This is a genomic window from Lentibacter algarum (assembly GCF_018860975.1).
GTDB classification, from domain to species: domain Bacteria; phylum Pseudomonadota; class Alphaproteobacteria; order Rhodobacterales; family Rhodobacteraceae; genus Lentibacter; species Lentibacter algarum_A.
The window spans coordinates 57,672-113,148 of record NZ_JAHKQI010000002.1 but is presented as its reverse complement, the minus strand read 5'-3'; the positions used below and the strand labels follow the sequence as shown (position 1 = coordinate 113,148).

The 55,477-nt window shown below is 55.7% G+C and carries 59 protein-coding genes (2 of these 59 only partly in view); 22 read left to right on the top strand and 37 right to left on the bottom strand.

Going from position 1 to position 55,477, the window contains the following annotated elements; all coding sequences use genetic code 11:
• The 3 genes in view from KO498_RS01215 to KO498_RS01205 are tightly spaced (at most 12 nt apart) and all read right to left on the bottom strand, a layout consistent with a single transcriptional unit that may run on beyond the window.
• Positions 1-89 carry the 5' end (the start) of a CaiB/BaiF CoA transferase family protein gene (locus tag KO498_RS01215; RefSeq protein WP_215958049.1) on the bottom strand. 1,024 nt of this gene lie to the left of the window's left edge, so only the first 89 of its 1,113 coding nucleotides appear in the window; its start codon is at positions 87-89; the stop codon falls past the left edge of the window.
• A gap of 3 nt (positions 90-92) precedes the next feature.
• Complete coding sequence (locus tag KO498_RS01210) at positions 93-752, bottom strand: thioredoxin domain-containing protein (protein ID WP_215958048.1); 660 nt, start codon at positions 750-752, stop codon at positions 93-95.
• A 12-nt stretch (positions 753-764) separates the two neighbouring features.
• Positions 765-1,226, bottom strand: a complete 462-nt coding sequence (locus tag KO498_RS01205) for a DUF721 domain-containing protein (protein WP_436835921.1) — start codon at positions 1,224-1,226, stop codon at positions 765-767.
• Positions 1,227-1,343: 117 nt separating this feature from the next.
• Here KO498_RS01205 and mutY point away from each other — a divergent pair, with 117 nt between their 5' ends.
• The 3 genes from mutY (at position 1,344) to KO498_RS01190 (ending at position 4,092) form a co-directional block, all read left to right on the top strand.
• Positions 1,344-2,399 (top strand): A/G-specific adenine glycosylase, encoded by a 1,056-nt coding sequence (gene mutY, locus KO498_RS01200; RefSeq protein WP_215958046.1) that lies wholly within the window; start codon positions 1,344-1,346, stop codon positions 2,397-2,399.
• Between the two features lie 13 nt (positions 2,400-2,412).
• The gene (locus KO498_RS01195) at positions 2,413-3,546 is read left to right on the top strand and encodes an alkane 1-monooxygenase (RefSeq protein WP_215958045.1); all 1,134 of its coding nucleotides are present in this window, start codon (positions 2,413-2,415) and stop codon (positions 3,544-3,546) included.
• Between the two features lie 84 nt (positions 3,547-3,630).
• Positions 3,631-4,092 (top strand): YbjN domain-containing protein, encoded by a 462-nt coding sequence (locus tag KO498_RS01190; protein WP_215958044.1) that lies wholly within the window; start codon positions 3,631-3,633, stop codon positions 4,090-4,092.
• A gap of 2 nt (positions 4,093-4,094) precedes the next feature.
• Here KO498_RS01190 and rsgA read toward each other — a convergent pair whose 3' ends face one another.
• From rsgA to KO498_RS01155, 7 genes are all read right to left on the bottom strand, one after another.
• Positions 4,095-5,162, bottom strand: coding sequence for a ribosome small subunit-dependent GTPase A (gene rsgA / locus KO498_RS01185; RefSeq protein WP_215958043.1), 1,068 nt, complete (start codon positions 5,160-5,162; stop codon positions 4,095-4,097).
• Between the two features lie 60 nt (positions 5,163-5,222).
• A complete protein-coding gene (locus KO498_RS01180; protein WP_215958042.1) occupies positions 5,223-8,282 on the bottom strand; it encodes an efflux RND transporter permease subunit in 3,060 nt (1,019 codons plus the stop codon).
• Positions 8,279-9,361, bottom strand: a complete 1,083-nt coding sequence (locus KO498_RS01175) for an efflux RND transporter periplasmic adaptor subunit (protein WP_215958041.1) — start codon at positions 9,359-9,361, stop codon at positions 8,279-8,281. Before KO498_RS01175 ends, KO498_RS01180 begins: the two co-directional genes overlap by 4 nt.
• On the bottom strand, positions 9,358-10,494 hold the full coding sequence (locus KO498_RS01170; RefSeq protein WP_215958040.1) for an efflux RND transporter periplasmic adaptor subunit: 1,137 nt from the start codon (positions 10,492-10,494) through the stop codon (positions 9,358-9,360). The genes KO498_RS01175 and KO498_RS01170 overlap by 4 nt, the downstream gene beginning before the upstream one ends.
• Before the next feature lie 203 nt (positions 10,495-10,697).
• Positions 10,698-11,822, bottom strand: a complete 1,125-nt coding sequence (locus KO498_RS01165; RefSeq protein ID WP_215958039.1) for a site-specific DNA-methyltransferase — start codon at positions 11,820-11,822, stop codon at positions 10,698-10,700.
• An 88-nt stretch (positions 11,823-11,910) separates the two neighbouring features.
• Entirely contained in the window at positions 11,911-12,543 is a 633-nt protein-coding gene (locus tag KO498_RS01160) for a ribonuclease HII (RefSeq protein WP_215958038.1), read from the bottom strand.
• 51 nt (positions 12,544-12,594) lie between these two features.
• Entirely contained in the window at positions 12,595-13,113 is a 519-nt protein-coding gene (locus tag KO498_RS01155) for a hypothetical protein (RefSeq protein ID WP_215958037.1), read from the bottom strand.
• A gap of 174 nt (positions 13,114-13,287) precedes the next feature.
• On the opposite strand from KO498_RS01155, the gene KO498_RS01150 reads away from it, so the two are divergent.
• Both KO498_RS01150 and KO498_RS01145 read left to right on the top strand, forming a co-directional pair.
• A complete protein-coding gene (locus KO498_RS01150; RefSeq protein ID WP_215958036.1) occupies positions 13,288-13,569 on the top strand; it encodes a hypothetical protein in 282 nt (93 codons plus the stop codon).
• A complete protein-coding gene (locus KO498_RS01145; protein ID WP_436835919.1) occupies positions 13,541-14,245 on the top strand; it encodes a winged helix-turn-helix domain-containing protein in 705 nt (234 codons plus the stop codon). Before KO498_RS01150 ends, KO498_RS01145 begins: the two co-directional genes overlap by 29 nt.
• A 113-nt stretch (positions 14,246-14,358) precedes the next feature.
• On the opposite strand, the gene KO498_RS01140 is transcribed toward KO498_RS01145, so the two are convergent.
• The 3 genes from KO498_RS01140 to KO498_RS01130 form a co-directional block, all read right to left on the bottom strand.
• Complete coding sequence (locus tag KO498_RS01140) at positions 14,359-14,895, bottom strand: NADPH-dependent FMN reductase (RefSeq protein WP_215958035.1); 537 nt, start codon at positions 14,893-14,895, stop codon at positions 14,359-14,361.
• 135 nt (positions 14,896-15,030) lie between these two features.
• On the bottom strand, positions 15,031-15,690 hold the full coding sequence (locus KO498_RS01135; protein WP_215958034.1) for an OmpA family protein: 660 nt from the start codon (positions 15,688-15,690) through the stop codon (positions 15,031-15,033).
• A 313-nt stretch (positions 15,691-16,003) separates the two neighbouring features.
• Positions 16,004-16,852, bottom strand: a complete 849-nt coding sequence (locus KO498_RS01130; RefSeq protein WP_215958033.1) for a bifunctional helix-turn-helix domain-containing protein/methylated-DNA--[protein]-cysteine S-methyltransferase — start codon at positions 16,850-16,852, stop codon at positions 16,004-16,006.
• A 108-nt stretch (positions 16,853-16,960) separates the two neighbouring features.
• On the opposite strand from KO498_RS01130, the gene nth reads away from it, so the two are divergent.
• Together nth and KO498_RS01120 are read left to right on the top strand one after the other, a co-directional pair.
• Complete coding sequence (nth, locus tag KO498_RS01125) at positions 16,961-17,605, top strand: endonuclease III (protein WP_215958032.1); 645 nt, start codon at positions 16,961-16,963, stop codon at positions 17,603-17,605.
• Positions 17,602-18,594, top strand: coding sequence for an adenosine kinase (locus KO498_RS01120; RefSeq protein WP_215958031.1), 993 nt, complete (start codon positions 17,602-17,604; stop codon positions 18,592-18,594). Before nth ends, KO498_RS01120 begins: the two co-directional genes overlap by 4 nt.
• On the opposite strand, the gene KO498_RS01115 is transcribed toward KO498_RS01120, so the two are convergent.
• Both KO498_RS01115 and KO498_RS01110 read right to left on the bottom strand, forming a co-directional pair.
• Complete coding sequence (locus KO498_RS01115) at positions 18,591-19,943, bottom strand: MmgE/PrpD family protein (protein ID WP_215958030.1); 1,353 nt, start codon at positions 19,941-19,943, stop codon at positions 18,591-18,593. The two genes, KO498_RS01120 and KO498_RS01115, sit on opposite strands and share 4 nt — an antisense overlap.
• Before the next feature lie 68 nt (positions 19,944-20,011).
• Entirely contained in the window at positions 20,012-20,830 is an 819-nt protein-coding gene (locus KO498_RS01110) for a sulfotransferase family protein (RefSeq protein ID WP_215958029.1), read from the bottom strand.
• 138 nt (positions 20,831-20,968) lie between these two features.
• Between KO498_RS01110 and KO498_RS01105 the strand changes: the two genes are divergently transcribed.
• From KO498_RS01105 to polA, 4 genes are all read left to right on the top strand, one after another.
• On the top strand, positions 20,969-22,546 hold the full coding sequence (locus KO498_RS01105; protein ID WP_215958028.1) for a DUF5928 domain-containing protein: 1,578 nt from the start codon (positions 20,969-20,971) through the stop codon (positions 22,544-22,546).
• A gap of 72 nt (positions 22,547-22,618) precedes the next feature.
• Positions 22,619-22,792, top strand: a complete 174-nt coding sequence (locus KO498_RS01100) for a zinc-finger domain-containing protein (protein WP_215958027.1) — start codon at positions 22,619-22,621, stop codon at positions 22,790-22,792.
• 79 nt (positions 22,793-22,871) lie between these two features.
• On the top strand, positions 22,872-23,333 hold the full coding sequence (locus tag KO498_RS01095; protein ID WP_215958026.1) for a DUF1203 domain-containing protein: 462 nt from the start codon (positions 22,872-22,874) through the stop codon (positions 23,331-23,333).
• 70 nt (positions 23,334-23,403) lie between these two features.
• Positions 23,404-26,193 carry a DNA polymerase I gene (gene polA, locus KO498_RS01090; RefSeq protein ID WP_215958025.1) on the top strand — a complete coding sequence of 930 codons (2,790 nt, stop codon included), beginning with the start codon at positions 23,404-23,406 and terminating at the stop codon, positions 26,191-26,193.
• A gap of 152 nt (positions 26,194-26,345) precedes the next feature.
• Here the strand turns inward: polA and KO498_RS01085 are convergent, their stop codons facing one another.
• The 4 genes from KO498_RS01085 to KO498_RS01070 form a co-directional block, all read right to left on the bottom strand.
• Positions 26,346-27,491 (bottom strand): TIGR03862 family flavoprotein, encoded by a 1,146-nt coding sequence (locus tag KO498_RS01085; protein ID WP_215958024.1) that lies wholly within the window; start codon positions 27,489-27,491, stop codon positions 26,346-26,348.
• On the bottom strand, positions 27,488-28,801 hold the full coding sequence (locus KO498_RS01080; protein WP_215958023.1) for a mechanosensitive ion channel family protein: 1,314 nt from the start codon (positions 28,799-28,801) through the stop codon (positions 27,488-27,490). The genes KO498_RS01085 and KO498_RS01080 overlap by 4 nt, the downstream gene beginning before the upstream one ends.
• A gap of 74 nt (positions 28,802-28,875) precedes the next feature.
• Positions 28,876-29,484, bottom strand: a complete 609-nt coding sequence (locus KO498_RS01075; RefSeq protein WP_215958022.1) for an enoyl-CoA hydratase/isomerase family protein — start codon at positions 29,482-29,484, stop codon at positions 28,876-28,878.
• Positions 29,481-30,233 carry an SDR family oxidoreductase gene (locus KO498_RS01070; protein ID WP_215958021.1) on the bottom strand — a complete coding sequence of 251 codons (753 nt, stop codon included), beginning with the start codon at positions 30,231-30,233 and terminating at the stop codon, positions 29,481-29,483. Before KO498_RS01070 ends, KO498_RS01075 begins: the two co-directional genes overlap by 4 nt.
• Positions 30,234-30,356: 123 nt before the next feature.
• Here KO498_RS01070 and KO498_RS01065 point away from each other — a divergent pair, with 123 nt between their 5' ends.
• From KO498_RS01065 to KO498_RS01055, 3 genes are all read left to right on the top strand, one after another.
• Positions 30,357-31,874, top strand: coding sequence for a DUF2125 domain-containing protein (locus tag KO498_RS01065; protein WP_215958020.1), 1,518 nt, complete (start codon positions 30,357-30,359; stop codon positions 31,872-31,874).
• A gap of 106 nt (positions 31,875-31,980) precedes the next feature.
• Positions 31,981-33,327, top strand: coding sequence for a TldD/PmbA family protein (locus KO498_RS01060; protein WP_215958019.1), 1,347 nt, complete (start codon positions 31,981-31,983; stop codon positions 33,325-33,327).
• Positions 33,314-34,090 carry a 3'(2'),5'-bisphosphate nucleotidase CysQ gene (locus tag KO498_RS01055; protein WP_252731208.1) on the top strand — a complete coding sequence of 259 codons (777 nt, stop codon included), beginning with the start codon at positions 33,314-33,316 and terminating at the stop codon, positions 34,088-34,090. Before KO498_RS01060 ends, KO498_RS01055 begins: the two co-directional genes overlap by 14 nt.
• A 50-nt stretch (positions 34,091-34,140) precedes the next feature.
• Here KO498_RS01055 and KO498_RS01050 read toward each other — a convergent pair whose 3' ends face one another.
• The 11 genes from KO498_RS01050 to KO498_RS01000 all read right to left on the bottom strand — a co-directional run bounded on the left by KO498_RS01050 (position 34,141) and on the right by KO498_RS01000 (position 44,886).
• A complete protein-coding gene (locus tag KO498_RS01050) occupies positions 34,141-35,493 on the bottom strand; it encodes a uracil-xanthine permease family protein (protein ID WP_215958017.1) in 1,353 nt (450 codons plus the stop codon).
• Positions 35,494-35,539: 46 nt separating this feature from the next.
• Complete coding sequence (locus tag KO498_RS01045; RefSeq protein ID WP_215958016.1) at positions 35,540-36,028, bottom strand: ureidoglycolate lyase; 489 nt, start codon at positions 36,026-36,028, stop codon at positions 35,540-35,542.
• Positions 36,025-36,843, bottom strand: a complete 819-nt coding sequence (locus KO498_RS01040) for a bifunctional allantoicase/(S)-ureidoglycine aminohydrolase (RefSeq protein WP_215958015.1) — start codon at positions 36,841-36,843, stop codon at positions 36,025-36,027. The genes KO498_RS01045 and KO498_RS01040 overlap by 4 nt, the downstream gene beginning before the upstream one ends.
• The gene (gene puuE / locus KO498_RS01035) at positions 36,840-38,252 is read right to left on the bottom strand and encodes an allantoinase PuuE (RefSeq protein WP_215958014.1); all 1,413 of its coding nucleotides are present in this window, start codon (positions 38,250-38,252) and stop codon (positions 36,840-36,842) included. The genes KO498_RS01040 and puuE overlap by 4 nt, the downstream gene beginning before the upstream one ends.
• 135 nt (positions 38,253-38,387) lie before the next feature.
• Positions 38,388-39,572 carry an aromatic amino acid transaminase gene (locus tag KO498_RS01030; protein WP_215958013.1) on the bottom strand — a complete coding sequence of 395 codons (1,185 nt, stop codon included), beginning with the start codon at positions 39,570-39,572 and terminating at the stop codon, positions 38,388-38,390.
• On the bottom strand, positions 39,572-40,429 hold the full coding sequence (gene sseA, locus KO498_RS01025) for a 3-mercaptopyruvate sulfurtransferase (protein WP_215958012.1): 858 nt from the start codon (positions 40,427-40,429) through the stop codon (positions 39,572-39,574). The genes KO498_RS01030 and sseA overlap by 1 nt, the downstream gene beginning before the upstream one ends.
• Before the next feature lie 91 nt (positions 40,430-40,520).
• Entirely contained in the window at positions 40,521-40,808 is a 288-nt protein-coding gene (locus KO498_RS01020; RefSeq protein WP_215958011.1) for a hypothetical protein, read from the bottom strand.
• A gap of 137 nt (positions 40,809-40,945) precedes the next feature.
• Complete coding sequence (gene smpB, locus KO498_RS01015) at positions 40,946-41,428, bottom strand: SsrA-binding protein SmpB (protein WP_215958010.1); 483 nt, start codon at positions 41,426-41,428, stop codon at positions 40,946-40,948.
• A 41-nt stretch (positions 41,429-41,469) separates the two neighbouring features.
• Positions 41,470-42,918, bottom strand: coding sequence for a heme biosynthesis protein HemY (locus KO498_RS01010; RefSeq protein WP_215958009.1), 1,449 nt, complete (start codon positions 42,916-42,918; stop codon positions 41,470-41,472).
• A gap of 10 nt (positions 42,919-42,928) precedes the next feature.
• Positions 42,929-44,128 (bottom strand): COG4223 family protein, encoded by a 1,200-nt coding sequence (locus KO498_RS01005; protein ID WP_215958008.1) that lies wholly within the window; start codon positions 44,126-44,128, stop codon positions 42,929-42,931.
• A 47-nt stretch (positions 44,129-44,175) separates the two neighbouring features.
• On the bottom strand, positions 44,176-44,886 hold the full coding sequence (locus tag KO498_RS01000; protein ID WP_215958007.1) for a uroporphyrinogen-III synthase: 711 nt from the start codon (positions 44,884-44,886) through the stop codon (positions 44,176-44,178).
• Between the two features lie 47 nt (positions 44,887-44,933).
• Here KO498_RS01000 and tsaD point away from each other — a divergent pair, with 47 nt between their 5' ends.
• Genes tsaD through KO498_RS00975 form a run of 5 tightly spaced genes read left to right on the top strand, consistent with a single transcriptional unit; the run spans position 44,934 to position 48,129 of the window.
• Positions 44,934-46,028 carry a tRNA (adenosine(37)-N6)-threonylcarbamoyltransferase complex transferase subunit TsaD gene (gene tsaD, locus KO498_RS00995; RefSeq protein ID WP_215958006.1) on the top strand — a complete coding sequence of 365 codons (1,095 nt, stop codon included), beginning with the start codon at positions 44,934-44,936 and terminating at the stop codon, positions 46,026-46,028.
• Complete coding sequence (locus tag KO498_RS00990) at positions 46,025-46,987, top strand: NAD(P)H-dependent glycerol-3-phosphate dehydrogenase (protein ID WP_215958005.1); 963 nt, start codon at positions 46,025-46,027, stop codon at positions 46,985-46,987. Before tsaD ends, KO498_RS00990 begins: the two co-directional genes overlap by 4 nt.
• Before the next feature lies 1 nt (position 46,988).
• The gene (locus KO498_RS00985; RefSeq protein ID WP_215958004.1) at positions 46,989-47,261 is read left to right on the top strand and encodes a YciI family protein; all 273 of its coding nucleotides are present in this window, start codon (positions 46,989-46,991) and stop codon (positions 47,259-47,261) included.
• On the top strand, positions 47,261-47,674 hold the full coding sequence (locus KO498_RS00980) for an EVE domain-containing protein (RefSeq protein WP_215958003.1): 414 nt from the start codon (positions 47,261-47,263) through the stop codon (positions 47,672-47,674). The genes KO498_RS00985 and KO498_RS00980 overlap by 1 nt, the downstream gene beginning before the upstream one ends.
• A gap of 59 nt (positions 47,675-47,733) precedes the next feature.
• A complete protein-coding gene (locus KO498_RS00975; protein WP_215958002.1) occupies positions 47,734-48,129 on the top strand; it encodes a DUF1761 domain-containing protein in 396 nt (131 codons plus the stop codon).
• A gap of 223 nt (positions 48,130-48,352) precedes the next feature.
• Here KO498_RS00975 and KO498_RS00970 read toward each other — a convergent pair whose 3' ends face one another.
• The 4 genes from KO498_RS00970 to KO498_RS00955 form a co-directional block, all read right to left on the bottom strand.
• A complete protein-coding gene (locus KO498_RS00970) occupies positions 48,353-48,694 on the bottom strand; it encodes a DUF2853 family protein (RefSeq protein ID WP_215958001.1) in 342 nt (113 codons plus the stop codon).
• Positions 48,695-48,824: 130 nt separating this feature from the next.
• Positions 48,825-49,526, bottom strand: a complete 702-nt coding sequence (locus KO498_RS00965; protein WP_215958317.1) for an extensin-like domain-containing protein — start codon at positions 49,524-49,526, stop codon at positions 48,825-48,827.
• Positions 49,527-49,562: 36 nt separating this feature from the next.
• Complete coding sequence (gene ahcY / locus KO498_RS00960) at positions 49,563-50,954, bottom strand: adenosylhomocysteinase (protein WP_215958000.1); 1,392 nt, start codon at positions 50,952-50,954, stop codon at positions 49,563-49,565.
• 88 nt (positions 50,955-51,042) lie between these two features.
• Positions 51,043-51,366 (bottom strand): hypothetical protein, encoded by a 324-nt coding sequence (locus tag KO498_RS00955; RefSeq protein WP_252731207.1) that lies wholly within the window; start codon positions 51,364-51,366, stop codon positions 51,043-51,045.
• Between the two features lie 140 nt (positions 51,367-51,506).
• On the opposite strand from KO498_RS00955, the gene KO498_RS00950 reads away from it, so the two are divergent.
• Both KO498_RS00950 and KO498_RS00945 read left to right on the top strand, forming a co-directional pair.
• Positions 51,507-52,112 (top strand): HD domain-containing protein, encoded by a 606-nt coding sequence (locus tag KO498_RS00950; protein WP_215957999.1) that lies wholly within the window; start codon positions 51,507-51,509, stop codon positions 52,110-52,112.
• A complete protein-coding gene (locus tag KO498_RS00945) occupies positions 52,112-52,567 on the top strand; it encodes a GNAT family N-acetyltransferase (RefSeq protein ID WP_215957998.1) in 456 nt (151 codons plus the stop codon). The genes KO498_RS00950 and KO498_RS00945 overlap by 1 nt, the downstream gene beginning before the upstream one ends.
• Here the strand turns inward: KO498_RS00945 and KO498_RS00940 are convergent.
• From KO498_RS00940 to KO498_RS00930, 3 genes are all read right to left on the bottom strand, one after another.
• Positions 52,554-53,600: a glycosyltransferase 61 family protein gene (locus tag KO498_RS00940; protein ID WP_215957997.1), complete on the bottom strand. Its 1,047-nt coding sequence runs from the start codon at positions 53,598-53,600 to the stop codon at positions 52,554-52,556. The two genes, KO498_RS00945 and KO498_RS00940, sit on opposite strands and share 14 nt — an antisense overlap.
• A complete protein-coding gene (locus tag KO498_RS00935; protein ID WP_215957996.1) occupies positions 53,601-54,152 on the bottom strand; it encodes an ActR/PrrA/RegA family redox response regulator transcription factor in 552 nt (183 codons plus the stop codon).
• Between the two features lie 73 nt (positions 54,153-54,225).
• Entirely contained in the window at positions 54,226-54,879 is a 654-nt protein-coding gene (locus KO498_RS00930) for an SCO family protein (protein WP_215957995.1), read from the bottom strand.
• Between the two features lie 78 nt (positions 54,880-54,957).
• Between KO498_RS00930 and regB the strand changes: the two genes are divergently transcribed.
• Positions 54,958-55,477: the start of a sensor histidine kinase RegB gene (regB, locus tag KO498_RS00925; protein WP_215957994.1), read on the top strand. It continues 860 nt past the right edge of the window; the window shows 520 of its 1,380 coding nt (coding positions 1-520); the start codon lies at positions 54,958-54,960; its stop codon lies beyond the right edge, outside the window.

Below are 55,477 nucleotides of genomic sequence, written 5' to 3'. Positions count from 1 at the left end.
CCTAAGTCAGCAAGCGTCTGCCCGGCCCAAGGCCCAGCCAGAATGCGTGCCAGTTCAACAACCTTTAGTCCTTCAAGCGGCGCATTCATGGATTACTCGCCCAGTTGGGCGTCAATCGCAGCTTTGACTTTGGCGTAGTTGTTTCCGGCAATCAGCTCGTCACCAACAACAAAGCTCGGCGTTGACCGGATAGCATGCACATCTGCGTTTTCTTGAAACCAGAAAAGAAGGGACTGCGCTTGAAGATCATCATTGAGGCACGCATCCGTTTGTTCTTCAGTCAGGCCCGCAACGAGCGCGATCTTGCGCAAAGCAGCCGAGATATTGTTCGGATCACCGTCACCAAGCCAGTCTTGCTGGCCTTTCATGATCAAACCGGTGAGGCCGTAAAACTTTTCTTCGCCGCCGCACCGCGCGATCATAGATGCCCAGAGACCAAAGCGATCAAAATAGACTTCCCTGAAAGTGAACTGCACTTTCCCTGTGTCGATGTAGTCAGCCTTGAGCTTGTCAAAACTGTCCTCGTGAAAGGCCCCGCAATGTGGGCAGGTGAAAGAGGCATACTCAATCACTTTCACTGGTGCATCCGCGTCACCGAGCGTCATTTCAGGAACATCTAACAGGGCCGCGGCAGATGTTTCTTCGGAGGGTGCGCCTTGCGCAGCCTCTTCGCCTGCGCCCAAATACATGTAAGCGCCGATGCCAAGTGCCGCGACAAGCACGATCAAGGCTATGATAGAATTCCGGTTCATGAAGATACTCTCTTATTTTCGTTTGTGTTTGGATAAGACGTTTTGGCCAAGGGCCGCAAGCGCTTCTCGTAGGCCGTCATCGCCAACCTGCGCTGCATGTTCGTTCACTTCACGCGCAATTTCCGGGTCAACCGCCTTCACAGCAGCAGCGCCCTTGCGGTGCACAAAGTCAACTTGCCCCTCGGCAAAGCCGCGTGCGTGCGTCTGAGTTATGCGAATGCGGGAAATCGCGTTGTAACCGTAGGTCGCGTTTACTTTCTCGCGCAGCTTCACCTTTTGCATCTCAAGCAGCGGCGCATTTGAGCCGGTGGTCAGCAAGCAAAGTGTCGCTCCCAGCGCACCTTTGCCATAGTTCACCTCAACAGGGCGGCTGATCGCGGCAATATCACTGCCCGCGATCTCCTCCCAATGAGTCAACAGCCGCGACACAGCAAAGCCGCGCTGTTGCGAAACAGATTTGATCTGCCCGTTCATCAGCGTCACAGCGCGCTTGAAGCCGCGGCCTCGTTTGTTGGTAGCTTTGTTCATCGCGCACATGTTAGCCCTGCTGTGCGTCGTTGCACAGGTGAGAAAGTGAACAAGGTATAAACAATGCGTGAGAATGCCACCTCATCCGACTTGCTCGCTTGGTATGACGCTCATGCGCGCAGGCTGCCTTGGCGCACAAGCCCCGCTGATCGCCGCGCTGGCAGACAGCCTGACCCCTACGCAGTCTGGCTGTCCGAGGTCATGTTGCAGCAAACAACTGTCGCCGCCGTAAAAGCCTACTTCACGCGGTTTATGCTGCTCTGGCCAACAGTCGAGGCCTTGGCAGCAGCACGCGACGAAGACGTTATGGCCGAGTGGGCAGGCCTTGGTTACTACGCCCGCGCCCGCAACCTGCTAAAATGTGCGCGTGAAGTTACAGAGCTGGGCAGCTTTCCCGACACCCGGGATGGCTTGCAAAAGCTCCCCGGTATCGGCCCCTACACCTCGGCAGCAATTTCGGCGATCGCCTATGATCACCCCGAAACCGTGCTTGATGGCAACGTCGAGCGCGTCATGTCGCGGCTCTATGCGGTGCTTGAGCCACTGCCCGATTCAAAAGAAAGCCTGCGAGCGCTTGCTGCCAGGTTAACGCCAAATCATCGCGCCGGTGACTACGCGCAAGCGGTGATGGATCTCGGCGCAACCGTCTGCACGCCGCGTTCGCCAACATGCGGTCTCTGCCCTTGGAGCACCGCTTGTCTGGCCCGCGAGCAAGGCATCGCCGACACCCTGCCACGCAAAAAGCCCAAAGCGCCCAAGCCAACCCGCCTCGGCATCGCCTACATCGCCAAGCGTGCTGACGGCGCTTGGCTGCTAGAGCGTCGGCCAGACAAGGGCCTGCTCGGCGGCATGCTCGGCTGGCCCGGTGCGCCTTGGGGCGAGGAGCGTATCGCCCAACCGCCACTAAAAGCAAACTGGCAACTGCTTCCTGAAGAAGCCCGCCACACTTTCACGCATTTTCATCTGCGTCTTGATGTCCAGATAGCGCATCTTCCCCTTGAGGCGCGCGCTCAAGGGTGCGAGTTTATCGACAGGCACAGCTTCAAGCCGTCGTCGCTTCCGACAGTCATGCGCAAGGCGTTTGATCTCGCTCAAAGCGCCTTCGACGAACCTAAATGAGTAAGAGGACACTATGCTAAACGCTGATCAAGTTTCAAACCTAAGCCGCGTATTGCCCTTCTTCCTGTCGCTCCTGCTCATCCCCCTCGCTTGGGTCGGTGCGCTTAACGGCGGCTGGACAGTTATCCTCTTGCCAATCGCCACATGGTATCTCTTCTCCGGCCTCGACGCTGTGCTCGGGCTAAACACCGAGAACGCCGATCCCGAGATCGGCGACGAGCATCTGCAAACCTACGCCTTGGTCACAAAGCTCTGGGCTCCGCTTCAGTTTCTCATGCTCTTCGGGCTTATCTACTACGTGCCCCGCGCCGAACACCTCGGCACCCTCGAAAGCATCGTACTGTTCTTTGGCGTCGGGGTTATCACCGGCACGGTTGGCATCAACTACTCTCACGAACTCATGCACCAAAAGAACAAATTCGAGCGCTGGCTCGGTGATATCCTGCTGGCGATGGTGCTCTATTCGCACTTCCGCAGCGAGCATATGCTGGTGCATCACCGCTACGTCGGCACGCCCCGCGACGCCGTCACAGCGCGCTACAACGAGGGGTTTCACCGCTTTTTCCCACGCGTTCTCAAGCAGTCATGGCACTCGGCCTTCGCCGCCGAAAAAGCCATGTTGGCGCGCAAAGACGCCGAGTGGACAGACACCTCAAACCCTTTCTTCCGCTACTGGGCCTTGCAAGGCGTCATGCTCTTGCTCGCCGTTCTGCTGTCTGGCTGGGCTGGCCTTGGCCTCTTTATCCTGCAAGCCTTCGTGGCGATATGGCAGCTTGAGCTGGTCAACTACGTCGAGCACTACGGCCTGACCCGCAAGCACCTAGGTGATGGCAAATATGAACACGTTCAACCGCATCATAGCTGGAACGCCGCGCATAAAGCGTCAAACTGGCTGTTGATCAACCTGCAACGTCACTCCGACCATCACTACAAGCCTGATCGCCGCTATCCGTTGTTGCAAAACTACTCGCAAGCCGAAGCACCGCAACTGCCCTACGGCTACCCGGTGATGACAATGCTCGCCTCTATTCCCCCGCTCTGGCGCGCAAGGATGAACCCGCGCGTGCGCAAATGGCGCGAGATGTATTACCCCGAAATAACCGACTGGAAGGCCTATAACAAAGGCAGCAACCCTTCGCCGCGGTGATATCTCCTCAGCAGAATGCTTGACAATTCAAGCCTCATTCCTTTCGTTAGGGGGGCCGAACATTTGATGAAAAGGAACTACTTAATGCGCCACTTTATCTATTTTCTAACCGCGAGTCTGGCTTTCAGCACTCCAGCATTTGCCGAGATAACAGGCTCTAGCCCACAGTATATCGCCAAACTGATAGGCGACGCGGGGTATCGTGCCCAAATGGAGACTTCCAACGATGGCGCCCCACGCATTCGCAGTGCCGCAGAAGGTGTGAACTTCTCGATCTGGTTTTACGGCTGCAAAAGCTCAAGAGGCTGCAACTCGATCCAGTTTTCCGCGGGCTTCGAGATGAAAGACGGCATGACCCTCGCGAAAGTGAACGAGTGGAACCGCAAAAAGCGGTTTGGCAAAGTCTACGTCAACGATGACAACAACCCGTTCATCCAAATGGACGTCAATCTGGACTATGGCGTTACCGACAAAAACTTCATGGACACGTTTGACTACTGGCAAGTCGTGCTCGACTCATTCAACGACTTCCGCACAGGCAAGTAAGCTCACTTCTTACCGTGCTTTTTCACCTGCTTAATGACGCGCCCAAGGCTCTTGTCCTTAGCCTTGCGCGCACTCAGGCTTTCCGAGTTAAAGCTGTCCTCCGCGACAAGCTTTTTCCAACGGGCGATGCGCGCAGCATCTACGTCTCCGGCTTCTAGCGCCGTTTTCACAGCACAGCCCGGTTCGCTCTCATGGGCGCAATCGCGAAAGCGGCACTGAGTGCTCAGCTCCTGCAAGTCAGCAAACACATCACTCAGCCCGCTCGCAACATCCGTCAGCTGAAGCTCTCGCATGCCGGGCGTGTCGAGCACACAAAAGCCCGCTTCCATGATGTGCAGCTGCCGTGTCGTTGTGGTGTGCCGTCCGCGCGCATCGCTTTCGCGTATCGCCTGCGTGTCGATATCAAGCCCGCCTCCCAGTGCGTTGGTCAGCGTTGACTTGCCAACACCCGACGAGCCAAGAAAGGCAACAGTCTTGCCCGGCTTGCACCACTCGGCAAGCTTGCTTTTGGGCTCGTCACCGCGCGCATCAATCGTCACCACCGGCACCATATCCGAGATCGCACGCGCCTGTTCAACATAGCTTTCAACATCATCGCACAAGTCGGCCTTGGTCAGCAAAATCACCGGATCGGTCTTGTCCTCAAAAGCCAGGGCGATGTAACGCTCAAGCCGCGCAATGTTAAAATCGTCGTTGCAGGAGGTGACGATAAATGTCGTATCAAGGTTCGCCCCGATCATCTGCACGGCCCGCACACGCCCCGGAGCACGGCGCTTGATCAGGCTCTTGCGCTCAAGCACAACACTGGCGGCCAGATCGTCCTGATCAAGCAACAACCAGTCACCGACAGTGGCGTCATGGCGCGGCGGAATGAGTTTATCTATGCCCTCACCAACAACCTGATGCGCACTTCTGTGCACTTGCGTCACCCGAACAGGTGGCGTCTTCTCCATCGTGTCGGCATCGGTCTGCTGGGCAAAAAACGCTTGCCAGCCAAGTTTTTGCAACACCGTCAGCGGCGCCGGTTCTGCCGGTTCTCCAAGGGAAAACTGTGAATAATCTCGCGTCATACCTTTGTGTAACCTATGCCAAGCCACACACAAGCCATACTACAGATCCGCTGGCATACCCTAACTTGCTTGTGCCTCAGAATCCTCGTCTTCCTTCACATTGAAGACCGCCAGATAAAGCGCCGGCACAAACATCAGCGTGATAACTGTGCCAACAATGATTCCGCCCATCATTGCAAAGGCCATCGGCCCCCAGAATATCTGCCGCGAAATCGGAACCAGAGCCAAACTGGCCGCCGCCGCCGTCAGCAAGATCGGGCGCGCACGGCTATCACTGGCCTCAAACACCGCGTTCCACGCCGTGTATCCCTTGTCGCGCAGCACTTCGATCTCATGCACAAGAATGATAGAATTGCGGATCAAAATCCCGATCAACGCCAAGACTCCAAGGATCGCAACAAAGCCCAATGGCGCACCTGACGGAACAAGCGCAGCAACCACACCGATCAAGCCCAGAGGTGCGGCACACAGCACCACAAACATCAGCCTAAAGCTCTGCATCTGGACCATTATCAACATCAGCATGATCAAAAGCATCAATGGCACGACCGCAGCAATCGGGCCCTGACTGTCAGTGCTGGCCTCAACGGCACCACCAACTTCAGCATGATACCCAAGCGGCAAACCAGCGTTGAACGCGTCGATGCTCTCCTGCAAATCAGCAACAACTGTAGCTGGCTGGTCGTCACTCGCGATCGCCGCCTTCACCGTAATAGTCGGTGCACGGTTGCGCTGGTGGATCACCGGTTGCTCGGTGTCAAAACCAAAGGTCGCAACCGCCCGTAGCGGAATAGCCTTTCCGTCCGAGGCGCCCAACTGCAAATCAGCCAGTGCCTCAACAGACTGGCGCGCCGTTTCATCACCGCGTCCGAGGATATCAACCAGATAGGCTGCATCGCGCAGCTGCGTGATCGTAACCCCGTCATAGATCGCGTTCAGCGACGCCGCGATGTCGCGTGGTGAAATGCCAAGCTGGCGCGCCTTGTCTTGCAATATCTCGACGCGGATAACGCGGGCCGGCTCGTTCCAGTCCATCACCACGCCTTTCAGCCGGCTGTCCTGTGCAACCAAAGCCGCGAGGTCTCTCGCGTGGTCCCGCAGCGTGTCGATATCCGGCCCGCTCAACCTGTATTGCACGGGGCGGCCAACGGGCGGCCCGATCTCAAGCAGCTTCACAAAGTTATCAACCCCGGGAAAGTCGCTTGCGACAATCGCATCAAGTTCGCTTCGCAGGGCATCGCGTGCGGCAATCGTCGGCGTTTGAATCACGATCTGTCCGGTGTTCACACCCGGTGTTGGAACGTCGGACGCCAGCAGGAACCGAGGCGCACCACGCCCCACATACGACGACCAGAACAACACGTTTTCATTGTCAGCAAGATGCGCTTCCAGCCGGTCCATCTCGGCGCGGGTGGCCGCGATCGAGGCATTTTGGGGCAGCGTCACGTCAACCATCAGCTCATGCCGGTCCGAGACCGGGAAAAATTGCTGCTCGACAAATCGCATCCCGAAGATCGACCCGCCGAACATCAAAACCGTCAGGCCGATTGTCACCCAGCGATAACGCATCGCCGCGCGCAAAATGTTGTGAAACCGGCGCCGAACGCGCCCCGGTTCGCCGTCGTGGTGTTTCATCTTTGCAGGCAACAACGTCACCCCGATCAACGGTGCAAACAGCACGGCCACAATCCACGACACAATAAGCGACACCGCGATCACCACGAACAGCGAGAACGTGAACTCGCCCGCCGCCGAAGTGTTCAGGCCAATCGGAATAAAACCCGCAACCGTAACCAAGGTGCCGCTGAGCATCGGAAAGGCAATCGAAGTCCAGGCAAACGACGCCGACTTTGCCAGGCTCTCGCCCTTCTCCAGCCGCGTGATCATGGTCTCGATCGCGATCATCGCGTCGTCAACCAACAGCCCCAGCGCGATAATGAGCGCGCCAAGCGAGATGCGTTGCAATGTCACTCCGGCATAGTCCATCACCACAAAAGTGATCGCCAGCACCAGCGGTATCGTCAGCGTCACCACCAGCCCCGCACGCAGCCCCAGCGAAATGAAACTGACAGCAAGAACGATCAGCACGGCCTCTAGCAAGGCTTGCAAAAAGTGGTTCACCGCCTCGTCAACAACATGCGGCTGATCAGCAACTTGGTGAATTTCAACACCGATCGGCAATTCAGCCTGAGCCTGTGAAATCACCTGCTCAAGATCAGCTCCGAATTCGATGATATTCGCTCCTTTGCGCATCCCGACAGCAAGGCCGATCGCCTCTTCGCCATTGTAGCGGAACAACTCCGATGGCGGATCGGCATAGCCACGGCGGATTTCAGCAACATCCGCGAGCCGGAAGAACTGATCATCGACCCGCAGGTTAATTTCCTCAAGGCTGCTCGCATCGGTGAACTGCCCGCCAATGCGGACAAGCACTTGCTCGGCGCCCGCGTCAATAACACCCGAGGGCAAAATCGCGTTTTGCGCCGCAAGGGTTGCCTCCACCGCTTGCTGGTTAAGGCCAAGCGCGCCCAGCTTCTCGGTGTCGAATTCCAGATAAACAACTTCTTCGCGGACGCCAAAAAGCTCGACCTTACCAGCGCTGTCTAGCGCCTGTATGGCGCGACGGGTGCGTTCGACATAGTCGCGCACCTCACGCGGCGTAAAACCGTCTGTGGTAAAGGCATATAAATTGCCGAACACATCGCCGAAATTATCGTTGAACTGAAAACCGGCGAACTCCTCGGGAAAGTCGCCTCTTATGTCACCCATCATGTTGCGCACAGTTTGCCAGATACGCGGCAACTCGCTTGCCTTGGTGGTTGGCAGCAACTCCAGATAAACAAGGGTTTCACCCGGTCGGGTTACAGAGCGGGTGAAGTCAAGTTCCGGCAGGTCTTCAAGCTTCTTTTCAATGCGGTCAGTCACCTGCGTCAGGGTTTCCTGAACATCGGCCCCCGGCAAAGCCCCCGCGATGATCATCACCTTGATCGAAAAGTCAGGGTCTTCCTCGCGGCCGATATTCACATAGGAAATCACCCCCGCAACCAGCGAAATGATCATCAGAAACCAGACAAATGATCTGTGGTTCAAGGCCCAGTCTGAAAGGTTGAACTTGCTCATTTCGTCACACGTGGGCCAACGATCTGCCCATCCTCAAGTGAATTGATGCCCTTGATGATGACCTCATCTCCCTCGCCGACGCCGTCCGTTATCCGGACACGCGATCCGAAAGTGCCGCCGAGCGTGACAGGTTTGAGGTGCACAGCATTGGTATTGCGGTCTACAATCCAGACAGCCGGTGTGCCTTCAGGATCAACGATGGCGCTGCGGTTCAGGCTAACACCGATCTCGGCATTTGCGGCAGGGCTGACACGCACCAACGCCCCCAACCGAAACCCGACCGGAGGCGCAGCCATCGTCAGATGGGCACGGCGTGTGCGCGTGGCGCTCGCCGCTACTTGGTCAATCCGCGTCAGCGTCGCTTGCGCAGTGACACTGTTGTTGGCCGCAAGCGTAGCTTCAAAAACGGTTCCGTTTTTCAGGCCGGCAACGCTATGTTCGCTCATGTCAATAATGATCTCTCGGTTTGATGTGCCCGCAAGGCGCACCACAGGCTGGCCAGCCGTAAGAGATGCTCCTGCCTCGTGGTAAACCTGCGTGATCACCCCGTCTTGGGGAGCAGTCAAAGTGGCAAGGCTGCGCATGTCTTCAGCGCGCCGCAAAGTCGCGAGCGCCTGCTCAAGCTGGGCTTCAGCCGAGGTCAACCCGCGTGCCGCATCTTCAAGACGGGTCGCACTGTCGACACCGCGCTGCAACAGCTCGCGGGCTCTGTTCTCGTTGTCTCGGGCCGCACGAAGTTGCGCAGTGGTAACAGACACACCGGCTTCAGCGGCGCGCACATCAGCCTCAAGGTCTTCAGGGTCAACCAATGCAAGAACATCACCGCGACTTACCAGATCACCTGTCTCGGCAGGGCGCTCTGCAATGGTGCCGTTCATCGGAAACCCCAAATCTGTCTCGGCGCGTGCGACAACAGTTCCGACAAAATATGTCCTCTCGCCACTTTGCGCATTCACGATTTCCGAAAGCACCGGGCGTGGTGCTAGAGAGGTCAGCGGCGTGGTTGTATCGGCGTCGCTGGCAACGGCTATAGCGGGCATAGCAAACACAAGCGGCAGCAGGAAAGTCGCAATCTTCATTGGCCTGCCTCCGCGCGCTGCACAACCCGCCCCGGGTAAAGCAGTTGCGCCCCCTTCGCGACAACAAGCGTGCCCTCTTCAAGCCCACCAGCCAGAATGATGCGTCCGGTTTCAAACCTGTCAACCGTCACTTGCTTCAGTGAAACCATCATGGTTTCCGGATCAACCACCCAAACAGCAGGGCCATCCGCCGTCGCCGTCATCGTCGTGAACGGAAGGTTGATTTGTTGCTTAACCTCAAAGCTCGCAGTGCCGCGCACAGCGTCACCATACGAGAGGTATGAAGGCGGGTTGATAACCGTGACTTTCGTTGCAACTGTGCCGGTTTGAGCATCAACCAAAGGTGAGATCTCTCGGGCCTCGCCTTCAAAATGCTGACCGGGGTGTTCTATCAACTCAAGGTCAATGCCAAGCTTCGGGCGTGGGACAGTCATCAACACTTCCGAAACGTTGAACACAGCGTCAAACCCGTCACCAAGCGCCAGTTCCAGAACGGTTTGCGCCGCGCCAACAACCTGTCCCGGCTCAACCGTCCGGTCGATAACCACTGTCGCAGCCGGTGCCAGCAACATTGTGTCTGTCAGCGCTTTAGAGGCGCGCTCAAGATCAGATCGGGCGCGGATAAGCTGCCCCTCGGCAATCCGCTCGGCATCAGCGGCGTTGTCTCGGTTGATGCGCGTCGTCGCGCCTCGTTCCAGCAAAGCATCCTGCCGTGTCAGGTCTTCTCTTGCTTGCCGGTGGTTTGCTTGCGCCGTCAATACACCAGCTTGGGCAGCCCGCAATGCCTGCTCTTGTTGGATTGACTCGATCTTGGCCAGAGGTGTTCCTTTCGCGACGGCATCGCCCTCATCAACAAACACATCAGCCACACGCCCCCCAACTGGAAACGATGCATTCAGCGTATTGCGTGCAGTGATCTCGCCTGTCAGCGAATAGCTCTGGCTTTCCGCGATGGTGGTCGCTGTAACAATTTCAACTGTCAGCGGCGCGTCTGCGGCAACAGGCAAAGCCAATGCCTGCGCAAAAGCAATCAAAGCTGTCAGCTTGAGCGGAGCAAGCCTTGGCACAACTCTAACAACGTTAAACCGTGCTCCAGCTTGCTCGGGTTCTGAGTCTGGTTTTTGGTAGGCCATCGCATCGTCCTAGATCGGGTAGACACCGCAGTTAACACTATCTTTGATTGCGCTTTGGGCGGTAAGGCTACACTTAGTCCCGCCAATTCCGATTAACAACACTTCACCAACAACAAAAAAAGCCCCGTCTCTGGAGGAGAACGGGGGCTTAAGTTGTGGTGCCGCAGAGTCAGGCCGCAGGCACCGGCGGTGTTAGGTATAGGTTAGTTGCGCATCTCGGCTCGGATCTGCTGGCGGAACAGATCAATCGGAACCCGCTTGCCGTCCTTTTTGAAGCACCAGTATGTCCAGCCGTTGCAGCTTGGCGCACCTTCAAGGTGAGCACCAACTTGGTGAATGCTGCCTTTGATGTCGTCGCCGATCAACGTGCCGTCGGCGCGCACTTTTGCCTTATGGCGGCCATTCAAAGAATAAAGTTCTTCGCCCGGGCGCAGCATGCCACGCTCCACCAGCTGCCCGAAAGGCACCCGTGGCTCGGCGCGTTTGCTCACAGATACTTGCAAAGCTTCTTTGTCAAACTTGCGCACATTGGCAATGCGTTTTGCGGCAACCTTGCGGTATTCTTCCTCGCGCTCGATGCCGATAAACTCACGGCCCAGCATCTTGGCGACCGCACCTGTTGTGCCGGTGCCAAAGAACGGATCAAGCACCACATCACCGGGGTTGGTCGAGCCAACCAAAACGCGGTGCAAAAGCGACTGCGGTTTTTGTGTCGGGTGGGCCTTCTCGCCGTTGTCATCTTTCAGGCGTTCGCCGCCGTTACAGATCGGCAGAACCCAGTCAGAGCGCATCTGAATGCCCTCATTCAAGGCTTTAAGCGCCTCGTAGTTAAACGTGTATTTGCTGCTTTCGGTTTTGCCGGCCCAGATCATCGTTTCATGGGCGTTGGTAAAGCGTTTGCCGCGAAAGTTCGGCATCGGGTTTGACTTGCGCCAAACAACGTCGTTCAAAATCCAGAAACCCTGGTTTTGAAGCTCGGCACCCATGCGGAAGACGTTGTGATAAGAACCAATCACCCAGATCGCGCCATTCGGCTTCAGCAGACGGCGCGCAGCGGCAAGCCATTCGCGGGTGAACTTGTCGTAAACCTTGAAGCTGTCAAACTGGTCCCAATGGTCATCAACCGCGTCAACCTTGCTGTTGTCAGGGCGGTGCAAATCACCCTTGAGTTGCAGGTTATAGGGCGGATCAGCAAAGATCAGATCAATGCTCTCCTCCGGCAGCGCGTTCATGCGCTCAATGCAGTCCCCATCCAAAATAGTGTTAAGTGGAAGCACCGCAGGAGTGTCTGCTTTCGTGCTTTTCGTCTTGGTCAGTTTGGTTTTCATAGTCCGCCTCATCATCGGTGCATTTTGCACTCACTTGTTGAGACCTAGGATGATTCAAGACCGATTCGCGGTCAAATTCTTTATCTAATCAACCACTTACATTTTTTTGTTGATACAAGATGTTGTGCACCGGTTTGAACGAACGTCTATGGTGTGGGGTCACACCAAGTTGTTGAAGCGCCAACCTGTGACTTTTTGATGGGTATCCAGCGTTCGTCTCCCAGCCATACCCAGGGTAGTGTTGCGCCAATGTCGACATGACATAATCCCGCCTGATTTTGGCCACAATTGAGGCCGCAGAAATGCTCAGTGATTTGCTGTCGCCCTTGATAATCGCTTCCGCCGACACCTTAAGCCCCTTGGGCAGCAGGTTTCCGTCAATCAAACAATGGTCAGGCGGCACGGCAAGCCCAGCAACTGCTCGTTCCATAGCCAAGTGCGAAGCGCGCAGAATGTTGATCTCGTCGATCTCCTCAACACTCGCCTCCCCGATGCTCACCTCGGCACAGGCCCAAATTGCCTCGTTCAAAACTTCCCGCCGTTTGGCTGTCAGTTTCTTACTGTCGTTCAGCCCGTCGGGAATATTGGCAATGTCCAAAACCACAGCACAGGCCATAACCGGCCCCGCGAGCGGCCCGCGGCCAACCTCGTCAACACCGGCGATACGCATAAAGCCGCGCTCAAGCGCTGCCTGCTCGTAAGAATAATCAGGGCCCGTCATGTTGCCAGATGACAGACATAACAGGCCCCGATCAAGCTCTAAAAGCGTGGCTTACCCGCGGATGCTGTAACCGTGACGCTGCAAACAGTTCGGCGCAAAACCAAAACGGTTGCCACGGTTGGTTTTCACCTTAACCGAACACTTGCGCGGCAGGGTGTTGCTAAACCGGTAGTTGTTCTGCAAACACTGTGCACCCAAAATGCGTATGTTCTTGCTGCGAGATCTCAGCGTCGTCAAACACTGCCTTGGCAAGATCTTACTGCGCACCCGTGGCGGAAGTGGCCGTGGATCAACCCGCACCGGCCCGTTGTTGTGCGCATTGCCGTGGCCGTTGTTGTGGCTGTTGTGCCCGTTGTTGTTCCCGTGATGGCGGATGTAGCCATGCCCGCGCGTCACCTGAACATTGCGGTCATCTTTGCGATCACTCAACGCCTTGCCAAGCAAAAGAACAGCCGTGATGCCTACAAGAGCGCGGGCAGTGTCATGCTCTCCCGCCCGGGCCTGAGCCGAGCTAAGCCCAGTGGCAACAACAGCAGAAAGCGCGATAGCAGTGATAAATTGACGTGACATAAGAGAGTTTCCTTTCTTGGGTTGGCGGCCCCTCTGGCAGAACGGAGCCTTTGATAAACTCAAAGTCAGCCTCTCCCCCAAGACAGGCAATAACAGCGCCGTGCTATCGGATATCAGCCCCCGCAAACCCCATTGGATATTGAATAGCAGCCACAAAAAGCGCAGGTTGGCAGGATGAAACAGATCATCCTCTCATGCGCTGTGCTCGCACTTATGACAGCCCCGCTTCACGCTGGTTGCTATGCCGACTATAAAGCCAAGCAAGACAACCCGCTCAAGCTGCATTACGGCGTGGCCAGCGTGTCTGGTGCCTGCAACAAAAAGTCTGCCCGCGCCTCGCTTGCCCCCCGTCTCGCCTCAAAAGGTTGGACACTCCTCAACGTGCTTAATGTCTTCGACGACAGCGGCCTCAACCAAAGGAAAGCCAGTGCCGGACAATACTTCCTCCGCTACTGAGCGCATGATCAACCCGAGCCGCACAGTCTACCTCGGCATCGCGGCAATCGTGATTATCCTGCTTGTCGTTGCGCTGGTGCTGTTTTTCACCCTGCCCGACGCCAACGCCTTTAACGCCCGCGTCGAGCAGTTGTTTGTCGAAAATGACGACCTCACCGAGCAAGCCGAAATCAAGCTGCTCGAGTTGCTCGCCCAAACCGGCACAACATTCTCCGATACGCTCGCAAGCTACCGTTTGATCATCTTCGTGCTGTTGGTCTTCGCCGCAAGCATGCTCATCGCCGCATTTGTGTTCCTCATGCTGCTCGCCGCTTTCTCCCGCCGCATGACAGCCATCGAACGCTCCGGCATTCAAGTCAACTCACTGCTCATCAGTCGCGAGGAAAACGCCGTCTACCTCAACAACATGGGCTTCACCCTGACACCCGCAGCAATGGAAACTCTCTCTGTCCTCGCCGAGGCCCGCATGGACGACGACGTGATGACAGGTGCCGAGCTTGAAGCCGTGATATCAGGCCGCCTCGCGGTTGACTGCGAAGAAGCCGCCGGTGCCACCCGCATCAAACGCCTGCGCGACGCGTTGGGCAATCAGCTGGTTTCAGAACTGCTGGTCAAAAACATCGCCCGCCGCGGCTATATCCTCAGCATCGACAAAAACGTTATCCAAGTACTCTAGCGGCAAAACCGGAAACACATCTCCACTCTTTTTCTTGGTATAAATATCCCGGGGAGCGCGAGGGGCTGGCCCCTCGCTTACATCGGATTTTGCAAAGCAAAATTCGATACTCTTCAAACAGCCGCGCGCAGTTTTTCCATCAGCGCCGTAAGGTTGTTCACATACATCTCGCCCTTAAGCTGCCCCGCGTCGTCAAACGCCTCAAAGCTCCCGGCAACAGCAACCAGCGGCCCGCTGACAATGCGCGGCGCAAAGTTGGTCATGCATGACAACAACATCACCTGTGCTTGGTTGCCGCCCCCGCGCCCCGCAGCCGCCGACATAAGCGCCACCGGCTTGCTCGCCCACGGGTTGTCCTCGACACGGCTCACCCAATCCAGTGCGTTTTTCAAAACACCGCTGATCGCGCCGTTATACTCCGGCGTCGAAATAACAACCGCATCGGCCTCGCTGACTTGCTTTGCCAGCGCTTCAACGCGCGCAGGCACCCCGCTTTTGGCCTCATCGTCGCCGTCATATAGCGGCAGCTGCAAGTCGGCCTCGCTATAGTCTACATCGCCAGCCAGCCGTGCAGCTTCTTTCAGCAGCATCCGGTTGGTCGAGCCTTCGCGCAGCGCCCCTGAAATTCCGAGAAGTTTTATCGTCGCCATATCGGCCTCCATTGATTGTTGCGTCAACCTAGGCACAGTCCGCGCACAGCGCAATTCGCATCACCGCACACTCGATGTGCACAAAAAAAGCCCCGCCAAACAGGCAGGGCTTTCTTCAAACAAATTTCACCAAACCTAGCTGGTCGGAACAATCACAATCTCGACCCGGCGGTTTTGTTGGCGGCCTTCCGGCGTCAGGTTGCTGGCGACAGGCTGGTCTTCACCGCGGCCCACTGCCTGCATCCGGCTGGTTGTTACACCTTCACTGGCAAGCACCTGCGTCACGGCTTGCCCACGGCGCAGCGACAGATCAAAGTTGTAGCCAGCATCGCCGACATTGTCGGTGTGGCCGATCACCTGAACAGTCGAGTTCGGGTAGGCCTGCAAACTGCCGGCAACGGCTCTGATATCACGGTTGATGTCGGGGCGCAGCGTTGCGCTTCCGGTGGCGAACAGAATGTCCTGCGCCATCGTTACAATCAGCCGGTCACCGGTGTTCTGGATGGTGGCACCGTTGCCCAGTTCCTGACGCAAGTCGGCTTCCTGTTTGTCGAGCAGCGCACCACTGATGCCGCCAACACCCGCACCGATCAGCGCGCCCTTAACAGCACCGCGCTTTTCGTCGCTGCTGGTCAGCGCGCCAAGAACAGCACCCGCGGCAGCACCAATCATCGCACCGTTTTTGGTCTTCTGGTTGGGGTCGTCGGGGCTGACAAGCGGCCCTTCTGTGCAACCCGCAACTGCAAAAATCGAAAGCGCGCAAAGAGCGCCGGTAAACTTGTTCAAAAATTTCATACTATGCCTCATTACATTGGTCGCTCATCGTGGCGACTTCCTTGTTGAGTATATGCTAAAACCTGCGCGCTCCAAACACTCAAACAAACGTGATCGGCAGCAATTCGCCCATCTTGGCCGCCTGCAACACCCAGCAGCGAACGGTCGGTTAAGTTAATATCGCTTAAGACGCCGGGCGCGATCGTCTGCACGCATTATGCACTATGGTATGCACTGTGGTATGCACGCAAGTCACCTGCGAATGGCTCGCAGCAAACAAGGTTAACGTCTTCAAACGCTGGCGTCATTCGGCCTTCGGAAATTCATGATAACCCTATTTTGCAAGGCTATCCTCGCGCGCCGACTCCCAAGCCAGCAAAGCACGCTTCACTGGCAAGCCCCAGTGATACCCGCCAAGAGCACCCGACTTTCGCAAAGCACGGTGACACGGAATGAGCCAGCTCACCGGGTTGCGGCCAACAGCCGTTCCCACTGCCCTCACTGCTTTGGGGCTGCCAACGGCTCCGGCGATCTCAGAGTATGTTGTCACATGCCCCGTCGGCACCTTTAACAACGCCTCCCAAACCTTGATCTGAAAAGGCGCGCCAATGAGGTGCAAAGCCGTTTCGCCGTCCTGCGCAAACGCGGCTTTCACCCAAGGTTCAAGCGCTGTTTCGTCCTGCTCATACACCGCATTCGGCCAGCGGCTGCGCATATCGCGCATGGCCTCTTCCGGCCCCGTTTCTGCAACGAAAGCCAAGCCGCAAATGCCCTTCGCCGTGCCCATCACAAGCGCTTCTCCGAAGGGGCTGTCAAACCAGCCAAAGCGCACTGTCAGCCCCTCTCCCCTGCGGGCAAACTCGCCGGGGCTCATTGCCTCCCAGCGCAGGAACATGTCGTGCAAACGCCCCGACCCCGACAAACCGATCTCGTGCGAAACATCAAGTGTTGTCATACGGTTAGTCAGCATCTCCTTGGCCTGCCCAAGCTGCAAATACTGCTGATAACGCTTTGGAGACACCCCGACCCAGCTTGAGAAAACCCGCTGAAAATGCGCCGAAGACATGTTCATCTGCTTGGCCAGACCTTCAAGCGATAGCGTCTCTTCAGCGGCGTCGATGATCTCCAACGCGCGGCGCATCATTTGGTAGTGATACTGGCCCTCGGGCTCTTGCATGGTCATAGCATGTCCTCCTGACCTAAGCCTAGCCAACCCGCCGCCTATGCGCGACCCGTTTCATGCGCAAATCTTACGCTTGAAAAACGCGGCTCCGAAAGGCATACCCCGCCCATGGCCAAGCAACTTGATTACCACACAATCCGCGAGATATTTACCCGCTTTCAAAAGGCCGACCCCGCACCTGTTGGCGAACTTGACCATGTCAATGTTTTCACGCTCGTCGTCGCTGTTGCCCTTTCTGCACAGTCAACTGATGTCGGCGTAAACAGGGCTACGCGCGAGCTGTTCAAGATCGCCGATACGCCCGAGAAAATGCTCGCTCTCGGCGAGGAAGGTGTCATTGAGCACATCAAGACAATCGGGCTGTTTCGCAACAAAGCCAAGAACGTGATCAAGCTCTCGCGCATCCTTGTTGACGAGTATAACAGCGAGGTTCCAAATTCGCGCGCAGCCCTTATTTCATTACCCGGTGTGGGCCGAAAGACAGCAAATGTCGTGCTCAATATGTGGTGGCGTGCCCCTGCTCAGGCCGTCGATACGCACATCTTTCGCGTCGGAAACCGCTCGGGTATTTGCCCGGGAAAGGACGTCGACGCCGTTGAACGTGCGATCGAAGATAACATCCCGACAGACTTTCAACTCCACGCCCATCACTGGCTTATTTTACATGGCCGATATCACTGCAAAGCCCGCAAACCTTTGTGTGGAACATGCATCATCCGCGATCTCTGCGAATACAAGGAAAAGAACCTATGAAAACCTATCAAATCGTCGGAATCGGCAATGCTGTCGTCGACGTTATAACCCAGTCTGATGACAGCTTTCTTGAGCAAATGGGCATCGATAAAGGTATCATGCAGTTGATCGAAACCGACCGCGCGCAGCTGCTCTATGCCGCGATGGAAAGCCGTGTTCAAACACCCGGTGGCTCGGTTGCCAACACCATTGCTGGCCTTGGAAACCTCGGCCTGAAGACAGGCTTCATCGGCCGCGTTCACGACGATGCTTTGGGGCAATTCTACGCTGACGCGATGGCCAAAGACGGAACCGATTTCGTCAACGCGCCTGTCGCCGGCGGTGAGCTGCCAACATCACGTTCGATGATCTTCGTGTCGCCCGATGGCGAGCGCTCGATGAACACCTACCTTGGAATTTCAGCCGAACTCGGCCCAGATGACGTTGACGAAGCGGTCACTTCAAACGCCGAAATCGTCTTTCTTGAGGGCTATCTGTTTGACAAAGACAAAGGCAAAGAAGCCTTCATCCGCACCGCCAGAACTTGCCGTGCAGCAGGCGGAAAAGCAGGCATCGCGATCTCTGATCCTTTCTGCGTCGAACGTCACCGCGACGACTTTATCAGCCTGATCGAGAACGAGATGGACTATGTGATCGGCAACGAAGACGAGATCAAATCGCTCTATCAACTCGGTGATCTCGATGCCGATCTTGCGCGTGTTTCTTCTGTTTGTCCTCTGGTGGTTTGCACCCGCTCGGGCGACGGCGTCAGCATCATTCACAACGGCGAGCGCATCGATATTTCGGTTGAAAAAGTTGTTCCCGTTGACGCCACAGGCGCCGGTGATCAGTTCGCTGCGGGCTTTCTTTACGGGCTATCAACAGGCCGCGACATGGCCACATGCGGGCGCATGGGCAATATCTGCGCCGCCGAGGTGATCAGCCACATGGGCCCACGCCCCGAGGTGCCGATGCTCAACATGTTCCGCCGCGACGGCCTTGTTGACTAAGGCGCCTCAAGCGCCAAATCAAGCAGTTCAGCAAAGCCCTCTGCATCGAGCGTATCAAAGCGCTGGCAGAGGGCTTTGAGTTTTTCGGCGCGAGGCCTTCCAAGCACCGGATCAGCGAACAGGTGATACTTGTCGTCCATTTCCGCAGCGCTCAGCGGGTTATCAACATCACCCCGTGCGCTTTGTGGCTCTGCGCTATAGCGCCTACCATCCTTGGTGATTAACGTCACCTGCGCCCAGCGCTTGTCGACACTGATTGCAGTCATTTCGTCATCGTCGATCAGCTCGGTCGCCTCGGAAATCCGCAAAATATCAGCATCGGTGAGCACGCTGTCGTGCATTTCATCAGCACCAAAACCGCCCCGCACGATCACCGTCGCGACAGGAAATGCGATCGAATAGGCAAGCTCGTCCATGCTCGTTGGGCGGTGCCCTGCAAGCCGTGTGGCGTAGTGAAATGTTCTGATTTCGACCTTGGCAATCTCGTAGTGTGCAAGTCCGTGCTCTTGCATCAGGCCGATCGCCGCATCCATCGACGGGTGCGCCCAACGGCAGCAAGGATACTTCTTGTAATGCGTGTCAGCGAGCGTCATCCAGCTTTCACCAAGACCCTCCCAATAGGGCGCGGCCTCATCGCTTTCGCAAGTCAGGGCTGGTGCTCCGGTAAAGCTGTCAAGCGCGAGATAACCCGCCGTAACGCCCGTTGGCGCGCCCCAACCGACACCGTCACGCACCATGCTCGGATGATCAATACAGCGCATCATCTGGCTGCGTGGGCCGTGATACTCGGCAATCCCTGCGGCGTGTCTGAGTTGCTCTTGCGTGGCCCCCAACATGCGCCCAACTGCGACGGCAACACCAACAGCCGTCCACGAGCCGGATGTGTGGTAGTCGGGGCATGTCGCGTGTTGGGCCTTGCCAGCACGGCTGCTGACTTCATAAGCGAGCGCCAGCCAAAGCGCGAAGTCAGCGCCGGTAACAACGCGGCCTTCCGAGCGCAGCGCATCGGCAACAGCCAAAAGCGCCGGAAACACCGCCGAGCCGACGTGGCCCTTGTTGGGGGTGGTTCCGTCATGGGCATCAATGCTGTCGACAGTAAACGCCCCCGCCATCGCCGCACCAACGGGGCTGGCTTTGCGCCCGTCCAGTAGCATGCGACTAGCGCCCGCCGTTCCCGCGCCAAAAAGCCGAACCGTGCTCGCCTTGGCCGCATTTGACATGTCACTGCGAGAGCCGATCGCCGCAACACCCATTGTGTCGGCAAAGCTGACACGCAATAGCGCGCGCATCTCTTCGGGGATGTCGGCGTAACTCAGGCCTGCAGCAAACTCTTCGAACTTGACAGTCATAGCACACTCCACTTGCTCAGATGAACAGTGACAGAGTTGTGCTATTTGAAAAGCCTTAAATTGTCAGTTTATTCACCGAGTTTCGCGTGCACTTCATCAAGGTCGATCTCACCAATCGGCATCTTGTTCGCAGGATCGTGGAAATCATATTTGAACAGGTCAAAGTCGCGCTTGAAAATCTCGTAAACGAGGTGCTTTGAAAGATCATCAAAGTAGTCCTCGACAGGGTGCAAGCGCTTCGGCCCGTGCCCTTCAGATTCGTTAAACCGGGGGATGTCTTTGAGCAAAACCTTATGCGGCGTCTCGATCGCATCAAGCACGTCCTGCATGCCGTCGTTAAACTGCTCTGTCCAAAAGATTTTGTCGTAGCGCCCGCCGTTGGCGATAAAGGTGCTCACATGGCCCGACATCGCACTCCAGTGAATGTCAGGGTCCATCGGGCGGCGCCATCTGATGGTGTCACGCGCGAACAACAGAAAGCGGCGGAAGCTTTTAACTTGGTCGAACTCTTCCTTGCCATCCTCACCACCAACTTCAATGCCGTATTTCTGGATAAGCAGCGGCACAAGGTTGCCCCGATAGCGGCGACCATTGCGCTGAATTCCGCAGATTTTGTCAAAGAAGCTTGAGAGAATCCGCGTGTAAGGGTTGCGAACGCAGGTGAAGGCATAGGAGTTGTGGGTTTTGACATTGGCGTTGATCAGCGGCTGGCTGTCTTCGCGGGCCCACTTGTGCAGGCCTTCGCTGGCGTCATGAATGTCGCCATCAAAAAACTCGCCGTGATCAGAGTAATACATGATCTGACCAATGGTCGAGCAGGCACACTTGGGCACAACGCGATAAACTACGCTCTCGCTTTCAGTCATCCATGTTCCGGGAAAACCCATGTTACTCTTCCTCCAAATCGTGCCTTTGCGGTTCTATCCACAATTTATGAACAAATTCCGATTAATTCCTGTTTATTCAACGGCAGTTCACCTTTATCAAGTAAACAATAGTGCAAACTAGGGGTAAACGTTTCCAAAATGGCAAAAATCGCCTTCATATTGCTTTGCCACAAAGACCCTGAGGCGATTATCAAGCAGGCAGAACGCCTTACAGCTGTAGGCGACTACATGTCGGTTCACTTTGATGCCAGCGCTGACCCCAAACTTTACAAGCAAGTGCGCGAGGCGCTTGATAGCAATCCGAACGTCACTTTCGCCAAAAAACGGATCAAATGTGGCTGGGGCGAGTGGAGCCTTGTGCAGGCCTCGCTACATGCCGTCGAAGCCGCAGTTGAGGCCTTCCCGCGCGCCACGCATTTTTACATGCTGTCCGGCGACTGTATGGCCATCAAGTCAGCCGAGTATACCCACGAGCTGCTTGATCGCGCCGATGTCGACTATATCGAGAGTTTTGACTATTTCGAAAGTGACTGGATCAAAACCGGCATGAAAGAAGAGCGGCTGATATACCGTCACTTCTTTAACGAGCGCACGCAGAAGCGGCGCTTTTATGCGGCCTTCAATTTGCAACGCAAACTCGGCCTGACACGCAAAGTACCTGAAGATATTCAGGTTCAAATCGGCTCTCAGTGGTGGTGTTTACGGCGGCGCACGGTTGAGTGGATCATCGACTTCACCAAGAAGCGAAAAGACGTCATGCGATTCTTTCGCACAACCTGGATCCCCGACGAGACGTTTTTTCAAACGCTGGTGCGGCATCTGGTGCCTGAACACGAGATCAAAACCCGCACACTGACGTTCTTGATGTTCACCGACTACGGCATGCCAGTGACATTTTATAACGATCACTATGACCTGCTGCTCAGTCAAGACTACCTGTTCGCGCGCAAGATCAGCCCTGAGGCCAAGGAGCTGAAACGCAGGCTCGGGCTGCTCTATGCGACACGCGGTTGGGAGTTCAAAATTTCCAATGAGGGCGCAAGCCTGTTCAAGTTTCTCACCAACCGTGGCCGTGTCGGCCGCCGTTTCGGTCTCAGGTTTTGGGAGAATGAAGGCTCGCTAGGCCGTGAACGTGAATTGCTGATCATCGTCAGTAAAAAATGGCATGTTGCCAAGCGCCTTGTCGAGCGTATCCGCTCCATGACAAACGTGCCCTGCATCGAGTATCTGTTCAACGAAGACGCGACTGAGCTGCCTGACCTCGGCGGCATCCAGTCAACCATGAGCAAGCGGCATCGGCACCGTCGCGCGCTTATTCGGATGCTGTTTGACTACTATGAAACCGACCAACTGGTGATCTGTCTTGATCCCAGCAACCTCGATTTGCTCAATGATTTCTGCAGCGACCGCGCCAAGACACGTCTGCTTGAAATCGACAGTCAGTTTTCCGATGAATACCTGACGGGCCACGCAATGCGCGTTGGACTCGCCGGAGAAAAGACGCCGCGCGAAACGCTTGAAAGGCTCCTGCCAACGATCAAAGCCGATATGCTGTTCGAAAGTGACATGATCCGCGACGCCAACTTTGACAATCATTATCGCATTCGTCAGTCAGCCAGTGTTGAAGACAACGCCATCGCACTTTCCTACTTTCTGGAAACCAGCCCGGAAAAAGCTTATGCGATCGCCAATATCGAACATCTCTTTGCCGATTGAACTTGCTTGCCCCCGCGCGGCACATGTTTCATATTCGCAGCAACACAAGACTGCCCGTAAAAGGAAGCCCGCATGACAACGCAAGCCCCCGAAACCAAGATTGTTGATACATACCGCTTTGCCTGTGACGGCGGCGAAGGCGGCCACCCGCGCGTTTGGCTGCAAATCCCCAGCGAGCACGGTTGGGTTGAATGCCCCTATTGCGACTGCAAATATGTGCATAAAGACTTTGAAGGCAAAGTCTGAAGCCAGCTACATTTGAGCAAGAAACGGGTCGCCCACGGGCGGCCTTTTTGTTTGTTTGGCCTTCAACAAGGAGACAGACATGACAACCTACGCAGGAATGCCCCAAGCCGAGGCCGACGCCCTACGCGCAGGCGGGCCAGACGCCTACGGAACCCCAGCCGAGCGCTCGATATCCAGCGGAGCAGGCAACCCCTGCCGCTGTTGTTTGCAAAATGTGCCCGAAGGCGCGGAAATGCTGATCTGCGCGCACAAGCCTTTCACCGCCAATCAGCCCTACGCCGAGACAGGGCCTATCTTCCTTTGCGCTGATCACTGCGAAGTAAAAGGCACATTTTTGCCGCCCGTGCTAACGACGTCACCCGACTATCTGCTCAAAGCCTACTCACATGACGAGCGGATCATTTACGGCACAGGGCAGATCACCGCGAAATCCGAACTCGAAAGCTACGCTTCGAGCCTGCTTGCGCGCGATGATGTTGCCTTCGTCGATGTCCGCTCATCACGCAACAACTGCTGGCAGGTGCGGATAACAGGCGACTAAGCCGAGTTCCCCCTTTATGCCCCCGCCGCAACGTGGCAAACCTGTGGGCAACTCATAAGGGAGATGCGCGATGACACAGTTTGGCAAGGGGTGCCACTTGCACCTGATTGATGGCTCCGCCTTCATCTTTCGTGCCTATCACGCTCTGCCGCCCCTAACGCGCAAGTCTGATGGCCTGCCCATCGGCGCGGTTGCGGGCTTTTGCAACATGCTGCACCGCTATATCGAGGGCAACACAGGCGCCGATGCGCCGACACATGTCGCGGTGATCTTCGACAAAGGCAGCCACACCTTTCGCAACGAGTTGTATGACCTCTACAAAGCCAACCGCGAGGCCATGCCAGAAGACTTGCGCCCGCAAATGCCGCTCACCCGCCGCGCGACTGTTGCTTTCAACATCGCCTGCGAAGAGATGGAAGGCTATGAGGCCGACGACATCATCGCCACGCTGTCTTGCCAAGCGCGCGACGCTGGCGGGCGGGTAACGATCATCAGCTCTGACAAAGACATGATGCAACTTGTCGGTGGCGGTGTTGAAATGCTCGACGCGATGAAGAACCGCCGGATTGATGTCGAAGGCGTCGAAGAGAAGTTCGGCGTTGGCCCGTCGCGCGTGATCGACGTGCAAGCCCTCGCTGGTGACACCGCCGACAACGTGCCCGGCGCACCTGGTATCGGCATCAAAACCGCCGCGCTTTTGATCAACGAGTATGGCGACCTCGAGAGCCTGCTTGATCGCGCCGAAGAGATCAAACAGCCCAAGCGCCGCCAGACGCTGATCGACAATCGTGCCCAGATCGAGCTTTCCAAAAAACTGGTCACGCTTGATTGCAACACGCCGCTCAACTTCACGCTTGATAGCTTGGAAGTGCGCGACCCCGAGCCAGACACCCTGCTCAACTTTTTGGCCGAGATGGAGTTCCGCACCCTCAGCAAACGTGTCGCTGAACAACTCGGAGCCGAAGCGCCGGAGATTGTCGAAGTTGAGGCCGCTGCCAGCACCCCCGATGCGCCCTCGTTTGAAGAGGCAACTTACGAGAAAGTTAGCACCGTCGAAGAGCTACAGCAGTGGATCGACCTCGCCAACGCCCGTGGCTTTGTCGCTGTCGACACCGAGACAACCTCGCTCAACGAGATGATCGCCGAGCTTGTCGGTATTTCGCTCTGCGTTGAGGCGGGGCATGCCTGCTACATTCCGCTCGGCCACAAAGACGGCGAAGAGGGCGCGCTGTTTGGCTCCGATGACCTCAAGGAAGGCCAACTTGGGCTGGAACAGTGCCTAAAAATGCTCAAACCGCTGCTGGAAGATGAGGCCGTCCTCAAGATCGGCCAGAACATGAAATATGACGCCAAAATCTTCAAGCGCTACGGTGTTTCTCTCGCGCCATATGATGACACGATGCTGATGTCCTACGCCCTGCACGCAGGCGAGCATAACCACGGTATGGATGCCCTTTCCGAGCGCTACCTCAGCCACAACCCGATCCCGATCAAAACGCTGCTCGGCACTGGCAAAGCTGCGATCACCTTTGACAAAGTCGGTATCGACGACGCCGTTACATATGCCGCGGAAGACGCCGACATCACCCTGCGCCTCTGGCAGGTGTTCAAGCCCAAGCTGCATGTCAAAAACGTCACTTCTGTCTATGAGCGGCTTGAGCGCCCCCTATCCCCCGTGCTTGCGCAAATGGAGATGCACGGCATCAAAGTTGACCGCGACACTCTGAGTCGCATGTCCAACGCCTTCGCCCAGAAAATGGCTGGATTAGAGTCTGAAATTCATGAGCTCGCAGGCCGCAGCTTCAACGTTGGCAGCCCGAAACAACTCGGTGAAATCCTGTTTGACGAGATGGGCCTTGAGGGCGGCAAAAAGGGCAAAACGGGCGCCTATGCCACTGGCGCTGATATTTTGGAAGACCTCGCGACAGAGCACGACTTGCCTGCGCGGGTGCTCGACTGGCGGCAGCTTTCAAAGCTCAAAAGCACCTACACCGACGCCCTGCAAGAGCACATCAACCCAGACACCGGCCGCGTCCACACCTCCTATGTACAGACAGGTGCAACCACCGGTCGTCTCGCGTCAAGTGATCCGAACTTGCAGAACATCCCCGTGCGCTCGGAAGATGGCCGCCGCATCCGCGAGGCCTTTATCGCCGAGGAAGGCAAGACTCTGATCAGCCTTGACTACAGCCAGATCGAACTGCGCATTTTGGCGCATACCGCCGGAATAGAGACGCTCAAGCAAGCCTTTCGCGACGGGCAAGACATCCACGCCATGACCGCTTCCGAGATATTTGATGTCCCGCTCGACGAGATGACCCGCGAAGTGAGAAGCCGCGCCAAGGCGATCAACTTCGGGGTTATCTACGGCATCTCGGGCTTTGGCCTTGCGCGCAATCTGCGTATCCCGCGCGGCGAAGCACAAGACTTCATCAACCGCTATTTCGAGCGCTTCCCCGGCATTCGCACCTACATGGACGAGACCGTCGAGTTCGCCAAAGAGCATGGCTATGTGCAAACGCTCTTTGGCCGCAAAATCCACACCCCCGAGATCGCTGCGAAAGGCCCGCGCGCAGGTTTTGCCAAACGTGCTGCCATCAACGCCCCGATCCAAGGCACAGCCGCCGACGTTATCCGCCGCGCGATGATCAGAATGCCGGATGCGATTGCTGACTTGCCAGCCAAGATGCTGTTGCAAGTCCACGATGAACTGTTGTTTGAAGTCGAAAACGACGCCATCGACGAGACAATTGCGCGCGCGCGCGATGTGATGGAAGGTGCTGCCGAGCCAGCCGTAAAAATCGACGTGAAGCTGGAAGTCGACGCTGGCCAGGGCGCGAACTGGGCAGAAGCGCATTAAGAGCAACGCGCGCTCTGTTAAGTTAATTTCGGTTAACACTCGGCTGCAAAACTGTATGCACGCGTTATGCACTAGAATATGCACTGTGGTATGCACCCGTTGCGCAGGCTGCTTTTTCCCGGGTTTCACCGTTAACCGCTACAAACGCGGCTTTACGTTTTGTTAACCCACGCAGCTGCATGTTGCCCCGCCCACTTACCTGTCGCGAGGCACGCGGTAATCAAATAACCGCCAGTCGGAGCCTCCCAATCAAGCATTTCACCCGCCGCAAAAACACCTGGTTGGTTCCTAAGCATGAGGCCGTCATCAAGCGCCTCAAAGCGCAGTCCGCCCGCAACCGATATCGCTTCATCAAGCGGTCGTGGGCGGTCGAGCTTGATCGGCAGGTTCTTGAGTTTTTCAGCGGTGGAGCCATCTCCATTCTTGCCAAACTCAAAGAACAACGCGCGTTTCGCTGCCGGAATTTTCAGCCGCTTCAATGCATTGGGCAAGCTTTGTTTGCCTGCCTTCTTCAGCCGTGCTTCTACTTCTTCAAGCGGAGTTTTTGGCAGCAAATCAAGCCGCAATTCAGCCCCTTCGCGCAGCGCTTTTGACATGGCGTAAACACCGCTGCCCTCAATGCCACGTTGGGAAATCACGAACTCACCAAGGTGTTCTTGCTCCCCCGCGATCAAGCGAACAGCCTTAACAGGCGCGCCGAAATGCGGTGTCATATGCTGCGACCAGCTCACTTCAAACCCCATATTCGCAGGCTTGAACGGCGCTACACTGTCAGCAAAATGCTCGGCCCACTTCCCGTCCGATCCAAGCCGAGACCAGCTCGCACCGCCGCAAGCCAGCACCGTGACATCAGGCGCAAATTCAACACGGCCTTCGGGCGTTTCAAAGTCGTTACCGCCCAGCCATTTCCAGCGCGTTTTGAGAGTAACACCTTGTTCTTGTAGACGTTTCAACCACTCTCGCAAAAGCGGCGAGGCCTTCATTGCTTCTGGAAAAACCCGGCCGGAACTGCCCGTGAAAACACTTTGATCAAGCCAGTTGGCCCAAGCTTTTACGTTCTGCGGCCCGAAAGCTTCGAGCATCGGACGCAGCTCATTGGCGCTCTCTCCGAAGGCCTCGATAAACTCGTCTTTTGGCTCGTCCTTGGTGAGGTTCAGGCCCGACTTCCCTGCCATCAAAAGCTTGCGCGCGGGCGAGGGTTTTGCCTCGGCGATCGTCACTTTCAAGCCGGCGTTTGCCAACTCCTGCGCCGCCATAAGCCCCGCAGGCCCCGCGCCAATTACGAGTGCCTGTTTCATTTGCCAGCCTTGTCGCGAAGTTCCACAACACGGTGCGGATAAGGGATCTCGATGTTGTTATCACGCAGCGCATTCCAGATCAAAAACAGCACATCCGAGGTGAACTTGTTCTTACCGTCGTCAAGCCCGTTCACCCAGAATTCGACACAGAAGTCGACACCGCTTTCGCCAAACCCACGCAGCTCACAGTCGGGCGGATAGGGCGCGTCAAGCACCCCCTCATGCGTGGCAACGGCGGCCTCAACGATTGCTGGTATTTTGTTGATGTCGGTATCGTAACTAACTGAAAAGTCGGCTTCATACCGGTTGGCGCTGCCTGAGTCCGAGTAGTTCACCACGCGCGTTGTAATGAAGTCCTCGTTGGGCACCACGATCCAGCGACCATCGAATGTTTCAAGTATTGCAGCGCGTGCAGTCATCTTAACGATCGTGCCTGCCTCGCCGCCGTCAAGCTCGACAAAGTCGCCAACAGTCGCCTGTCCTTCGAGCAACAAAATAACGCCAGAAATAAAGTTCGAGGCGATCTTTTGCAGGCCAAACCCGAGGCCAACACCGATCGCACCACCGAGCACCGCAAGTGAGGTGAGAGAGATGCCCATAATGTTCATCAGCAGCAGGAAGGCCACGCCAAAGATCACCATTTCAGCCGTTTTGGCAGCAAGCGTGCGCGTTGCAGGCGGCATCTCGTTTTGCTTGGAAATAAAGGCATGTGACTGATCGTTTGACCAACGCCCAAGCCAGAATAGCAGCGAGCCGGCTATGATGCCCCGCACGAGTGACATCAAGGAAAAGCTGATGTTTCCGAGGCTGACAACAGTTGCTGTAAGCCATGCACTGGCAAAATCAAGAAAGCCGAGCGCATAGAGCGCCATAATCGGGATCAGCACATAGCGGCCAAGCAGTTTCAAAAATGGATCGCGCAGAATTTCGTTTACGAGTATGCGCGCAGCAAGGAGCAGGAACACCCGTTTGCCGAAGGCAATAACCGCACCCGAACCAAAAAACGACCGCGTAACGCTTTCGCCAACACCAGTGAATAGGTAGGCCATAAGCGGCAGCAGCAATGGAATGAAAATCAACACAAAACGCCGGGATGTAGCGATGATGTTTTGCTGGTCTTCAGGTGGCGTAAGCAGGTCGCTCAACCGCGGGCGAAGCCTACGTGCAATGAAAATCGCCAGGAGAAACGCCACGATCAAAAGGGCAAACTGCGACCATGCAGCAGGGCTAAGCAACCAGTTTTTCGCGAGGTCAACGCCTTGCTCAGCCAAGCTTATGCCTTTCTGAACGATCTCCGGATAGTCTTCCATTGCAGCCGCCTTTTTTGTGCCTAAGCCAAGGTTGTGGTTCTCATTGCCGTTTTCTGATCCGTTTCACAAGTGTTTCACACAATAAGCGCCTTGATCCCGCTTAAAGCTTCATACTTCGCGGCCATCACATCAGCAGCAATTTCGCCGGCTTGCTCAAGCAGGTTTTCAGGCTCGACGATTCTGTCAATTAGTCCAAAGGCAAGCGCCTCTTGAGCCTGCACTTTCTGACCGCCCATTAAGATCAGCTTGGTTCGTGACGGCCCGATAAGCGCTGACATGCGCGCCGGGTCCGAAGGCTGCGGCAAAAACCCGAGCTTCATGACCGGGTAAAAGAATTTAGCGTTCGGAACTGCGAGCCGTATATCGCAAGCGAGCGCCATGCCCATTGCCCCACCTGCCAGTGTTCCGTTTAGCGCAGCAATACTGAGGCCTTCAAAGTTCACAATCGCGCTTGAGAGACGCTCCCATATCGGCGAGACAGCAAGGCCAGCGCGCGCTTCGTCAAGATCGGCTCCTGCTGAAAAAACCTTGCCACGCCCCGTGATAACAAGCACCCGCGCCGCGTCTGCGCCTTCAACAATTTCAGCAAGCTCTGTGAGCATCGCCAGAGTTAGCGAGTTGGCTTTTTCGGGCCGGTTGATAGTCACCGTCCAGAGCGCATCGCTTCTTTCAAGTTCTATCATAGCAAGCCAACGGCCTTTCGCAGGCCTTCGTCCCGTAGGGCAAGTTCTTGGCCAAGATGCTGATCCGCTTCCTTACTACACATCCATAGGAGCGTGCGCGCAGGCCATTCTGGCGGCACGTGGTCTTCCCAATTGAGGGAACTCACAACATTCACACCGCTGGCTTTAATCTCGCGCTGCATCTGTGTCGCAACAGTGCCCGGCGACAGGCCCATGATCCGCAAACCATGCTCGGCACCTTCGACGTGCGCAGCCTTGGTTAGCATCGCCGCTCCGGCCTTAGATGCGCAATAGTGGCTCCAGCCTTCAAGTGCGTTGTGAGCAGCGCCAGAGCTTATGGTGATAATCGTGCCGCCCCCGGCTTTCTGCATAATCGGCATTGCCGCGCGCATCCCGTAGTAAACACCTTTAAGGTTGATATCTATCGCATGGCCCCACGCTTCCGGATCAGACTCCGAAAGCAGCGCAACTGGCTCGATAACACCAGCATTGCCGATCAAGACATCAAGCGCTCCGAAGTGATCAACAGCCTTGTTGATCGCGGCTTCAACCTCGTCATAGCGCGATACATCGCAAGCGATCGCCAATGCGCTGTCACCTATGTCTTCGGCAATCGCATCAATCGCGCCTTTACTGCGGGCTGTCAGCACAACATTTGCACCCTCTGCCGCAAAAAGCCGCGCTGCAGCCTCGCCAATTCCGCGGCTTGCACCGGTGATGAGCACGGTTTTGCCAGTTACCAATGTCATAACGATCTCCTGTTTTCCCTTTGTGGTAATCATCTGTTACGCTGACGTCCAGCTAGAACGCGCTTGACCATTGCCGCCAGCGCACCGACATTGATAATATCGACTTTAAAAAGGATTTCGCACATGACTTTTCGTCAAACCCTGCTTTCAACTGCCGCAATGGCGCTTATAGGAGCTCCACACGCTGCATTTGCCGATGTATCAGCTCAAGATGTTTGGTCAGACTGGAAGAGCTACATGCAAGCTTTCGGTTATAATGTTGAAGGGTCTGAAGCGACATCAGGCGACACACTCACCATCTCCGAAATGAAAATGATGGTGGACCTTCCTGACGAAGAAGGCTCTGTAAGCATCGACCTGACCGGTGTAACTTTCACCAACATGTCTGACGGCTCGGTCGAGATCAAAATTCCCGAGACGATGCCAATCAGCTTCAAGTTTAACACCGAAAAAGACGAGCCTATTGAAGGCGTTCTTGATTACACCAACTCTGATTTGTCGATAAAAGTCTCTGGCGATCCCGCCAACATGACTTATCAAACCAATGCTGCAGAGCTCGCGCTCGCTGTTAGAACCGTGACAGTTGCTGGCACGACAATTCCGCTCAATGCTGTCAACATGAAGCTGGGCAATGTCACCAGTAAAATGGAAATGAAGATCGGCAACCTGCGTGAAGTCGTGCAAAGCTTTGCGGCGGCAAGCCTGTCATACGACATCGACATTCCGCCGATTGATGGCAACACCTTCAAATTGGTCGGCAGCATGAACGCCCTCAACTTTGATGGCACAGGCGCCTATCCGATGGGCGGATTTGATCCACAAGATATGTCAGCGATGCTCAAAGCTGGCTTTGCCTTTACAGGTATGTTCACACATCAAGGCGGTAACATAGACTTTGACGGGCTCATCGACGGCGAAGCGATGCAAGGCAAGTCGACAACCCAAAGCGGCAGCTTGAAAGTGGCGATGGATGCCGATCAGTTGCACTACACAGCCGCAGCTACCGGCCTGACATCAAACATGACAGGCGGCGGCATCCCGCTGCCAGTCGAGATCAACGCCGAGAACAGCTCATTCAATTTCAAAATGCCCGTGGGAACGTCTGACGAAGCCAAAGACTTCGAGTTCGGTATTCTTCTGGGCGGCTTCACAACTTCGGAAATGCTTTGGAGCATGGTTGACCCTACGGCCCAACTGCCGCGTGACCCTGCGACTTTGAACATTGATCTAGCCGGTAAGGCCAAACTGTTGATCGACATCTTCAACCCTGAAGAAGCAGCCAAAATGGAAGCTGGTACGGCGCCTGGTGAGGTCGAAAGCCTCGAAGTTCGCGCTCTGCAACTGAAGGCCGCCGGCGCTGATCTGACAGGCAAAGGCGCATTCACATTTGATAACTCCGATATGGAAACCATCCCCGGAATGCCAAAGCCAACTGGCGCAGTTGAACTCAAACTCACAGGCGGCAACGGTTTGCTCGACAAACTTGTCGCAATGGGCCTCGTGCAAGATGAGCAAGCTATGGGCGCTCGGATGATGATGGGGCTGTTTGCCGTCGCGGGTGAAGGCGAAGACACGCTCAATTCCAAGATCGAAGTGAACGAAGAAGGCCACGTTCTCGCCAACGGCCAACGCCTGCGCTAACTTCTGCTGCGTTAAAATCCAAAGGGCGCTGTTAACTGCGGCGCCCTTTTTTGTGGTTTATCACTCGCGGCTTGATTGCGGGGCTCATATGGCCCACATAGCTATTATGAAAAATTCCCTCGAACACCTTTCCCAAACCGCTCTTGATATTGCTCTCAAAGCAGGAGCAGAGGCCGCCGATGTAATCACCCTTGAGGGCAGTTCCGTCGCTGTCGACATGCGCGCCGGTGCCCTTGAGCACGCCGAACGTGCAGAAGGCACTGACATTGGTTTGCGCGTCTTGATAGGACAAAAGCAGGCGATTGTATCGTCGTCAAACACCTCCGAAGCGACCCTCAAAGAGATGGCCGAGCGCGCCGTTGCGATGGCTCGTATTGCGCCGGACGACCCCTACATCGGCCTCGCTGACCCTGCTGATCTGGCGAACAGTTGGGACATTGCCGCACTAGAGCTTGCCGATAGTTCGCCCGAGCCAACACCTGAAGCCTTGCAAGATGATGCCAGCCGCGCCGAGGCAGCAGCCCTCTCGATCGCAGGCGTTTCACAGGTGCAATCAGCCAGCGCAAGCTACGGAAAGAACAAGGTTCACATCGCAACATCCGGCGGGTTCTCGGGCGGATACACCCGCACGAGTCGCTCGTTGTCATGCGTCGCTATCGCGGGCGAAGGCCTCGGGATGGAACGAGACTACGACGGCGACGGGCGCATTTTTCAAGCAGATTTGCGCTCTGCCGAAGAGATAGGCCAACGCGCCGCCGAGCGCGCCGTTGAGCGCCTCGATCCGCAAAAACCAAAAACCGGCGCTTATCCCGTTATGTTTGACGAGCGCATTTCAAGCACGCTTGTCGGGCATCTACTGTCTGCCGTCAGTGGCGCGATGGTGGCGCGCGGCTCTTCATGGCTGCGTGATGCGATGGGCGAGGATGTGCTCCCAAAAGGCTTGTCGATACTGGAAGATCCTCATCGTGTTCGCATCTCGGGCTCGCGCCCTTTTGATGCTGAAGGCCTACCAACCAAGCCCCGCTACATTGTTGAAAACGGTGTGCTGCAAAGCTGGACACTCGATCTCGCCAATGCCCGCAAACTCGGCCTGCAGTCAACCGCCAACGCGGCGCGCGGAACAGGCTCCGCGCCGTCACCGAGCGTTTGGAATATCGGCCTGACTCAAGGCACACAAAGTCGCGATGCCTTGCTATCTGACATGGGCACCGGCTTTCTCGTGACCTCTCTTATTGGCTCAACGATTAACCCGAATACAGGCGACTACTCGCGCGGCGCTTCCGGGTTTTGGGTCGAGAACGGCGCCATAACGCACGCCGTAAACGAAGTCACAATCGCGGGCAATCTGCGCGACATGTTGCGCTCGGTGACGCCAGCAAATGACGCACGCACGCACCTGTCACGCGTTGTACCTTCCTTGCTTGTCGAGGGGCTCACACTTGCCGGAGCATGATCGTGATCTTCTGATTGAGGCTGCTAAGACCGCTGGTGAAATCGCGTCCGACTTTGCTCAACGACCGCATGAGAAGTGGGACAAGCCCGATGGCGCAGGCCCTGTGACAGAAGCCGATCTTGCGGTGAACAATTTTCTCGAAGTCGAACTCCGCAATGCGCGCCCTGACTATGGGTGGCTGTCCGAGGAAAGTGACGATTCAAATGAACGCCTCGGTAAGGAGCGGTTGTTTATCATTGATCCGATAGATGGCACGCGCAGCTTCATCGAAGGTTCCAAAACCTGGGCGCATTCTTTTGCTGTGGTTGAGAACGGCGACGTAACTGCCGCGGTCGTTTATCTGCCGTTGCTCGACAAGCTCTATGCAGCTGCAAAAGGCAAAGGCGCAACACTCAATGGTGAGGCAATAAGCGCCTCTTCCCGACAAGGGCTTGTTGGTGCCGAGATGCTGGCCACCAAGCCGATATACAAGCCCGAGCACTGGAAAAACGGCACTGTGCCAGACCTCATTCGCGCCTATCGCCCGTCGCTTGCCTACCGTTTGGCGCTGGTTGCCGAGGGCCGCTATGACGCGATGCTGACGTTGCGCCCCTCGTGGGAGTGGGACATTGCCGCAGGTGCGCTTTTGCTCAGTGAAGCCGGAGGGGCCATTAGCGACAGGCAAGGCAAGCCGCTCAAGTTCAACAATGCAGACCCGCGCCTTAACGGTGTTGTTGCCGCGGGGTCGGGTGTTCATTCAGCACTTCAAGCATGCCTGAAGTAAAAAGGCCCCACCGTGATGATGGGACTTTCTTTTGCACATAGGCCTTTGGTTCAGCCGATCTCGTCTGGCAGCACCAGATTAAGAATGATCGCCAGAAACGCAGCAGGCAGCAGACCCGAAGTCAGCAAAATGCGTGCCGTATCACCGAGGAAAACCATCGCATCAGGCACTTGCTGAAGACCAAGGCCAACCGAAAGCGAAACTGCGAAGATCACCATGTTGCGGCTGTTCCAATGCACATCTGCAAGCATCGCTGCACCCGCAGCCGCGACCATGCCAAACATCACTATCACACCGCCACCGAGCACTTGAATCGGGACGGTATTGATGAGTGCGCCGACTTTTGGCACCAATCCGCAAGCAATCAGAACAATTGCTCCGATAGTTACAACATGTCGTGACATCACACCCGTCATCGCGATGAGGCCAACATTCTGGCTAAACGATGTGTTGGGAAGCGAGCCAAAAACACCTGCAATCGCCGAGCCGAGGCCATCGGCATATGTCGCGCCGACAACTTCCTCGTCAGTTGCCTCACGCCCCGCGCCGCCTTTGGTGATACCCGAGACATCCCCGACAGTTTCGATCGCCGAGATGACTGCCATCAGACACATACCAATGATGATCGCCCAATTGATGGCAAAGCCGAACTTGAAAGGAGCGGGAAGCGCAAACCAACCCGCATTCGACATACCGCTCATGTTCACATCGCCCATCAGGTAGGCAACGATGTAGCCAACCACAAGGCCGATCAGAACTGAGGAAACCGACAACATGCCGCGTGTGAAAAACTTGAAGCCTAGCGTAACAACCAGCACAACACTGGCCTGAAACCAGTTGGTCAAACCGCCCCATGTTTCCTTGCCGCGGTTAAAATCTCCCGCGCCGCCAGCTGCATACTCGATACCGACTTTGATTAGTGCGAGGCCGATCATCAGCACGATCAGGCCCGTGACCAAAGGCGGCAAGGCAAAGCGGATCTTGCCAACGAACAGCCCGAGGAACGCATGAAACAAACCGCCGATGACAACGCCCGTCATCAGGCCTGCAAGCCCTGCCGTTCCTGCTCCGGCCATCGCCGGAATCATCACCGGTAAGAACGCAAAGCTCGTGCCTTGAACAATTGGAAGTCTAGCGCCGACAGGGCCGAAACCGATGGTTTGAATAAGCGTCGCAACGCCAGCAAACATCATTGCCATCTGGATCAGATAGACCATAGCAACCGGATCCGCCGTCGGCCCGAACGAGATTTTGGCGGCGCTTGCAATAATGATCGCCGGCGTGACGTTTGACACAAACATCGCGAGCACGTGCTGAATACCAAGTGGGATAGCTTGCGCCATCGGGGGTGTGTAGTTCGGATCTCGCAGCTGTTCCGGTGTTCCGACTGAATTTGCACTCATTGTGTTACTCCTTGTTGTCCCTTTTGGCCTGCCTTTGTGGCAAGTCTTACTTCTCCAATACCACATATTGTGGATCGAGGCGGAACTCTTCTAAGTTTGGCGTCTCTCCGATACGATCAACCACAGCAAACAGCCCCGGGGCACTCAGCGGTGTCAGCACACCGTGCCAGGTATTGCGGTGGTAGTTAACACCCTGACCAGGCCCCGCAAGGAATGCCCGCAAGCGCACAGGCTTACCGCCCTCGTCTTCCGCAACCGTGACAAGCCAGTTGTCCATGCTCATCGGCACAAAGGCTTGGCAACCGTCTGGATGCCGCTCAACCATTTCAAGCTTGTAAGGCAGCGCACGTGGCTCGGCTTTGAACACGCTCATACCGGCGCGGCCGTCGGCGCCAAAATCAAGCGCCGCACGGTCATGCCAGCGGCCACAAAACCCAGCGTTGATAATCTTGTCAGGCTTGCCGACGGCCTCAAGCACATCACCGAACTGAGCGAAGGCATCTTGCGTCAGAGGCTCAACAAAGATTTCGTTCATTCCCCGAGCCCCAACTTGGCGTGGCGGTTCACATCTTTGTATAGCAAATAGCGGAATGGCTCGTCGCCTGTCGCAATACATGCTTGCGGACAGAACGCACGTAACCACATAAAATCACCCGGCCCGACATCAACCCAATCTTGATTGAGCAGATACCGCGCCGTGCCCTGCAACACATAAAGCCCGTGTTCCATAACGTGTGTCTCGGCAAATGGAATCCGCCCGCCCGGTTGAAACGTAACGATGTTCACATTCATATCGTGGCGCAAATCTTCCACGTCAACAAACCGTGTCGTGCCCCATTTGTCAGTGTTTGACATAGTGTTCAGCGGCTCGTCTTGCTCTCGTGTCACAAAAGCTTCTGGTGCCGAAAAGCCCGGCGCCGCTTCATAACGTTTGCGTATCCAGTGAAACTGCAACACGTCGTCGCTATGGTTGAAAATGCTCCATGCGATCCCTGGTGGAATGTAGGCATATCCGCCTTCACCTAACTCATGCACGACGCCTGCAACTGTGAGGCGTCCACGCCCGCGAGCAACAAAAAGCACCGCCTCGGCGCCTGGGTCAGGCTCCGGCGTTTCACTCCCGCCTTGTGGCTCAACCTCGACAGCATATTGCGCAAACGTCTCGGCAAAGCCTGTCATCGGTCGGGCAATAATCCACGCATGAGTTTTGTTCCAACCCGGCAAAAGGCTCACCACGATATCACGCATGGTGATCGCCGGAATCAAGGCATAGGCCTCGGTAAACACAGCCGCTCCCTCAGGGTTTACATGCTGCTCGGGCAAGCCGCCCATAGGGAATGCGTAAGTCATACGATGTCTTCCAACCTCACTTGCGCAATGCGCTCAACTTGTCTGCAAGCCTCGTCAAACTCAACTTCGGTTGCATTGCTTATCCGCCGTTCGAACGCCGCCATAATTCCTGCTTTATCGTGGTCGCGCACAGCGATGATAAACGGGAACCCGTGCTTGCTCACGTAGGCCTCGTTCAATTCGGTAAACCGAGCGCGTTCATCGTCTGTGAGCGAATCCAGCCCGGCGCTGGCTTGCTCATGGGTGCTCTCGGCCGTCAGTCGGTTGGCGGCAGCGAGCTTGCCTGCAAGATCAGGGTGCGCCGTCAAAACGCTAAGCCGCTCATCTTGTGTTGCGCTCCTGAACATCCGTGCCAAAGCATTGTGAACACCGGCCGCCGTGTCATGCGCTGGCCCAAGCTCAAGCTCGTGCGCGCGCTCCGCGATCCAAGCCGAATGTTCAAACACACCGCCAAACTTCTCTACGAAACGCTCAAGACTCATCTCACTGGCGCGCTCGCGTCGAGTGTGCGGGTGCTTACTGGCCCAGTGTTCGGCGATCTGCGCGCGGGTCGGCGTCCAAACACCGTCAAAGCCCTTGATGTAGTCAATGAACCGCATCAAACCAGCGATCTTGCCGGGCCGACCGATCAAACGACAGTGCAAGCCGATGCTCATCATCTTAGCCGCGCCGTCTTGGCCCTCGGCATAGAGCACATCAAAGGCGTCACGCAGGTAAGTGAAAAACTGCTCGCCTTCGATATATCCCGGTGCGGTGGCGTAGCGCATATCGTTGGCTTCGAGCGTGTAGGGAATGATCAACTGATCGCGCTCACCAACTTCAAGCCAATAGGGCAGGTCGTCGTCATAGGTGTCGGAGATATAGTCAAACCCGCCCTGCTCAGCCACAAGCCGCACAGTGTTTTCACTGCACCGCCCCGTATACCAACCACGCGGAGGCGTACCGACAACTTCGGTATGCAGGCGCACCGCCTCGGCAATAGCTGCACGCTCATCGGCTTCAGCCATGTCTTTATGTTCAACCCACTTGAGGCCGTGGCTGGCGATCTCCCAATCAGCATCCTTCATGGCTTGCACTTGCGTGGGCGAGCGCGCCAAAGCGGTTGCTACGCCGTAGATTGTTAGCGGAATATCAGCCCCAGTGAACAAACGGTGCAGCCGCCAAAAGCCTGCGCGAGCGCCATATTCATACATGCTTTCCATGTTCCAGTGGCGCTTACCCTCCCAAGGCGCAGCGCCTGCGATGTCCGACAAAAACGCCTCGGAAGTCGCGTCGCCGTGTAGCACACAATTCTCGCCGCCTTCCTCATAGTTGAGCACAAATTGCACAGCGATTTTGGCACCATTCGGCCAAGCCGCATCCGGCGCATCTGGCCCGTAGCCTATCATATTTCTGGGGTAGCGGTTCATTTGCAGTGTCCTTAGGTTGATCTCTTGTAGGCTAGTTCATTCGCCCTGATTATCAAAACAAACCTGAAAGACCTGTCATTCATTGGCAAAAGAAAACCCGGCACTAAGGCCGGGTTTCTTTCCGTATCATTGGGTTCAAATCCCCGCGTCGATGATCGCCTTGGCAAGTATCGGCACAGTCGCCGTATCAAGGCCAGCAATGTTCATGCGGCTGTCAGGCACCATGTAAACCGCGTTGTTGGCGCGCAGAACTTCGACCATATCAGGTGTTGTGCCCAGCAAGGAAAACATCCCACGGTGCCGACCGATAAAATCAAACCTGTCGGAGTTCGAGAGCCGCTTGAGCTCACCTGCCAATTGTTCACGCAGAGCCAGCATCTCAAGGCGCACGGCTTCCAGCTCGGCTTTCCAGTCAGCTCGCAAGGCATCGTCGTTCAAGATCATCGTCACTACGCGCGCGCCGTGGTCAGGCGGAAAGGAATAATTCAGCCGGTTGAGCGAAGAGAGGTTATCTTGTGTCAGCGCCTGCAAGTCAGCATCTTGTGCAACCGCCAATAGCAAGCCTGTCCGCTCGCGATAGATACCGAAGTTCTTTGAGCAACTCGCCGCAATCAGACACTCCGGCACACTCGACGCCACAAGCCTTGTTGCCTGCGCATCCTCCTCAAGTCCGTCACCGAAACCTTGGTAAGCGATGTCGATCATCGGAATCGCACCCTTGGCATTAAGTTGATCAATCACCAATTGCCACTGATCAAGCGTCAGGTTTGCGCCCGTTGGATTATGACAGCAACCGTGTAAAAGCACCACGTCACCGGGTTTCAAACCTTCCAGATCTTCTTGCATACCTGCAAAATCAACGCCGCGAGTTTCGCTGTTAAAATAGCGATAGCTCACAGCCTCAATGCCAAGATAACCCAAGATGCTAATGTGGTTCGGCCATGTCGGGTCGCTGACAAAAACACGCGCTTCGGGGTTGGCCATTTTGATCATCTCAAACGCCTGACGCACTGCGCCCGTGCCCCCCGGCGTTGCGGCGGCGGCGATCTTGTCACGCGACACAGCCTCGCCCAGAACCAAGCTTATCATCGCATCCGCATAGGCAGGATCACCAACAAGCCCGACATATGCCTTGCTTTGCTGCTCTTCCCAAAGCTTGTGCTCGGCAGCCTTCACTGCGCGCATTACGGGCGTGATACCCTCGGCGTTCTTGTAGACACCAACACCAAGATCAATCTTGCCGACACGTGGGTCAGCCTTGAACTTGCCCATCATCGCCATGATTTTGTCAGTTGGCTGTTTGGTCAGATTGCTAAACATTACGCTTCTCCTGTTTCGACAGGCAAGGTCGCGAAGGCGCCCCATTCTGTCCAAGAGCCGTCATAAACGGCATGGTCTGTCTTACCGATCCTCTCAAGCGCCAGCGACAAAACAGCCGCAGTGATACCCGAGCCGCAGGTTGTGATCGCGGGTTTACTCAAGTCCACACCCGCCGCCTCAAATACCGCTCGCAAGGCATCGGGGCTTTTCAGGGTTTCGTCTTTGCCGATCAGATCCGTAAAAGGAACCGATTTCGAATTTGGGATATGTCCGCCGCGCAGCCCTTCGCGTGGTTCGTCTTCGGTTCCGGAAAATCGGCCCGCCGAGCGCGCATCAATGATCTCGTAGTCGCCAAGCTTTGAAGCGGCAGACACCTGCGTTACGTCCTTAACAAGGTGGTTCTGGCGGCGCACTGTCATGTGCCTGTCGCGGATCATTGGCGGCAAGTCTTCAACTTCGCGTCCCTCGGCAAGCCACTTGGGCAGACCGCCGTCAAGCACAGCAACGTTGCTTTGCCCCATCAGCTTGAACAGCCACCATACCCGCGGCGCCGAGCGCACGCCTTGTTGGTCGTAGACAACAACCTGGTGCCCGTCGCCCACGCCCATGGCGCGCATCCGGCTCATAAACTTCTCGACTGGCGGAACCATATGAGGAAGCTCGGAGCGATGATCGCTGATACCGTCGATGTCAAAAAACCGCGCGCCCGGAATGTGTGCGTCGTTGTATCCTGCAATTGGGTCAAGCTCGACACCGGGCATGACCCACGTCGCGTCAAGAACCCTCAAGTCAGGATTCTTGAGGTGAGTGGCAAGCCACTCTGTTGATACCAATGTTTTGGGGTCGTCCTGTGCCATGTTTGCCCTCGCATGTCGCTTAGGCAAATTTCTAGCGCGCAGGGGCTAGATGAGCAAGGCCGGGCGCACGTAGCACCCGGCCAAAACTATATTACTTGTTCATCATGTTGCGGATAACACCGACAACAGCCAGAACAACGCCGCCGCCAACACCGCCACCAGCTACTTGGCTCACGATCGAGCCAATATCCAAACCGCCTGAAGCCGCCGCATCTGCAACGCCACCAGCGCCAAGCATGCTCAGGATAGAGCCGCCAAGGCCGCCACCAACGATGCCCGAGATCGAGTTGATCAGCGTGCCTTGGTTGAGGTTTTTCATTACGCCGCCAGCAACGTTACCGCCTACTGCGCCTGAAATCAGACCAATAATCATTTCCATATTTGTGACCCTCCGAGTCGAATCTATAAATTGACACCGAAGCAAGCACCCCCCACTCCGATCATGGGCAGGTTATCTCATGTTTACGAAATCGCGAAACGGGAAAAAGGGCGGTGCTATTCCCCCTAGGGTGAAACCTAGTCACCATGCCGCAACAGGCGCTGCTTCTGGCGGCCCCAGTCGCGTTTTGCGTCGCTGGCCCGCTTGTCATGGTTCTTCTTGCCCTTAGCGATACCGATCTTGAGCTTCACAAAGCCCTTATGGTTGAAATACATCACCAGCGGCACAAGGGTCATCCCTTTGCGGTTGGTCTCTGACCAAAGCTTAGAAAGCTCTTTGCGCGACACCAGCAGTTTACGCCGTCGCCGCTCAACGTGCTTGAAGCTCTTGGCCTGCGCATAGGGGGCAATATACGAGTTCACTAGCCACAGCTCGCCGTCTTCCACGGCTGCGTAACTCTCGGCAATATTTGAGCCACCAATGCGCAGCGACTTAACTTCAGAGCCTTCAAGCATGATACCGCACTCGATGTCATCCTCGATCGCATAGTCATAGCGCGCGCGCCGATTTTCGGCGATCACCTTATAGTTGGGGTCTGATTTCTTGTTACCGTTTGACATGGCGCTCGGCGTATCACTGGCGCAGCCTGCTGTCGAGCAGACTACGGGGCAGCATCTTCCTTAGATGCATCGCTCACCTCGATTGCATCGACAACATCATGACCGCCATCTTCGGGTTGTCCTACAAGCAACGGCAGCATCGCCATTCCTGTTGGCATACTCACCTCAGATTGTGGCGGACGCTTCCAGCTCAGCGTGTCCAGTGCCTCACAGTTTTCACATGTTGGCGTCCACTCCGAGTGAATGTGTTGGCAGTTTTCGCAAACCCATTGTGCCGCTCTCGGGGCACTCAAGGCTTTGGCAAGCCAGCCTTGTACAACCGCGTCAGACTTTCCTTCACCGCGCTCAACAGCCGCCATGATCGTCATCGCGCGCGCATCACCGTCGGTTTCAACCAAATCTCCCAACGCACGTCGCGCTTCAGGGAAATCTTCTGCCGCGAGGTGCAGCTCAGCAAGCAGCATCTTTGTCTCGGGGTTGTCGGTGTGTTGCTTTGTTAACTTGCGAAACCGCTTCACACGTTTGGCTGGTGTTTCATCAGGAACGATCGCTGCAAAAGCGGCTGCCAAATCAGGATGCGGCTGCGCTTCCCATGCCTTCGCAAGAACCCGGGTTGCATAGCGCGCTTGGTCTTTCTCAATATATCTTTCGGCCGCCATCACAGCCGCGGGGATCAGATCCGGCGACAAGCGGTTGGCTTCAATCGCTCGTTCTTTCGCGCCGATGTCACTGTCTTCCGAGATCACAACTTTCGCTTCGGAAAGTGCCAACACAGCGTCACGGCGCTTGTGCACATCGCGTGGCATACTACCGTGCTTGAGCTTGGCATTCAGGGTTTCCCGCGCACCGCTCCAGTCGCCCTGTCCGGTTTGCAGCTTAAGCAACGTATCTTGCGTTTCAACATGTGTCGGCTTCAGCGCAAACGCTGTTTTCGCCAGCTTCAACGCCTTGTCGGTTTCACCGGCTACAAGCTGTTGTTTCATAATGCCCCGAACACCAACAAACCGCGTGCGGTCATCGCCCAGCAGCTTTTTGTAGGCCGTTTCAGCCTTGGGCTTGTCGCCAGCAAGCTCAGCCGCTTGCGCGCTCAGCAAATTGGTCAGATCAGGTCGGTCAAGATAGCGCTCGGCGCGGGCCGCCTTCGCCATAGCCAGACGCCCCTCACCCGAAGCAAGAGCCAGCATCCCGTCAGCCAAAGCCTGAAAGCCTTTGCGCTCTCGGTTGCGATCAAAATAACGCGAAATAGCTGTTTCATCGCCGTTGAGAAACCGGAAAGTTGCCAGCAAAATTCCTGCCAATTTGATCAGCAGCCACACTGCGATCACCAGCAGCACGAGGGCGATCACCGTGCTCAGCGGCGTTAGGTTGTATTCCTGCCCTGCAAAAGCAATCCGCACCCCGCCTTCAAGCGCAAGCAACTGCACAGCGCCGTAACTGGCAGCCGCGATGAGGGCAAAAAACAGAATGATTTTAATCAATGACCACAACATACAATAACCCTCAGTTCGAATTTATTTGCTGGCTTAAAGCTTCGGCGGCTTTGAGCGCGGCTTGACGGGCGCTTGCCGCATCGGTCCAGTCTTTAAGCTCGGCTTTCGCTGGTTCGGGCAGTGCTTCGGCTTCGGCCAATGCATCGCCGATGCGTCCGTCTCTTACTGCAGCTTCAACACGGCTCAACACGGCATCAGCATCGTCGCCTTCCCGTGGCTCAAGCGAACGCGCGCCAAGCTGGGTTTTCAAAAAGCCGCTAAAGCCGCCGCCGCTTTCCGCGTCACGTGCCGTTGCAAGAGCGGCGCGCGCCGGTTCAACAAAGCTCTCGGCCAGAGCATCAAGTGAAGGCACGCCATCAGCCTGTGCCGCCAAGGCCGCCGGAACGTCAACGCCTGCCGCTGTCAGACTATTGGTTGCATCCGCAAAGCCCGAACCGGTTTCAAGCGAAGTCAAAATTTGGCTCATCGCCGAGCGCTTCAAAGCATCCTGAGCCGTCATCTCGGCACTTGCATTCTTCGCTTCCGCTGCGGCCGCCATCTCTTCAACTTCGGCCCTCTGCGCAGCCAAAGCAGCTTGCAAGGCTTCCATTTCACGTTTGAAGGCTGCCACTGCTTCTGGCGAGGCATCAGCCATCGGTGCCTTTTCAAGTGTCGTCATTCGCTCGCTCAATGCAGCAATTCCGCCAACCTGCGTTTTCAATGAAGCAACATCTGCCGCGAGCGAATCAACTCCCGCCTTTACTGCGCCAAGACTATCTTCAACCGCGGTGTTATCGCTTGCTGTCGCGATCTCAGCCTTGAGAGTTGCAATCGTTTTGTCTTGCGCTTCAATGCGTTCGATCAACTCTGCGCTCTGGTCTTCAGCGGCATCGGGCAGCCAGCTTTTTGGCAACTCCGGCAACACATACAGCGCCGCGCCAAACCCGATAGCACCAGCGACAATGCCACCGAGCAGCATCGGGAAAAACCCGCTTTTGCGGTGCATAACAGTTTGCACGGGTTCAAGGGGTTGAAGCGGCTCCTCGTCCGCTTCGTTTTCAGGTTCTGAAGGTTCTGGCTCATCAAGTGCTTCTGTTGCTTCCTCGGCCACATCTTCAATGGCACCTTCAACAACTTCCGCCTCGACAACATCTTCTGTTACAACTTCCGCAGCTGTCTCGGCAGTTTCAGCCGCTTTTGCTTCAGCCGTTTTACTTTTCTTACGAGCCATAAACGCGCAACCCCCGAATCCTAATCGTTTCCCTGAGCTTAGTCGCCCTACTTACAAGCCTCAAGCGCGCATGCGGCCTCAAGTAAGGTCAACGTTGCGTTGCACATCGCATCCCCGTCAGGTCTTTCAGCGGTCAAACCGCCCCTGAGCGTAACATCGGCAAACTGCATTTTCGCCGCGTCGCTAATGAAAGCAGCAAAGACGGGCGCCTTTGGCTCTATCTGCCTAGCAACTTCGCGTGCCGAACGTGGTGAGAAAAGGGGAAGAACAACCGCTCTTTCACCCGAAAGCGCCTTCTGAGCTTCGCCGGTCAGGGCTTGTGCGGGCTGGTCATAGACAACAACATCCTGCATCCCGATAATCTGGTTGCTCAAATTGCCCGTAACGTGTTTGCCATGCACATGCAGCAATCCGGTGGCATCAATCTTTCGCAATACAGGCTCTAACTTGGCAAGACTCTCCTCGATTGCAACGATCTGAAACCCGCGTTCACGGGCTTTCAACGCCGTTCGTTTGCCAACACAGTAAGCTAAAGTCGGCTCACCGCCCTGCCGCAGATAGCCTTCAAGCCCGTGCACAGAAGTTAACACAAGCGCCTTGGCGTCAGGCAAAGGCACGTTCTTCAAGTAAGTAATGCTCAAAACAGGTGATATGATCACCGAAACATCTGGGCGCACCGCCTGCAACGCCTCTGCAAACCGATTGGAGGCGGCTTGCGGGCGCGTAAGAACAATGTGAGGCATGGTTGTTTTGAGCATGACATCGGTGTTACCTGCCCTCAAACCCGCTTGCAACGAAAAGGCTTATGACAAAATCAAAGCTCATCCTTGGTATCGAAAGCAGCTGCGACGACACTGCCGCGGCAATTGTTGAAGGCACGTCAGGCAACGCTGTCGTGCGGTCTTCTATCGTGCAAGGCCAAAATGCACTGCATGCAGCCTTCGGTGGCGTCGTTCCCGAGATAGCCGCGCGCGCCCATGCCGAGCGGCTTGATGGTTGCGTCGCCAAAGCCCTTTCAGAAGCGCATGTAGCGCTTGATGACCTCGACGCCATCGCTGTCACAGCTGGCCCGGGTCTGATTGGCGGTGTTATGTCAGGTGTTATGCTTGCCAAGGGCTTGAGTGCCGGCACAGGCAAGCCCCTTGTTGGGGTAAATCATCTTGCAGGCCACGCTCTCACACCCCGTCTCACCGATGCAACGCCATACCCCTATCTTATGCTGCTTGTATCTGGCGGGCACTGTCAGTTTTTGCTGGTCCGCTCTGCGCAAGAGTTCTCTCGGCTTGGCGGCACAATTGACGACGCCCCGGGCGAAGCCTTTGACAAAACCGCGCGACTGCTTGGCTTGCCACAGCCCGGCGGCCCTGCCGTCGAAACAGAAGCCCTCAAAGGTGACGCTACGCGCTTTAAGCTGCCTCGTCCCCTGCTTGATCGGGCTGGTTGCGACATGTCCTTCTCCGGTCTCAAAACAGCTTTGCTGCGCGCTCGCGACGGTGTGATCGCTGCAAATAGCGGTCTAACAAGACAAGATAGAGCCGACCTGTGCGCAGGGTTTCAAGCTGCAGTTGTTGATGTTCTAGCAGAGAAAACGCGGCGTGCGTTACAAGTATACTTGGCCGAAACTCCAGCCGTTCCAACACTTTCTATCGCCGGAGGTGTTGCCGCAAACACAGCCATTCGCGCAGCATTAGAGAACGTTTCTGCTGAATTTGATGTTGCTTGCACAGCGCCACCCCTCGCTCTTTGTACCGACAATGCAGCGATGATTGCATACACAGGGCTTGAGCTTTTTGAGTTAGGCCAGCGCAATGATCTATCACTCGGCGCTCGCCCTCGATGGCCGCTGGACACAACCAGCCCCGCCATGCTTGGATCTGGCAAGAAGGGAGCAAAGGCATGATCACAGTTATTGGCGCCGGTGCGTTTGGCACCAGTCTCGCTATTTCCTTGTCGCAGGGTGGCAAAGCCGTTGCTCTCGTTGCCCGCAGTAAAGAGCATGCCGCCGAAATGCAGGCGACTCGCGTCAATGCGTTGCGCTTGCCAGGTGCTTCCTTGCCAGAGTCGATTCAGATTTTGGACAGCATCAGCGCACCCGCAGCTGGCGGCCCCTGTATCCTTGCGGTGCCTATGCAAAAACTGCATGGCTTCCTAAATGAACACGCCGGGTCTCTCGCAGGCCGCTCCCTCATTGCGGCCTGCAAGGGTATCGACTTGCAAACAGGGCTTGGTCCGATAGCAACAATATCTAATGTTGTTCCAAGCGCCCGACCGGCCTTGTTAACAGGGCCGAGCTTTGCTGCTGATATAGCCTGCGGTTTGCCGACAGCGCTCACGCTTGCTTGCGCAGATGCAGAGCTTGGTGAACGTTTGCAACAGTCTCTAACAACGCCAAACCTACGTATTTATCGTAGCATTGATACCGCAGGCGCAGAGCTGGGCGGTGCTTTGAAAAACGTGATCGCTATCGCATGTGGCGCGTGCATTGGCAACGGCATGGGTGACAGCGCGCGCGCAGCTCTGATGACCCGTGGCTTCGCCGAGATGCAGCGCCTTGCTTTGCGAAAAGGAGCAGAGCCTGAAACTCTCACAGGCCTATCAGGTTTTGGAGATCTGGTGCTCACTTGCACATCCGAACTGTCGCGAAACTACCGCTTCGGACTCGCCCTTGGACGAGGGAAAGAGTTTGACCAATCCATCACCGTTGAAGGCGTTCCTACCGCCAAAGCCGTTGTGAATTGGGCCAAAAAACTTGACGTAGAAATGCCTATCTGCACAGCTGTTGCAGCACTGTGTGACGGAAAGTTAAGCGTTTCCGAGGCCTTGCAAGCACTGCTCTCACGCCCACTTAAGGAAGAATAACATGCTTATCGCTCTTATCTGTACAGACAAACCCGGCGCATTAGATGTGCGCAAATCCAACCGAGACGCTCACCTTGCTTACATCAAAGATACTGGTGTGGTTGCCATGGCTGGGCCCCTTCTTGACGCAGCAGGTGACATGGCCGGATCACTGGTTGTGCTTGACGTGGAGTCCCTGTCGGACGCACAGGCTTGGGCCGACAATGACCCCTACGCAAAGGCAGGTCTGTTTTCTGATGTGCGCATTCAGGCTTGGAAAAAGGTTATTGGCTGATGCGCTATTGGTTGTTCAAATCCGAACCCTCCACCTGGAGTTGGGACGACCAAGTTGCCAAGGGCGAAGCTGGTGAAGAATGGGACGGTGTGCGCAACTACCAAGCCCGCAACTTCATGCGAGAAATGGATCTCGGCGATCGCGGGTTCTTTTATCATTCCCAAAAAGAGAAGGCGATTGTCGGAATCGTTGAAATTTGCGCAACTGCTCACCCCGACAGCACAACCGATGACGAACGCTGGGAATGCGTTGACATCAAAGCTGTCAAGTCAGTGGTGAAGCCTGTGACTTTGGCAGAGATCAAATCTGATGAGCGCCTAGCCGAGATGGCGCTTGTCAAAACCTCGCGGCTGTCTGTTCAGCCTGTCACGCCGCAAGAATGGAAGATAGTTTGCACGCTTGCTGGCCTTTAGGCTTTTGTTTGTCTGACGCACAAAATGTCCTACAGTCAGGTAAAACAGGAGGAAATCACATGCAAATGCTCAGTGTTCTCGTCGCTGCCGCCGCTGGTTGGGGGCTTGGCGCTCTCTGGTATGGCTTGCTTTCAAAGCCTTGGGTCGAAGCATCAGGAGTTAAATGTGACGAGACAGGCAAGCCCGAAGGCGGCCAGAGCCCGGCAATGTTCGCAGTATCATTTGTGTTGGTGCTGATCGTCGCCGGCATGATGCGCCATGTGTTTGAACTGTCGGCGATTACCACTACTGGCAAGGGTCTTGTTTCGGGCCTTGGCATCGGGCTGTTTTTCATCACACCGTGGATTGCACTTAACAATTTGTATGGAATGCGGCCGCTCAAACTCACGTTAATTGATGCGGGCTACGCGACAATTGCTTGCGCCATTATCGGCTTGGTATTGACGTTGTTCTAAAAAAAGAGGGTTCTGTCGCGCTATTCGGACAGAACCCTCTTTCACCCCGCGTGCTCCCATACACCACACGCAAACTTAAATTCAGGTCCGGCCATCCTAGCTCGGTCTCGTCCTTGCTACTTGAAGCTGCAGATTCGAGCAAACCCAAACTATTTAGAAAGCGTCTCAAATGAAAAGCGCCCGCTCTTGCAAGCAGGCGCTTTCAAAATCTTGTGGGTCGGGTTTAACCGTAAACCGCTTCCTTACCGAAGTGCTTTGTCAGCATATAATATACAACAGCGCGGTACTTGTTGCGCTCTGAGCGGCCATAGGTTTCAAGCACAGCGTCAATCGCCTTTGCCAGTTCAGGGCCGTCTGAAAGGCCGAGTTTCTTGATCAGAAAATTCTCTTTCACTGTCTCGATCTCGCTTGGCTGCGATGCCGCAACAGTTGAAGCGTCAGCGTTATAAATCGCCGGACCACATCCGATAGTCACCTTCGTCAAAAGGTCCATATCTGGCTGCATGCCACATTTGTTTTTCAAATCATCCGCATACTGCGCGATAAGATCATCACGTTTTCCCATAGTCTTCGTCTCCCACCTGCTGGCGTTTCCGCCCGTTAACATATTATCTAAATAGATACACTGGGAAGTCTACCGTCTAAGTTGGCGAACACAAAGGGGAAACTTTTCCGTTTCTCCCCCTCGGCGGGTGTTAGCGACACAAGCCCCACCCCGGGCCTTGCAGATGAAAGTGATCTGCGTGCAAGCTGTTGTATCGCGGCCCAAGCGCCACACGGAACCAGTTACAAGCCGCCTCGTTCACTTCGAGGAGGAACGCCGCTTCTGCAGTGTCTTTGCCCCAGTCGCGCTTTAAGTCGATCACCTTGCCGCTTTTGCTGACAAATCCTGCAATGTCGATAGAAGACGCCGTCGCATGTGTGCTCATCCTGCTTGGCCCGCCAGTGCCCGTGCGCATCGCCCGACAGTTGTAACTCGAAAAATGCGCAACCTTGCTGATCGACTCGTTCAAATGCCGTTTTGCCGCTGCCTGAATCCCGTGTGCTTCCCAAAGAGCAAGCCTCAGCGCTGTGTTGCATGTTGTTTCAACCGGCCGTAACTGCACCGCCCCAACACGGCTTAGCTTTACGCGGTTCTTGATATGACACTGCTCGCTTTCAATATGGTCGCTCATTGGCTGCATATCGGCAGCGGCAGCCAAAATATCTCGGCAAAGCTCACGACTGGCCAAGGCTTGCCTTAACTTCCAAATGGTCAAAGGCGAAACATCATCAGCAACGCGCAGCGGTTTTGTCGGGTTCCAAGCCCGCGGCAACGGTGTTTCAGGGTGTGTTAGTGCCTGCCAGACGCCAACCACACCCAACACCACAAACAAAAAGAGCCCCGCGCGGCGCATAGCCAAACGGAGCCCTTTAATAAATATTTTCACGCTTTAGTAGCGGTAGTGCTCGGGCTTGAACGGCCCATCTGTGCTCACGCCGATGTAGTCGGCTTGCTCTTTGTCGAGCTTGCTGAGCTTCACGCCGATACGATCAAGGTGCAGACGCGCAACTTTTTCGTCGAGGTGCTTAGGCAAGATGTAAACTTGGTTCTCGTAGCTGTCGCCATTGGTGAACAATTCCATCTGCGCCAGCACTTGGTTGGTGAAGCTCGCCGACATAACGAAGCTCGGGTGGCCCGTTGCGTTGCCGAGGTTGAGCAAACGGCCTTCCGAGAGCAGGATCAAGCGGTTGCCATTTGGCATCTCGATCATGTCGACCTGTTCTTTAATGTTCGTCCACTTGTGGTTCTTCAGGTTCGCGACCTGAATCTCGTTGTCAAAGTGGCCGATGTTGCCAACAATCGCCATGTCCTTCATCTCGCGCATGTGCTCGATGCGGATCACGTCTTTGTTGCCGGTTGTGGTGATGAAGATATCAGCCGTAGCAACAACATCTTCGAGCAGCACAACTTCAAAGCCGTCCATTGCGGCTTGCAACGCGCAGATCGGGTCAACTTCAGTTACTTTCACCCGAGCACCAGCGCCCGAAAGCGAAGCCGCCGAGCCTTTGCCAACATCGCCGTAGCCCATAACGACAGCAACCTTACCAGCCATCATCGTGTCGGTGGCGCGGCGGATGCCATCAACAAGGCTCTCTTTACAGCCGTATTTGTTGTCAAACTTTGACTTGGTGACCGAGTCGTTGACGTTGATCGCGGGGAAAGGAAGTTGGCCTTTCTTGTGCAGATCATAAAGGCGGTGAACGCCAGTTGTGGTTTCTTCGGAAACACCCTGAATGTCATTGCGTGTTTTTGTGAACCAGCCAGGGCTTGCCGCCATGCGTTTTTTGATTTGCGCAAAAATCGCTTCTTCTTCTTCCGACGTTGGCACTTCGATCAAGTCTGTCTCACCCGCTTCAACACGTGCGCCGAGCAGCACATAAAGCGTCGCGTCGCCGCCATCATCGAGGATCAGGTTCGCGCCCTCGGGGAACATGAACGAGCGGTCAAGGTAGTCCCAGTGCTCGGTCAATGTCTGGCCTTTGATCGCGAAGACAGGCGTGCCGCCCGCGGCGATCGCGGCAGCAGCGTGGTCTTGTGTCGAGAAAATATTGCATGAGGCCCAGCGCACATCAGCGCCTAGCTCAACCAGCGTTTCGATCAGAACCGCGGTTTGGATAGTCATGTGAAGTGAGCCAACAATGCGCGAGCCTTTCAATGGTTTGCTATCGCCATATTCGGCGCGCAAAGCCATCAGGCCCGGCATTTCGGTTTCGGCAATATCAAGCTCTTTGCGGCCAAATTCCGCAAGGGCGATATCTTTAACAATATAGTCGTCAAACATGGGGATACCTTTTCATAGCTTTAACCAGAATACTGGCTTTGCCGTGGCGATATCACCTCATTTAAATTTGTGCAACTTGTGCGAATGACTACAGCGTTTGCGCGCCTGTTCTCGTCACTTTCGCACTGTCTTGCCAGTTGGTGCCGGTCGCCAGAATACAGGACATTCCCGCCGTATCCGTAGTGATAACAGTGAAAGTGCCTGTTTTGGGCGAGGTCCAAACCTCAACAACGGCGCTATGCCCGTGCAGCCCGCCACCCGTCAGTTGCTCCTGAAAGCTGCCTTGGAGTTTTGCTACCACATCAGCGCGAACGCCACAGCTTTCGGCGTGCGCAGGAAGCGATGTCAAAACAGCGCCAAACGCCAGTATCATCAACGCAAATACGCGCATTGTAAAAAATCGCTCGATCATGCCAAGCTCCTCGATGTCTACTCTCAATATGCCGGCCCTCTAGCGTGGCCGCTTCTTCGGTCAGTTTTTCTGATCCTGACGCTTACAATGCGCGCTAAATGTGGCAAGAAAAGGGCGCATCACTATAGGCGGGCTCAAAAATGGCAAAATCATCGCAAAAACAAGTGCGCGCGTGGCAGCGCATGCTGTCCGGCCGGCGGCTTGACTTGCTTGATCCAACAGCAATTGACATCGAAATAGAAGATATCGCCCACGGCCTTGCCTTTGTGGCGCGTTGGAACGGACAAACAATAGGCGACTTTGCCTATTCCGTTGCCGAGCACTCCTTGCTTGTCGAAGCGCTGTTTGGTCGTATCGCGCCCAACGCTCCTGCAAAGTGGCGCCTCGCCGCACTGTTGCATGATGCGCCCGAATACGTAATCGGTGATATGATCTCGCCAGTCAAAGCTTCGGTCGGTCCGGGTTATGAAGAGCTCGACGAGCGACTCGCCGCCGCCATTCACATTCGCTTTGGCTTGCCCGCCAAGATCCCGACTGCAATCAAAAAGCAGATCAAAAGCGCTGACAAGATTTCTGCTTGGCTCGAGGCAACCCAAATCGCCGGCTTTACCGTTGCAGAGGCCGACAAGTTCTTTGGCAAACCGGATACCTCCCTGCTTGATGGCCTCTCTCTGCAACTGCGCCCTCCCGTTGAAGCGCGCAACAGTTTTACGGCCCGTCACAACGCTTTGCTGGAGCAGCTCTAATGCACATTCGGCGCGTCACATCACACGACGCCCGCCAGCTCGCCGAGCTTCTCAACGAGATCATCGCAATTGGTGGCACCACAGCGATCAAAGACCCCAAATCACGGGATGATATGGTGTCTTGGATAGAGTCTAATAAGGCCAATTCAGCTTGGTTTTTGGCCGAGAACGACAAAGGCGAGGTTCTGGGTTTCCAGAAAATCAGCCCCTATCATTCGCTCCCCGATGAGGCGTGCAGCATCGCAACATTTGCCCGTGTCGGTAAGGCACAGCTTGGTATCGGTTCAGCGTTGTTTGAGCAGACACAGAAGGCAGCTAGAGATCTCGGCTTTGCCTGGATCAACGCCACCATTAAAGCTGAAAACTCCGGCGGCATTGCCTACTATCAATCGCGTGGCTTTGAGCCATACAAGCGCGACGCCGAGCGCGTTTCAACCCGCTTCAATCTGCGCTAACTTCACTGGCGGTCAACCCTCCCCACGGTTCCATTTTTTCAATAAAGTCGTGCTTTTTCAGCGCCTTTCCGATCATGTCGAAATCGAGCGCTGAAATAAGCCGCTTTTTGCCGTGCTCGGCCTCGGAAGTATCGTTCAAAGCGTCAATCACCAGCGGTTTACGCCCCATGAACTTGTGCAGATGTTGCCTGAGAGACCGGCTGGCAATACGCTCGCGTCGCAGGATAACCGCGACCGTCTGAGGCCTGCGCGCAACCATCGCAAACAAATGCAACGCCGAGCCGTCAAGCGCCACAACCCGTTGTGCCGCCTTATAGCGCGCAACTTGCTCGCCGATGCTGTGTTCCTCAGGCCAGAACACGGTGTAACCCGCCTTGTGCATCCGTCTATCAAGCACTTCTTCCCCAACAAACCCGCCTTGCCCGAGCCCTTGCTTGGAGCGAGAAATGAACAGCTTTTCTGGCCCGTCCGGCGCGACGTCCTGTGCAAACTGCTGATCAATAAAGCGGCGAAACACCCGTGTGCCGCCAGCAATACGCCCAAGTCCAAAGCCCTGTCCCGGCACGACAAGTGCCTCAATTTCTGTAGATGCGCTCAGCAACTTCACGGGCAAATCACCCACTGCCAGTTGCAGATAATCACGCTCGTAAGCCAACACCTCCGCACCGTTTTTTACGTCACGGGGCGTAAACACCACCCCTTCAATCTCGTCTCGAAAACGCTTCACAGCCCAAAGGCGCGCGGTACTTTCAACCTGAAAATGCCCGAAATGATGGTAAAGCACACCACCCCAAAGCCACTTACCTTGCAGCTTTGATCTGGGTGTTTCAAAGACTGGTTCTGCCGTGATCAGTTTGTCACGCCGCCACATTGCTGCATGCCTGCAATAGTCTCTATTACTGCTGAATACACCGGCTTTAACAACCAACTTGGCTGATGTCGAAGGCGGAACAACCACCGCATCTTCCAACACAACAACCGACTGGGACCAACCACCATGCGGGCTGGGCGAAGTTGTCGGATCACTGCTCACTTACTTGGGGCTGCGTTTGGCCAGAATGCGCTGCAAGGTTCTGCGGTGCATATTCAAGCGCCGCGCAGTTTCGCTCACATTGCGGTCACACAACTCATACACCCGCTGGATATGCTCCCAGCGCACACGGTCGGCGCTCATCGGGTTTTCAGGCGGCGGCGGCAAGTCGGTTCCCGAGGCCAGCAGCGCATTTGTAATGTCCTTAGCGTCAGCAGGTTTTGAGAGATAATCAGTCGCACCTATTTTTACGGCCGTTACAGCTGTCGCGATCGCGCCGTAACCCGTCAGCACAACTATGCGGCTATCTGGGCGTTTTTCTCGCAGCACCTCGACGACATCAAGCCCGTTGCCGTCTTCAAGCCGCAAGTCACATACCGCAAAAGCTGGTGGTCGTGCTGTCGCGATAGCAACTCCGGCCGCAACCGAACCAGCAGTTTCCACTTCAAAGCCGCGCTTTTCCATGGCCTTAGCCAACCGCCGCAAAAAGGGCTCATCATCGTCAAGCAACAGCAGGGTCTTGTCTTCGCCAATTTCCAGTTGTGCATCCGGCATAGCCTGCTCCCCCTCTGCGTGCCATCAATTCATAGCTCGCTTCACGACACCGCGTCAAACAGATGCGTGTTTCTCAGCCCTTGTCGAGAAAGCACTGCAACCGCTTGGCAACGGCTTCAGCGGGTTCCTCGTGTCTGACAAAGTCAACAAAGCCTGCATCCGGCAGCATGAAATATGAGAAGGTCGAGTGGTCAATCAGATAGTAATCATCGTCACCATCGTCCGCTGGCTGTTTCTTGAAGTAGGTGCGATAGGCGAGGCTTGCCTGCTTCAACTGTTCTTCGGTGCCGGTAAGGCCGAGCATGTCCGGGTGCATAACGTCGGTAAACTCGGCAAGGGCTTCAGGCGTATCTCGTTCCGCATCAATCGAGATAAACACAGGTTTCACCGAGTAGCCGCGCTCTTGAAGTAGCGTTACTGCCTCCGCATTGCGCGAGGCATCGAGCGGGCACACATCAGGGCAAAACGTGTATCCAAAGTATACCAAAGTCGGGCCGGTGATCACATCCTTGTCAGTTACTGTTTTGCCTGTTTCATCTACAAGCTCAAACGGCCCGCCGATGTCTCCGCCGCCGCCAGCAACCGCTCCAACGCGGCAGTCAGCAAATTTGTCTCCAGAGTTGGCAAACTGCGTGTAAGCAAACGTGCCTGCAAGGAGCGTGCCCAGCCCGCCTGCCAGAACAAGCGTTACAACCGCCGCGCTGCTCAAAAGAGGTTTCTTTGACATATGGCTTCCTTTCTTTGTGAAATCTAAGCATTGTGGGTAAGCTCGACAACTCTCAACTGGTATAGCTAACTGGCCGACATGCAACCCGACTCACCCTACAGCAACCGTGGCGGATACATCCGCTTGCGCACCGTTATATGGCTTCGTTGGGCCGCGATAACGGGGCAACTTGCCGCACTTGTGGTCGCAGTTCAAGTTTACTCGCTTCAACTTGAAGTCGGGTTGTTCTTTTTGGTCGTGGGAGCCTCTGTGCTCGCAAACCTTGTGTCGATGTCGATCTTCCCCAAAAACCGCCGACTCTCGGAGAGAGAAAACTTCTTTGTGATGCTGTTTGATCTCCTACAGCTCGGCGCTCTGTTGTTTCTGTCTGGCGGGCTTCACAACCCGTTTTCTATCTTGATACTGGGGCCCGTGGCTATTTCGGCGGCTGTCTTGTCGTCGCGCCGGACGCTGATGCTCGGAGCAATCGCTTTCGCCATCGTAACTCTGCTTGGATTGTATCATCTTCCGCTGCGCACAGATCAGGGGCTGGTCATGCGCATGCCAGACATCTTCATCTTCGGCATGTGGGCAGCTCTGGTTATCGCGATCGGGTTTC

Excerpts from the sequence above, each read along its gene's own strand:
- KO498_RS01210 (WP_215958048.1), bottom strand. The coding sequence starts at position 752 with ATGAACCGGAATTCTATCATAGCCTTGATCGTGCTTGTCGCGGCACTT.
- KO498_RS01205 (WP_436835921.1), bottom strand. The coding sequence starts at position 1,226 with ATGAACGGGCAGATCAAATCTGTTTCGCAACAGCGCGGCTTTGCTGTG.
- mutY (WP_215958046.1), top strand. The coding sequence starts at position 1,344 with ATGCGTGAGAATGCCACCTCATCCGACTTGCTCGCTTGGTATGACGCT.
- KO498_RS01195 (WP_215958045.1), top strand. The coding sequence starts at position 2,413 with ATGCTAAACGCTGATCAAGTTTCAAACCTAAGCCGCGTATTGCCCTTC.
- KO498_RS01190 (WP_215958044.1), top strand. The coding sequence starts at position 3,631 with ATGCGCCACTTTATCTATTTTCTAACCGCGAGTCTGGCTTTCAGCACT.
- rsgA (WP_215958043.1), bottom strand. The coding sequence starts at position 5,162 with ATGACGCGAGATTATTCACAGTTTTCCCTTGGAGAACCGGCAGAACCG.
- KO498_RS01180 (WP_215958042.1), bottom strand. The coding sequence starts at position 8,282 with ATGAGCAAGTTCAACCTTTCAGACTGGGCCTTGAACCACAGATCATTT.
- KO498_RS01175 (WP_215958041.1), bottom strand. The coding sequence starts at position 9,361 with ATGAAGATTGCGACTTTCCTGCTGCCGCTTGTGTTTGCTATGCCCGCT.
- KO498_RS01170 (WP_215958040.1), bottom strand. The coding sequence starts at position 10,494 with ATGGCCTACCAAAAACCAGACTCAGAACCCGAGCAAGCTGGAGCACGG.
- KO498_RS01165 (WP_215958039.1), bottom strand. The coding sequence starts at position 11,822 with ATGAAAACCAAACTGACCAAGACGAAAAGCACGAAAGCAGACACTCCT.
- KO498_RS01160 (WP_215958038.1), bottom strand. The coding sequence starts at position 12,543 with ATGACGGGCCCTGATTATTCTTACGAGCAGGCAGCGCTTGAGCGCGGC.
- KO498_RS01155 (WP_215958037.1), bottom strand. The coding sequence starts at position 13,113 with ATGTCACGTCAATTTATCACTGCTATCGCGCTTTCTGCTGTTGTTGCC.
- KO498_RS01150 (WP_215958036.1), top strand. The coding sequence starts at position 13,288 with ATGAAACAGATCATCCTCTCATGCGCTGTGCTCGCACTTATGACAGCC.
- KO498_RS01140 (WP_215958035.1), bottom strand. The coding sequence starts at position 14,895 with ATGGCGACGATAAAACTTCTCGGAATTTCAGGGGCGCTGCGCGAAGGC.
- KO498_RS01135 (WP_215958034.1), bottom strand. The coding sequence starts at position 15,690 with ATGAAATTTTTGAACAAGTTTACCGGCGCTCTTTGCGCGCTTTCGATT.
- KO498_RS01130 (WP_215958033.1), bottom strand. The coding sequence starts at position 16,852 with ATGACCATGCAAGAGCCCGAGGGCCAGTATCACTACCAAATGATGCGC.
- nth (WP_215958032.1), top strand. The coding sequence starts at position 16,961 with ATGGCCAAGCAACTTGATTACCACACAATCCGCGAGATATTTACCCGC.
- KO498_RS01120 (WP_215958031.1), top strand. The coding sequence starts at position 17,602 with ATGAAAACCTATCAAATCGTCGGAATCGGCAATGCTGTCGTCGACGTT.
- KO498_RS01115 (WP_215958030.1), bottom strand. The coding sequence starts at position 19,943 with ATGACTGTCAAGTTCGAAGAGTTTGCTGCAGGCCTGAGTTACGCCGAC.
- KO498_RS01110 (WP_215958029.1), bottom strand. The coding sequence starts at position 20,830 with ATGGGTTTTCCCGGAACATGGATGACTGAAAGCGAGAGCGTAGTTTAT.
- KO498_RS01105 (WP_215958028.1), top strand. The coding sequence starts at position 20,969 with ATGGCAAAAATCGCCTTCATATTGCTTTGCCACAAAGACCCTGAGGCG.
- KO498_RS01100 (WP_215958027.1), top strand. The coding sequence starts at position 22,619 with ATGACAACGCAAGCCCCCGAAACCAAGATTGTTGATACATACCGCTTT.
- KO498_RS01095 (WP_215958026.1), top strand. The coding sequence starts at position 22,872 with ATGACAACCTACGCAGGAATGCCCCAAGCCGAGGCCGACGCCCTACGC.
- polA (WP_215958025.1), top strand. The coding sequence starts at position 23,404 with ATGACACAGTTTGGCAAGGGGTGCCACTTGCACCTGATTGATGGCTCC.
- KO498_RS01085 (WP_215958024.1), bottom strand. The coding sequence starts at position 27,491 with ATGAAACAGGCACTCGTAATTGGCGCGGGGCCTGCGGGGCTTATGGCG.
- KO498_RS01080 (WP_215958023.1), bottom strand. The coding sequence starts at position 28,801 with ATGGAAGACTATCCGGAGATCGTTCAGAAAGGCATAAGCTTGGCTGAG.
- KO498_RS01075 (WP_215958022.1), bottom strand. The coding sequence starts at position 29,484 with ATGATAGAACTTGAAAGAAGCGATGCGCTCTGGACGGTGACTATCAAC.
- KO498_RS01070 (WP_215958021.1), bottom strand. The coding sequence starts at position 30,233 with ATGACATTGGTAACTGGCAAAACCGTGCTCATCACCGGTGCAAGCCGC.
- KO498_RS01065 (WP_215958020.1), top strand. The coding sequence starts at position 30,357 with ATGACTTTTCGTCAAACCCTGCTTTCAACTGCCGCAATGGCGCTTATA.
- KO498_RS01060 (WP_215958019.1), top strand. The coding sequence starts at position 31,981 with ATGAAAAATTCCCTCGAACACCTTTCCCAAACCGCTCTTGATATTGCT.
- KO498_RS01050 (WP_215958017.1), bottom strand. The coding sequence starts at position 35,493 with ATGAGTGCAAATTCAGTCGGAACACCGGAACAGCTGCGAGATCCGAAC.
- KO498_RS01045 (WP_215958016.1), bottom strand. The coding sequence starts at position 36,028 with ATGAACGAAATCTTTGTTGAGCCTCTGACGCAAGATGCCTTCGCTCAG.
- KO498_RS01040 (WP_215958015.1), bottom strand. The coding sequence starts at position 36,843 with ATGACTTACGCATTCCCTATGGGCGGCTTGCCCGAGCAGCATGTAAAC.
- puuE (WP_215958014.1), bottom strand. The coding sequence starts at position 38,252 with ATGAACCGCTACCCCAGAAATATGATAGGCTACGGGCCAGATGCGCCG.
- KO498_RS01030 (WP_215958013.1), bottom strand. The coding sequence starts at position 39,572 with ATGTTTAGCAATCTGACCAAACAGCCAACTGACAAAATCATGGCGATG.
- sseA (WP_215958012.1), bottom strand. The coding sequence starts at position 40,429 with ATGGCACAGGACGACCCCAAAACATTGGTATCAACAGAGTGGCTTGCC.
- KO498_RS01020 (WP_215958011.1), bottom strand. The coding sequence starts at position 40,808 with ATGGAAATGATTATTGGTCTGATTTCAGGCGCAGTAGGCGGTAACGTT.
- smpB (WP_215958010.1), bottom strand. The coding sequence starts at position 41,428 with ATGTCAAACGGTAACAAGAAATCAGACCCCAACTATAAGGTGATCGCC.
- KO498_RS01010 (WP_215958009.1), bottom strand. The coding sequence starts at position 42,918 with ATGTTGTGGTCATTGATTAAAATCATTCTGTTTTTTGCCCTCATCGCG.
- KO498_RS01005 (WP_215958008.1), bottom strand. The coding sequence starts at position 44,128 with ATGGCTCGTAAGAAAAGTAAAACGGCTGAAGCAAAAGCGGCTGAAACT.
- KO498_RS01000 (WP_215958007.1), bottom strand. The coding sequence starts at position 44,886 with ATGCTCAAAACAACCATGCCTCACATTGTTCTTACGCGCCCGCAAGCC.
- tsaD (WP_215958006.1), top strand. The coding sequence starts at position 44,934 with ATGACAAAATCAAAGCTCATCCTTGGTATCGAAAGCAGCTGCGACGAC.
- KO498_RS00990 (WP_215958005.1), top strand. The coding sequence starts at position 46,025 with ATGATCACAGTTATTGGCGCCGGTGCGTTTGGCACCAGTCTCGCTATT.
- KO498_RS00985 (WP_215958004.1), top strand. The coding sequence starts at position 46,989 with ATGCTTATCGCTCTTATCTGTACAGACAAACCCGGCGCATTAGATGTG.
- KO498_RS00980 (WP_215958003.1), top strand. The coding sequence starts at position 47,261 with ATGCGCTATTGGTTGTTCAAATCCGAACCCTCCACCTGGAGTTGGGAC.
- KO498_RS00975 (WP_215958002.1), top strand. The coding sequence starts at position 47,734 with ATGCAAATGCTCAGTGTTCTCGTCGCTGCCGCCGCTGGTTGGGGGCTT.
- KO498_RS00970 (WP_215958001.1), bottom strand. The coding sequence starts at position 48,694 with ATGGGAAAACGTGATGATCTTATCGCGCAGTATGCGGATGATTTGAAA.
- KO498_RS00965 (WP_215958317.1), bottom strand. The coding sequence starts at position 49,526 with ATGCGCCGCGCGGGGCTCTTTTTGTTTGTGGTGTTGGGTGTGGTTGGC.
- ahcY (WP_215958000.1), bottom strand. The coding sequence starts at position 50,954 with ATGTTTGACGACTATATTGTTAAAGATATCGCCCTTGCGGAATTTGGC.
- KO498_RS00955 (WP_252731207.1), bottom strand. The coding sequence starts at position 51,366 with ATGATCGAGCGATTTTTTACAATGCGCGTATTTGCGTTGATGATACTG.
- KO498_RS00950 (WP_215957999.1), top strand. The coding sequence starts at position 51,507 with ATGGCAAAATCATCGCAAAAACAAGTGCGCGCGTGGCAGCGCATGCTG.
- KO498_RS00945 (WP_215957998.1), top strand. The coding sequence starts at position 52,112 with ATGCACATTCGGCGCGTCACATCACACGACGCCCGCCAGCTCGCCGAG.
- KO498_RS00935 (WP_215957996.1), bottom strand. The coding sequence starts at position 54,152 with ATGCCGGATGCACAACTGGAAATTGGCGAAGACAAGACCCTGCTGTTG.
- KO498_RS00930 (WP_215957995.1), bottom strand. The coding sequence starts at position 54,879 with ATGTCAAAGAAACCTCTTTTGAGCAGCGCGGCGGTTGTAACGCTTGTT.